This is a genomic window from Paraburkholderia sp. BR10923 (assembly GCF_040948765.1).
In the GTDB taxonomy this organism is placed as follows: Bacteria; Pseudomonadota; Gammaproteobacteria; order Burkholderiales; family Burkholderiaceae; genus Paraburkholderia; species Paraburkholderia youngii.
Window position 1 is genome coordinate 56,737 of record NZ_JBFPKO010000023.1, and the last position, 55,362, is coordinate 112,098.

General features: G+C 64.6%; 55 protein-coding genes (2 of these 55 cut by a window edge). 30 read left to right on the forward strand and 25 right to left on the reverse strand.

Annotated features, from left to right (window positions below; genetic code table 11):
- From AB3X94_RS31985 to AB3X94_RS32015, 7 genes are all read left to right on the forward strand, one after another.
- A protein-coding gene (locus AB3X94_RS31985; RefSeq protein WP_176111483.1) for a sugar ABC transporter substrate-binding protein crosses the window boundary here: on the forward strand, positions 1-742 show its 3' portion. Its footprint begins 470 nt before the window's first position; only the last 742 of its 1,212 coding nucleotides appear in the window; its start codon lies beyond the left edge, outside the window; it ends in the stop codon at positions 740-742.
- A 92-nt stretch (positions 743-834) separates the two neighbouring features.
- Entirely contained in the window at positions 835-1,773 is a 939-nt protein-coding gene (locus AB3X94_RS31990; RefSeq protein WP_368613625.1) for a carbohydrate ABC transporter permease, read from the forward strand.
- A 1-nt stretch (position 1,774) separates the two neighbouring features.
- Positions 1,775-2,587: a carbohydrate ABC transporter permease gene (locus tag AB3X94_RS31995; protein WP_368613626.1), complete on the forward strand. Its 813-nt coding sequence runs from the start codon at positions 1,775-1,777 to the stop codon at positions 2,585-2,587.
- Between the two features lie 44 nt (positions 2,588-2,631).
- A complete protein-coding gene (locus tag AB3X94_RS32000; protein WP_312883687.1) occupies positions 2,632-3,702 on the forward strand; it encodes a sn-glycerol-3-phosphate ABC transporter ATP-binding protein UgpC in 1,071 nt (356 codons plus the stop codon).
- 63 nt (positions 3,703-3,765) lie between these two features.
- Positions 3,766-6,090 (forward strand): alpha-xylosidase, encoded by a 2,325-nt coding sequence (gene yicI, locus AB3X94_RS32005; RefSeq protein WP_368613627.1) that lies wholly within the window; start codon positions 3,766-3,768, stop codon positions 6,088-6,090.
- 55 nt (positions 6,091-6,145) lie between these two features.
- Positions 6,146-6,379 carry a type II toxin-antitoxin system Phd/YefM family antitoxin gene (locus tag AB3X94_RS32010; RefSeq protein ID WP_217910250.1) on the forward strand — a complete coding sequence of 78 codons (234 nt, stop codon included), beginning with the start codon at positions 6,146-6,148 and terminating at the stop codon, positions 6,377-6,379.
- Positions 6,376-6,765 (forward strand): type II toxin-antitoxin system VapC family toxin, encoded by a 390-nt coding sequence (locus tag AB3X94_RS32015; RefSeq protein WP_176111479.1) that lies wholly within the window; start codon positions 6,376-6,378, stop codon positions 6,763-6,765. The genes AB3X94_RS32010 and AB3X94_RS32015 overlap by 4 nt, the downstream gene beginning before the upstream one ends.
- A 71-nt stretch (positions 6,766-6,836) precedes the next feature.
- Here AB3X94_RS32015 and AB3X94_RS32020 read toward each other — a convergent pair whose 3' ends face one another.
- From AB3X94_RS32020 to AB3X94_RS32040, 5 genes are all read right to left on the reverse strand, one after another.
- Positions 6,837-7,604 (reverse strand): ABC transporter ATP-binding protein, encoded by a 768-nt coding sequence (locus AB3X94_RS32020; RefSeq protein WP_176111478.1) that lies wholly within the window; start codon positions 7,602-7,604, stop codon positions 6,837-6,839.
- A gap of 32 nt (positions 7,605-7,636) precedes the next feature.
- Entirely contained in the window at positions 7,637-8,350 is a 714-nt protein-coding gene (locus AB3X94_RS32025) for an ABC transporter permease (RefSeq protein ID WP_176111477.1), read from the reverse strand.
- Positions 8,347-9,036, reverse strand: coding sequence for an ABC transporter permease (locus AB3X94_RS32030; RefSeq protein WP_176111476.1), 690 nt, complete (start codon positions 9,034-9,036; stop codon positions 8,347-8,349). The genes AB3X94_RS32025 and AB3X94_RS32030 overlap by 4 nt, the downstream gene beginning before the upstream one ends.
- 89 nt (positions 9,037-9,125) lie before the next feature.
- On the reverse strand, positions 9,126-9,899 hold the full coding sequence (locus AB3X94_RS32035; protein ID WP_176111475.1) for an ABC transporter substrate-binding protein: 774 nt from the start codon (positions 9,897-9,899) through the stop codon (positions 9,126-9,128).
- A gap of 287 nt (positions 9,900-10,186) precedes the next feature.
- The gene (locus AB3X94_RS32040) at positions 10,187-11,104 is read right to left on the reverse strand and encodes a LysR family transcriptional regulator (protein WP_176111474.1); all 918 of its coding nucleotides are present in this window, start codon (positions 11,102-11,104) and stop codon (positions 10,187-10,189) included.
- A gap of 447 nt (positions 11,105-11,551) precedes the next feature.
- On the opposite strand from AB3X94_RS32040, the gene benA reads away from it, so the two are divergent.
- The 5 genes from benA to AB3X94_RS32065 all read left to right on the forward strand — a co-directional run bounded on the left by benA (position 11,552) and on the right by AB3X94_RS32065 (position 16,633).
- Complete coding sequence (gene benA / locus AB3X94_RS32045) at positions 11,552-12,919, forward strand: benzoate 1,2-dioxygenase large subunit (RefSeq protein WP_176111473.1); 1,368 nt, start codon at positions 11,552-11,554, stop codon at positions 12,917-12,919.
- Entirely contained in the window at positions 12,916-13,407 is a 492-nt protein-coding gene (benB, locus tag AB3X94_RS32050; RefSeq protein WP_368613628.1) for a benzoate 1,2-dioxygenase small subunit, read from the forward strand. The genes benA and benB overlap by 4 nt, the downstream gene beginning before the upstream one ends.
- A 25-nt stretch (positions 13,408-13,432) precedes the next feature.
- On the forward strand, positions 13,433-14,455 hold the full coding sequence (gene benC / locus AB3X94_RS32055) for a benzoate 1,2-dioxygenase electron transfer component BenC (protein ID WP_368613629.1): 1,023 nt from the start codon (positions 13,433-13,435) through the stop codon (positions 14,453-14,455).
- The gene (locus AB3X94_RS32060) at positions 14,452-15,243 is read left to right on the forward strand and encodes a 1,6-dihydroxycyclohexa-2,4-diene-1-carboxylate dehydrogenase (protein WP_176111470.1); all 792 of its coding nucleotides are present in this window, start codon (positions 14,452-14,454) and stop codon (positions 15,241-15,243) included. Before benC ends, AB3X94_RS32060 begins: the two co-directional genes overlap by 4 nt.
- Positions 15,244-15,415: 172 nt before the next feature.
- On the forward strand, positions 15,416-16,633 hold the full coding sequence (locus AB3X94_RS32065) for a benzoate/H(+) symporter BenE family transporter (RefSeq protein WP_368613630.1): 1,218 nt from the start codon (positions 15,416-15,418) through the stop codon (positions 16,631-16,633).
- Between the two features lie 12 nt (positions 16,634-16,645).
- Here the strand turns inward: AB3X94_RS32065 and AB3X94_RS32070 are convergent, their stop codons facing one another.
- The 5 genes from AB3X94_RS32070 to AB3X94_RS32090 are packed head-to-tail and all read right to left on the reverse strand — an operon-like array spanning position 16,646 to position 21,964.
- The gene (locus AB3X94_RS32070) at positions 16,646-18,163 is read right to left on the reverse strand and encodes an efflux transporter outer membrane subunit (RefSeq protein ID WP_368613631.1); all 1,518 of its coding nucleotides are present in this window, start codon (positions 18,161-18,163) and stop codon (positions 16,646-16,648) included.
- A 12-nt stretch (positions 18,164-18,175) separates the two neighbouring features.
- Positions 18,176-19,291, reverse strand: coding sequence for an ABC transporter permease (locus tag AB3X94_RS32075; RefSeq protein WP_368613660.1), 1,116 nt, complete (start codon positions 19,289-19,291; stop codon positions 18,176-18,178).
- Between the two features lie 32 nt (positions 19,292-19,323).
- Positions 19,324-20,310: an ABC transporter ATP-binding protein gene (locus tag AB3X94_RS32080; RefSeq protein WP_368613632.1), complete on the reverse strand. Its 987-nt coding sequence runs from the start codon at positions 20,308-20,310 to the stop codon at positions 19,324-19,326.
- Positions 20,307-21,272: an HlyD family secretion protein gene (locus tag AB3X94_RS32085; protein ID WP_176111466.1), complete on the reverse strand. Its 966-nt coding sequence runs from the start codon at positions 21,270-21,272 to the stop codon at positions 20,307-20,309. Before AB3X94_RS32085 ends, AB3X94_RS32080 begins: the two co-directional genes overlap by 4 nt.
- On the reverse strand, positions 21,269-21,964 hold the full coding sequence (locus AB3X94_RS32090; protein WP_368613633.1) for a TetR/AcrR family transcriptional regulator: 696 nt from the start codon (positions 21,962-21,964) through the stop codon (positions 21,269-21,271). The genes AB3X94_RS32085 and AB3X94_RS32090 overlap by 4 nt, the downstream gene beginning before the upstream one ends.
- Positions 21,965-22,403: 439 nt before the next feature.
- On the opposite strand from AB3X94_RS32090, the gene AB3X94_RS32095 reads away from it, so the two are divergent.
- The 5 genes from AB3X94_RS32095 to AB3X94_RS32115 all read left to right on the forward strand — a co-directional run bounded on the left by AB3X94_RS32095 (position 22,404) and on the right by AB3X94_RS32115 (position 30,966).
- A complete protein-coding gene (locus AB3X94_RS32095; protein WP_368613634.1) occupies positions 22,404-23,582 on the forward strand; it encodes a glycosyltransferase in 1,179 nt (392 codons plus the stop codon).
- 236 nt (positions 23,583-23,818) lie between these two features.
- Positions 23,819-25,735 carry a potassium transporter Kup gene (locus tag AB3X94_RS32100; protein ID WP_176111463.1) on the forward strand — a complete coding sequence of 639 codons (1,917 nt, stop codon included), beginning with the start codon at positions 23,819-23,821 and terminating at the stop codon, positions 25,733-25,735.
- A 188-nt stretch (positions 25,736-25,923) separates the two neighbouring features.
- Positions 25,924-27,411, forward strand: a complete 1,488-nt coding sequence (locus AB3X94_RS32105) for an alkaline phosphatase family protein (RefSeq protein ID WP_368613635.1) — start codon at positions 25,924-25,926, stop codon at positions 27,409-27,411.
- A 334-nt stretch (positions 27,412-27,745) separates the two neighbouring features.
- Positions 27,746-29,554 (forward strand): alpha,alpha-trehalase TreA, encoded by a 1,809-nt coding sequence (treA, locus tag AB3X94_RS32110; RefSeq protein ID WP_176111461.1) that lies wholly within the window; start codon positions 27,746-27,748, stop codon positions 29,552-29,554.
- 116 nt (positions 29,555-29,670) lie between these two features.
- A complete protein-coding gene (locus AB3X94_RS32115; protein ID WP_368613636.1) occupies positions 29,671-30,966 on the forward strand; it encodes an MFS transporter in 1,296 nt (431 codons plus the stop codon).
- Between the two features lie 176 nt (positions 30,967-31,142).
- Here AB3X94_RS32115 and AB3X94_RS32120 read toward each other — a convergent pair whose 3' ends face one another.
- On the reverse strand, positions 31,143-31,853 hold the full coding sequence (locus tag AB3X94_RS32120; protein ID WP_176111459.1) for a FadR/GntR family transcriptional regulator: 711 nt from the start codon (positions 31,851-31,853) through the stop codon (positions 31,143-31,145).
- Positions 31,854-32,122: 269 nt separating this feature from the next.
- Here AB3X94_RS32120 and AB3X94_RS32125 point away from each other — a divergent pair, with 269 nt between their 5' ends.
- The 6 genes from AB3X94_RS32125 to AB3X94_RS32150 all read left to right on the forward strand — a co-directional run bounded on the left by AB3X94_RS32125 (position 32,123) and on the right by AB3X94_RS32150 (position 40,049).
- Positions 32,123-33,145, forward strand: coding sequence for a zinc-binding alcohol dehydrogenase family protein (locus AB3X94_RS32125; protein ID WP_176121645.1), 1,023 nt, complete (start codon positions 32,123-32,125; stop codon positions 33,143-33,145).
- A gap of 20 nt (positions 33,146-33,165) precedes the next feature.
- Positions 33,166-34,299, forward strand: a complete 1,134-nt coding sequence (locus AB3X94_RS32130; protein WP_368613637.1) for a mannitol dehydrogenase family protein — start codon at positions 33,166-33,168, stop codon at positions 34,297-34,299.
- Between the two features lie 119 nt (positions 34,300-34,418).
- Positions 34,419-35,699 carry an MFS transporter gene (locus tag AB3X94_RS32135; protein ID WP_368613638.1) on the forward strand — a complete coding sequence of 427 codons (1,281 nt, stop codon included), beginning with the start codon at positions 34,419-34,421 and terminating at the stop codon, positions 35,697-35,699.
- Between the two features lie 48 nt (positions 35,700-35,747).
- Complete coding sequence (locus AB3X94_RS32140) at positions 35,748-37,295, forward strand: UxaA family hydrolase (protein ID WP_176111456.1); 1,548 nt, start codon at positions 35,748-35,750, stop codon at positions 37,293-37,295.
- A 64-nt stretch (positions 37,296-37,359) separates the two neighbouring features.
- On the forward strand, positions 37,360-38,613 hold the full coding sequence (locus tag AB3X94_RS32145; protein WP_368613639.1) for an alpha-hydroxy acid oxidase: 1,254 nt from the start codon (positions 37,360-37,362) through the stop codon (positions 38,611-38,613).
- Between the two features lie 17 nt (positions 38,614-38,630).
- Complete coding sequence (locus AB3X94_RS32150; protein WP_176121432.1) at positions 38,631-40,049, forward strand: FAD-binding oxidoreductase; 1,419 nt, start codon at positions 38,631-38,633, stop codon at positions 40,047-40,049.
- 12 nt (positions 40,050-40,061) lie between these two features.
- Here AB3X94_RS32150 and AB3X94_RS32155 read toward each other — a convergent pair whose 3' ends face one another.
- Positions 40,062-40,436 carry a DUF3564 domain-containing protein gene (locus AB3X94_RS32155; RefSeq protein WP_368613640.1) on the reverse strand — a complete coding sequence of 125 codons (375 nt, stop codon included), beginning with the start codon at positions 40,434-40,436 and terminating at the stop codon, positions 40,062-40,064.
- A gap of 302 nt (positions 40,437-40,738) precedes the next feature.
- Between AB3X94_RS32155 and AB3X94_RS32160 the strand changes: the two genes are divergently transcribed.
- The gene (locus tag AB3X94_RS32160; RefSeq protein WP_368613641.1) at positions 40,739-41,728 is read left to right on the forward strand and encodes a zinc-dependent alcohol dehydrogenase family protein; all 990 of its coding nucleotides are present in this window, start codon (positions 40,739-40,741) and stop codon (positions 41,726-41,728) included.
- Here the strand turns inward: AB3X94_RS32160 and AB3X94_RS32165 are convergent.
- Positions 41,723-42,001, reverse strand: coding sequence for a hypothetical protein (locus tag AB3X94_RS32165; RefSeq protein WP_368613642.1), 279 nt, complete (start codon positions 41,999-42,001; stop codon positions 41,723-41,725). The genes AB3X94_RS32160 and AB3X94_RS32165 overlap by 6 nt on opposite strands.
- Before the next feature lie 121 nt (positions 42,002-42,122).
- Here AB3X94_RS32165 and AB3X94_RS32170 point away from each other — a divergent pair, with 121 nt between their 5' ends.
- A complete protein-coding gene (locus AB3X94_RS32170) occupies positions 42,123-42,593 on the forward strand; it encodes a universal stress protein (protein ID WP_368613643.1) in 471 nt (156 codons plus the stop codon).
- A gap of 33 nt (positions 42,594-42,626) precedes the next feature.
- Here the strand turns inward: AB3X94_RS32170 and AB3X94_RS32175 are convergent, their stop codons facing one another.
- The 3 genes from AB3X94_RS32175 to AB3X94_RS32185 form a co-directional block, all read right to left on the reverse strand.
- Complete coding sequence (locus AB3X94_RS32175; protein WP_368613644.1) at positions 42,627-43,727, reverse strand: PAS domain S-box protein; 1,101 nt, start codon at positions 43,725-43,727, stop codon at positions 42,627-42,629.
- Positions 43,728-43,849: 122 nt separating this feature from the next.
- The gene (gene fnr, locus AB3X94_RS32180; protein ID WP_246392305.1) at positions 43,850-44,632 is read right to left on the reverse strand and encodes a fumarate/nitrate reduction transcriptional regulator Fnr; all 783 of its coding nucleotides are present in this window, start codon (positions 44,630-44,632) and stop codon (positions 43,850-43,852) included.
- Positions 44,633-44,648: 16 nt separating this feature from the next.
- The gene (locus tag AB3X94_RS32185; protein WP_176111448.1) at positions 44,649-45,056 is read right to left on the reverse strand and encodes a response regulator; all 408 of its coding nucleotides are present in this window, start codon (positions 45,054-45,056) and stop codon (positions 44,649-44,651) included.
- Positions 45,057-45,304: 248 nt separating this feature from the next.
- On the opposite strand from AB3X94_RS32185, the gene AB3X94_RS32190 reads away from it, so the two are divergent.
- Positions 45,305-45,766 carry a universal stress protein gene (locus AB3X94_RS32190; RefSeq protein WP_176121419.1) on the forward strand — a complete coding sequence of 154 codons (462 nt, stop codon included), beginning with the start codon at positions 45,305-45,307 and terminating at the stop codon, positions 45,764-45,766.
- A 43-nt stretch (positions 45,767-45,809) separates the two neighbouring features.
- Here the strand turns inward: AB3X94_RS32190 and AB3X94_RS32195 are convergent, their stop codons facing one another.
- Entirely contained in the window at positions 45,810-46,313 is a 504-nt protein-coding gene (locus AB3X94_RS32195; protein ID WP_368613645.1) for a universal stress protein, read from the reverse strand.
- Between the two features lie 23 nt (positions 46,314-46,336).
- Positions 46,337-47,176, reverse strand: a complete 840-nt coding sequence (locus AB3X94_RS32200; RefSeq protein ID WP_176111445.1) for a universal stress protein — start codon at positions 47,174-47,176, stop codon at positions 46,337-46,339.
- Between the two features lie 199 nt (positions 47,177-47,375).
- On the opposite strand from AB3X94_RS32200, the gene AB3X94_RS32205 reads away from it, so the two are divergent.
- Positions 47,376-47,726, forward strand: a complete 351-nt coding sequence (locus tag AB3X94_RS32205) for a polyketide synthase (protein WP_176111444.1) — start codon at positions 47,376-47,378, stop codon at positions 47,724-47,726.
- Between the two features lie 64 nt (positions 47,727-47,790).
- Positions 47,791-48,537 carry an acetoacetyl-CoA reductase gene (gene phbB, locus AB3X94_RS32210; RefSeq protein ID WP_176111443.1) on the forward strand — a complete coding sequence of 249 codons (747 nt, stop codon included), beginning with the start codon at positions 47,791-47,793 and terminating at the stop codon, positions 48,535-48,537.
- Positions 48,538-48,542: 5 nt separating this feature from the next.
- Here phbB and AB3X94_RS32215 read toward each other — a convergent pair whose 3' ends face one another.
- Both AB3X94_RS32215 and AB3X94_RS32220 read right to left on the reverse strand, forming a co-directional pair.
- Positions 48,543-48,920: a type II toxin-antitoxin system VapC family toxin gene (locus AB3X94_RS32215; protein WP_176111442.1), complete on the reverse strand. Its 378-nt coding sequence runs from the start codon at positions 48,918-48,920 to the stop codon at positions 48,543-48,545.
- The gene (locus tag AB3X94_RS32220) at positions 48,920-49,156 is read right to left on the reverse strand and encodes a type II toxin-antitoxin system Phd/YefM family antitoxin (RefSeq protein ID WP_176111441.1); all 237 of its coding nucleotides are present in this window, start codon (positions 49,154-49,156) and stop codon (positions 48,920-48,922) included. Before AB3X94_RS32220 ends, AB3X94_RS32215 begins: the two co-directional genes overlap by 1 nt.
- Before the next feature lie 208 nt (positions 49,157-49,364).
- Here AB3X94_RS32220 and AB3X94_RS32225 point away from each other — a divergent pair, with 208 nt between their 5' ends.
- Complete coding sequence (locus tag AB3X94_RS32225) at positions 49,365-49,679, forward strand: hypothetical protein (RefSeq protein WP_176111440.1); 315 nt, start codon at positions 49,365-49,367, stop codon at positions 49,677-49,679.
- Between the two features lie 53 nt (positions 49,680-49,732).
- Here AB3X94_RS32225 and phaZ read toward each other — a convergent pair whose 3' ends face one another.
- Positions 49,733-51,031, reverse strand: coding sequence for a polyhydroxyalkanoate depolymerase (gene phaZ / locus AB3X94_RS32230; protein WP_368613646.1), 1,299 nt, complete (start codon positions 51,029-51,031; stop codon positions 49,733-49,735).
- Between the two features lie 354 nt (positions 51,032-51,385).
- Here phaZ and AB3X94_RS32235 point away from each other — a divergent pair, with 354 nt between their 5' ends.
- Positions 51,386-51,625, forward strand: coding sequence for a hypothetical protein (locus AB3X94_RS32235; protein ID WP_176111986.1), 240 nt, complete (start codon positions 51,386-51,388; stop codon positions 51,623-51,625).
- Positions 51,626-51,665: 40 nt separating this feature from the next.
- Here AB3X94_RS32235 and AB3X94_RS32240 read toward each other — a convergent pair whose 3' ends face one another.
- The 4 genes from AB3X94_RS32240 to AB3X94_RS32255 form a co-directional block, all read right to left on the reverse strand.
- Entirely contained in the window at positions 51,666-52,664 is a 999-nt protein-coding gene (locus AB3X94_RS32240) for a transketolase family protein (RefSeq protein WP_368613647.1), read from the reverse strand.
- The gene (locus AB3X94_RS32245) at positions 52,661-53,506 is read right to left on the reverse strand and encodes a transketolase (RefSeq protein WP_176111437.1); all 846 of its coding nucleotides are present in this window, start codon (positions 53,504-53,506) and stop codon (positions 52,661-52,663) included. Before AB3X94_RS32245 ends, AB3X94_RS32240 begins: the two co-directional genes overlap by 4 nt.
- A gap of 32 nt (positions 53,507-53,538) precedes the next feature.
- The gene (locus tag AB3X94_RS32250; RefSeq protein ID WP_368613648.1) at positions 53,539-54,864 is read right to left on the reverse strand and encodes an MFS transporter; all 1,326 of its coding nucleotides are present in this window, start codon (positions 54,862-54,864) and stop codon (positions 53,539-53,541) included.
- Positions 54,865-54,974: 110 nt separating this feature from the next.
- Positions 54,975-55,362 carry the 3' portion of an SDR family NAD(P)-dependent oxidoreductase gene (locus AB3X94_RS32255; protein ID WP_368613649.1) on the reverse strand. The gene runs 362 nt beyond the window's last position, so only the last 388 of its 750 coding nucleotides appear in the window; its start codon lies beyond the right edge, outside the window; the stop codon is at positions 54,975-54,977.

The window sequence follows — 55,362 nt, forward strand, 5'->3', positions numbered from 1 at the left end:
GCACCCGCCGCAGACGTGGGACGAGCTGTACACCGACGCGCAGAAGCTGACCGACGCGAAGAAGGGCGTGTACGGGCTGGCGTTTTCTGCGATCAACACCGAAGAGGGCGTGTTCCAGTTCCTGCCGTTCGTTCAGGCGGCGGGCGCCGACTGGAACCGTTTGAACGATCCGGGCGCGGCTCGGGCGGCGGCCTTCTGGCAAAAGCTGCTGGACAACAAGGTCGCGTCGCAGGACACGCTCACGCATAGCCAGTCGGAGGCGGCCGCCACGTTCATCAACGGCAATGCCGCGATCGACATCGACGGTCCGTGGGAGCTGAGCGCCGTCGACAAGGGCGCCAAGTTCAAGTGGGGCGTCGCGCTGCTGCCGGTCGAGAAGGCGGGCGGCCCACGCGCATCGGCGCTGGGCGAGCAGAATCACGCGATCCTGCGCGGTGCGAAGAACCCGGATACGGCCTTCCAGTTCCTCGAATACATGTACGCGCAGCGCGACCGGAACTGGAACGACTTCGGCATGCAGCCGCCGTCGAAAGACACCGATACGCAGAGCCCGAAATGGCCGCAGGCGTATCAGGTCTTCAACGAGCAGATGCAGTACGCCCGTCCGCGCGGACCGAACCCGCAGTGGCCGAAAATTTCGAAGGCGATCTCCGATGCGATCCAATCCGTGATCACGCATCAGGCCACGCCGCAACAGGCGATGGCGGCAGCGGCAAAGACCGTGCAGGAAGTCCAGAACTAGGCATTGCGAAGGACCCGATCGAGGTGGCCGTGCGCCGGGTGTCCGGCGCCGGCCGCCCTCGGACACTGTCCCGTCTTCGAGCGATGAACGCCATGAACACACTGTCACGCCGCGCCCCGTCCGGCCAGGCCCCCGGGGTCTTGAGCCGCATTCCGCGCGCTCACGCCTTCGAGATCTCGCTGGCGGTGTTCGCCCTGCTGTATCTGCTGGTCTTTGCCGGGCTGCCGCTCGTCTACAACATCGTGCTGTCGTTTCAGCAGGTCGATCTGATGGCGCCTGCCACGTTGCTGCGTCCGTTCGTCGGACTCGCGAATTACCGCGATGTGTTCAGCCGTCCGGAGATGCATCAGGTAGCCGTGAACACGGCGCTGTTCGTCGGACTGTCGCTGACCTTCCAGGTGTCGATCGGCTTCCTGCTGGCGCTGCTGTTTGCGCAGGACTTCCCGTTCGCGAGCCTGATGCGCGGCCTGTTTCTCGCCGGATGGATCATGCCGGGGCTGGTGGTCGGCGTGATCTGGAAGCTGATCTTCGCCGGCGACTACGGTGTGCTCAACCATGTGCTGATGCAAATGCACGTGCTCGACGAAAAGATCTTCTGGCTGTCCGATCCTCGCTGGTCACTGTATGCCGTGATCGCAGCCAACGTCTGGCTCGGCGTGCCGTTCAACATGCTGCTGCTGTCGGTCGGGCTCGCGGCGATTCCGGCGGACCTGTACGAAGCGGCCGAACTCGACGGCGCGAACGCGCTGCAACGTTTCACCGGCATCACGCTGCCGATGATGAAAGCGACGCTGGGCGCGGTGATCGCGCTAGGCGCAATCATGACGATGCAGCAGTTCGACCTGATCGCGGCGCTGACTCAGGGCGGTCCGGCCAACTCGTCGCAAGTCGCGCAGTTCTGGTCGTGGCAGTTGTCGCTGCAGACATTCGAGGTCTCGGCGGGCTCCGCGGTCGCCACGATGATGCTGGTGCTCGTGCTGATCGTCGCGGTGATCTACGTGCGCTCGACGCGCAACGAAAGGATGGTCTGACATGAAGCGCTACGTGCTGTTCGTCATCGCGCTGTGCGTGACCGCGGTCTATCTGTTCCCGCTGTACTGGATGTACATCACGGCATTCAAGAGCGCGGGCGAGATGTTCCATTTCCCGCCCACGTTCTGGCCGCAGCATCCGCAGTCGCATCTGTGGCGGGTGTTCAGCGACAGCGGCATGGGCAACTTCCTGTGGAACTCGTTCGTGACCGCGTGCGGCACCGTGGCGGTGACGGTGCTGCTCGGCACGGGCGCTGCCTATGCGTTGGCGTTCGTGCAGAACCGCTGGACCAGCCTCGCGATCTTCACGGTGCTGGTGTTGCAGGCACTGCCGTCGAGCCTGATGGTGACGCCGATCTTCACGGCCTTCAAAAGCCTCGGTCTGCTCGATACCCCTCGCTTCGCGGTCGTGCTCGCGCAGATCACGAAAACGCTGCCGTTTTATATCGTGCTGTGCCGCCCGAGCTTCGTGCAGGTTCCGCGTGAGATGCGCGATGCGGCGCTCGTCGATGGTGCGTCGCCGATGCGGGCATTTTTTAGCGTGATTTTGCCGCTTGCGGTCAACGGCATTCTGGTCTCGGCGATCCTCGTGTTTCTGCAATCGTTCGGCGAGTACGTCTACGCCCGTTCACTGATTCTCGATGACCGTTACCAAACCGCCACGGTGGGCCTGTCCGCCTTCGTCGGGGCAACCAGGGTCGACTGGATCGGCATCATGACGTACTCGGCGATCTTCGTTACGCCCATCCTCGTCGTCTTCATGCTGCTGCAACGCAGGATCGTTGCTGGCCTGACCGCCGGCGCGCTCAAGTAACGCATACCTCTTTTTTGCCGGCGCGAGCCGGTCGGAGAATCGCTGTGGATCGCATACAGATCGAGCGCCTGAGCAAGAGCTACGGATCCCTTCAGATTTTGAAGGACATCGATATCAGTGTGCCGCAAGGGTGCTTCGTCGCGCTGGTTGGGCCATCGGGTTGCGGCAAGTCCACCTTGTTGCGCACTATCGCCGGCCTTGAGCAGATCACGGGCGGCACGCTGCGCATCGACGGCCAGGTCGTCAACGACGTGCCGCCGCGCAAGCGCGATGTCGCGATGGTGTTTCAAAGCTATGCGCTCTACCCGCACATGAACATCGAAAAGAACATGTCCTACTCGATGCGACTGCGACGCGCGGCGCCACATGCGATCCGGGAAAGCATCGACAGCGTGTCCCGTACGCTGGGGCTGGACCATCTGCTCGCGCGCATGCCGCGCCAGCTGTCGGGCGGACAGCGCCAACGCGTCGCAATGGGCCGTGCCATCGTGCGCAATCCGAAGGTGTTTCTGTTCGACGAACCACTGTCGAATCTCGATGCGGCGCTGCGCGTGCACATGCGCACGGAGATCCGCAAGCTGCATCAACGTCTCGGTGCGACCTCGGTATACGTCACGCACGACCAGATCGAGGCGATGACGATGGCCGATCACGTCGTCGTGCTGCGCGCGGGACAAGTCGAGCAACAAGGCGCGCCGCTGGTGCTGTATCACCGGCCGGCCAACCGGTTTGTCGCGGGCTTCATCGGTTCCCCGGCTATGAATTTCATCGAGGCCGTAGTCGGTCCCGACGGACACAGCGCGCATTTCGGCGGCGCGAGCGGGCAGACGCTCGCGCTGGGCCGCTCTCTGCCGGCGGGCACCGAAGTATGGATCGGCCTGCGCCCCGAGCATCTGCGTCTGCAGCGCGGCGCTGGAGGCCTGCGTGGCGTAGTCGACGTGGTGGAGTCCACCGGTTCGATGAGCTTCGTCACGGTGAAGCTCGACGGCGTTGCGGCGCCCGTGCTGGTTGCGCAAGCCGGGGTATGCGCGATCGAAAGCGGCGAGGCTTTGGGTCTCGACATCGCGAGCGAGCATGTCCACGTTTTCGACCGCAAAAGCGAGCGCGCGCTGTAGGCGAGCAGCAAGCGTTCCGCGATCGAGCGGAACCGGCAATGAATACCTTTCGAGAACGTATAAATGAAAATCAGCGATGGCAACTGGTTGATCCGCGACGGCCTGAACGTGTCGTATTCGGCCGCACCGCACAGCGTGGAGATCGTCGGCGACGAACTGCACGTGCGCGTGGCGCCGCGCGATGTATCGAACCGCGAACGGCAGCTCGATACCGGGCTCTTTACATGGCGCTTCTTTGCGCCGCAAAGCGGCGTGATTGGTGTGCGCATCGAGCACTTTTCCGGCGCGCTCGACCGCGGCCCGCATTTCGCGCTCAACCGCGAGCCTGGGGCCGTCGTAACCCGCAACACCGAGACCGAGGCGAGCCTCACCAGCGGCTCGCTGACGGTGCGCGTCGTCAAGTCGGGCGACTGGTCGGTCGATTTCCTGCGTGACGGCGAGCGCATCACCGGCAGTGGCTTTCGCGCGAGCGGCCAGGTCCACGATGCAAACCAGCACGGCGCCGCGTTCATGTTCGACCGGCTCGATGTGGGCGTCGGCGAAAACGTCTATGGCCTCGGCGAACGCTTCACCGCATTCGTGAAGAACGGCCAGGTCGTGGAGAGCTGGAACCGCGACGGCGGCACCGGCACCGACCAGGCGTACAAGAACGTGCCGTTCTACCTGACCAATCGCGGCTACGGCGTGCTGGTGAATCACCCGGAGAACGTGTCGTTCGAAGTGGCGAGCGAGAAGGTCGCGAAGGTACAGTTCAGCGTCGCCGGAGAGCGGCTCGAATACTACGTGATCGACGGTCCCACGCCGAAAGCCGTGCTCGAGCGTTTCACGCAACTGACCGGGCGGCCGGTGCTGCCGCCCGCGTGGTCGTTCGGCCTGTGGCTCACCACGTCCTTCACGACGAATTACGACGAAGCCACGGTGAACCACTTCATCGACGGCATGGCCGAACGCGGCATTCCGCTGCACGTGTTTCACTTCGACTGCTTCTGGATGAAGGCCTTCCACTGGTGCGATTTCGAGTGGAACCGCGAGACCTTCCCGGACCCGCACGGCATGCTGGCGCGGCTGAAGGCGCGCGGACTGAAGATCTGCCTGTGGATCAATCCGTATATCGCGCAGCCGTCGCCGCTCTTTGCCGAGGGCGTCGCGAAGGGCTACCTGCTGCGCAAGCCGAACGGCGACGTCTGGCAGTGGAACCGCTGGCAGCCCGGCCAGGGCATCGTCGACTTCACGAACCCCGCCGCGGCGCAATGGTACGCGGGCCACTTGCGGCGACTGCTGGAGATGGGCGTCGACTGCTTCAAGACGGACTTCGGCGAGCGCATTCCGACCGACGTGGTCTATCACGACGGCTCCGACCCGCAGAAGATGCACAACTACTACAGCTACCTGTACAACAAGGTGGTGTTCGACGTGTTGCGCGAGGTGCGCGGCGACGGCGAGGCGGTGGTGTTCGCACGCTCGGGGACCGTGGGCAGCCAGCAGTTGCCCGTGCACTGGGGCGGCGACTGCAGCGCGACCTACGAGTCGATGGCCGAGACCCTGCGCGGCGGCCTGTCGCTGGGCCTGAGCGGCTTTGGCTTCTGGAGCCACGACATCGGCGGCTTCGAGCACACCGCGCCCGCCGACGTCTACAAGCGCTGGTGCGCATTCGGGCTGCTGTCGAGTCACAGCCGCCTGCACGGCAGCAAGTCGTACCGCGTCCCATGGCTGTTCGACGAAGAAGCGGTGGACGTGGTGCGCCATTTCACCGAATGGAAGTCGCGCCTGATGCCGTACCTGTTCGACGCCGCGCAACAGGCCGTCGATCACGGTACGCCGGTGTTGCGTGCGATGCTGCTGGAGTTTCCCGACGACCCGACCTGCGACCATCTGGACCGCCAGTATCTGCTCGGCGACGCGCTGCTGGTGGCGCCGGTATTCAATGCCACGGGCGACGTGGACTTCTGGCTGCCGGCGGGGCGCTGGACTCATCTGTTCACCGGCGCGCAGGTCGAGGGCGGCAGGTGGGTGCGCGAGCGGCACGGCTTTCTGAGCCTGCCATTGTACGTGCGGCCGAATACGCTGCTCGCGATCGGGACCGAGAACCAGCGGCCCGATTACGACTATGCGTTGCGCAGCGAACTGCACCTGTTCGAGCTGGATTCCGGCAAATCGGCGAGCGTGACGTTGCGCGGCCCGGACGGTGCGGCGGTGACGAGCGTGAGCGTGACGCGCGGCGACCATACCCTGCGGATTCGTAGTCATGGCGTCAAAGCGAGATTGCCGCTGCTCTTACGGCAGTGGCCGGCGTTGCGCGACGCCGGCGGCCTCGAGGTGCGGTCACACGAGTCAGGCGTGATCCTCGTCTTGCCGGAGGGAGACGGCGAACACACGGTGCACCTGTGAACGGAGCGGAGACCAGCTGCGGGCCTGACTGCCCGTATTGAAATGGGTAGAAAAAATGGAACGACAGATTTCAAAAGCGCTGTTCAAGGCAAAGGCTTGCGAACTGTTCCGGCAAGTGGAAACACTAGGGGGCAGTGTGGTTGTCACCGACCACGGCAAACCTACCATCGAGATTCGACGCTACACCGCTGGCCACACGAATCCGCTCGACGTGCTTCGGTCCGGCATCGCCTCGTTCGATCCCGAACCGGCACCTGATTGCACTGCGCGATCGGCGAGGGCTCGATGATTGTGCTCGATACCGCTGCGCTGATCATGTGGCTGAGCGCTCACGACAAGCTGAGCGTCACGGCTCGCAAGGCGATCGACCGCGAAATGAATGCGGGCGAAATCGCCATTTCGATGATTAGCGTCCTCGAGGTAGCGGAATACGTCGAGGATGGCCGGCTCAAACTGTGTGTCGATACACGGCGCTGGTTGTCGACCTTGGCGTCGGTCGAGGGCCTGCGCGTGGTGCCGGTCGATATGGCGATCGCCGTCCAGGCCGCGGCGCTGCCCACCACGCTCACGTCGCATCAGCGGCTGATCGCATCCACGGCGATGGCGCTTGGCGGCACGCTGATCACGCCCGACGCGCGATTGCGCGAGTTCTCCTACGCGGGGGCAATCTGGTGAGTGGCGCAGTCGTTCCGCGGATGATTCGGGCTAAGGCACGAGACTGAACCACGCGCCATACTCTGCCGCCGCTACTTCAACCGCCCCGCCAGAAACTGCTGCAATCGCTCGCTACGCGGATTCGTCAGCACCTGATGCGGATGCCCTTGCTCCTCGATCTTGCCCTTGTGCAGGAACACGACATGATTCGACACGTTGCGCGCAAAGCTCATTTCGTGCGTGACGACGATCATCGTGCGGCCTTCTTCGGCGAGCGCCTGCATCACCCGCAGCACTTCGCCGACGAGCTCGGGATCGAGCGCCGAAGTCGGTTCGTCGAACAGCATCACTTCCGGCTCCATCGCGAGCGCGCGGGCAATCGCGACGCGCTGCTGCTGACCGCCCGACAGATGCGACGGATATTTTTTCTCCGTGCTGGCCGGCAAACCGACCTTGGTCAGATACTTGCGAGCGCGTTCCTCGGCTTCGGCGCGGCTCAATCCCAGCACGCTGATCGGCGCCTCGATGATGTTCTCGAGCACCGTCATATGCGCCCACAAGTTGAAATGCTGGAACACCATCGACAAACGCGTGCGCATCGTTTGCAACTGCTTCGGATGGGTCACGCGTAGCGAGCCGTTGCGGTCCCTGCTCGTGTTGATCTCCTCGCCGTTCAGCGTGATGCGCCCGGAGCACGGCGATTCGAGAAAGTTGATGCACCGCAGGAAGGTGCTTTTCCCGGAGCCGCTCGACCCGATGAGGCTAATCACGTCGCCCGCCTTCGCCTTCAGCGAGACGCCCTTCAATACCTCGTTGTCGCCGAACTTCTTGTGCAGGTCGTCGACTGTCAGCTTGTACATGCTCGTATGCTCCATCATGGCGCGAATGCGCTTTAATGCCCTTGCGGTTTCAGATAAGCCAGTAAACGGATTTCCATCTTGCGGAAGCCCCAGATCAGCGCGAACACGATCGCCGCATACAGGATCGCCGCGATGCCGTACGCCTGGAACGTCGCGTAGGTCGCGGAGTTGACGTCGCGCGCTACTTTCAGAATGTCGGGGACGGTCGCTGTGAACGCGAGCGTGGTCGCGTGCAGCATCAGAATCACCTCGTTGCTGTACGAGGGGAGGGCCCGGCGCAGTGCCGACGGCAGGATGATGCGCGTATACAGCTTGAACTTCGACATGCCGTAAGCCTGGGCCGCCTCGATCTCACCGTGCGAGGTCTCGCGGATCGCGCCCGCGAAGATCTCGGTGGCGTACGCGCATTCGTTCAGCGCGAACGCGAGCAGCGTGCAGTTCATCGCATTGCGAAAGAAGCTGTCGAGCATCGCGTGCGAATGGACGAAATGCAGACTGTAGAGCCCCGTGTAGATCAGCAGCAGTTGAACGTACAACGGCGTGCCGCGAAACACGTAGGTGAAAAGCCAGACGGGCCCGCAGATGTAACGGTTGCGCGACGCGCGGGCGATCGCGAGCGGCACGGCCAGCACGAAACCCAGCACGATCGATGCAACCAGCAACCACAGCGTGATGACGAGGCCGGTGTAGTTGAAGCCATCCGTGAAAATGTAGTTCTGCCAGTATTGACGAATCAGTTCGATCACAGCGCGGCCCTCCGTACGCCGATCGAGTAGCGCTTCTCGAGGCGGATCAATATCAGATTCGAAATGGTGGTGATGGCGAGGTAGATGGCGCCGGTCGCCAGCGTGAAGAAGAAGAACGACTGGGTGCTCTTGCCGGCGTCCTGCGATGCCTTCACGACGTCCGCGAGACCGATGATCGATACGAGCGCGGTGGCCTTCACGAGCACCTGCCAGTTGTTGCCGATGCCGGGCAGCGCGAAGCGCATCATCTGCGGGAACAGAATGCGGGTGAACACTCGGCGCGCGCTCATGCCGTACGCGAAGCCCGCTTCGATCTGCCCACGCGGCACCGACAGAAACGCGCCGCGGAAGGTTTCGGTGAAGTACGCGCCGTAAATGAAGCCCAGCGTGATCACGCCGGCGAGAAACGGATCGATGTCGATCTGCTCCATGCTGAACATGTCGGTCAGCTCATTGAGCCAGATCTGGATGCTGTAGAACAGCAACAGCATCAGCACGAGGTCGGGCACGGCGCGGATCAGCGTCGTGTACATCGTGCCGATGCGCAAAAGCACGCGGTTGGTCGACAGCTTTGCGGCCGCGCCGAGAAGTCCCAGCGCGAACGACGCCGCGAGCGACAGCACCGCGAGCTTGATGGTTACCCACGTGCCCGCGAGGAGCAGCGGACCGAAGCCTTGAAACAGCATGGGAGTGTCCTTGTTGAAGGAGCGACCCGCGCGCATGCGCGCGGGGCCTGGCGATCGGGTGGAGCGGGCCCGTGATGTTGTGCGCGGGCTTAGCCGCCGTACACGTCGAAGTCGAAGTACTTCTGCTCGATCTTCTTGTACGTGCCGTCCTTGATCATGTCGGCGATCGCCTTGTCGACCTTGATCTTCAGATCTTCGTCTTCCTTGCGCATGCCGATGCCCGCGCCGTTGCCGAGGATCTTCGGATCGTCGATGTTCTGGCCGACGAAGGCGAAGCCTGCGCCGCGCGGCGTCTTCAGGAAGCCCTGGTCAGCCTGCACCGCGTCCTGCAACGCTGCGTCCAGACGGCCCGACTGCAGGTCGGTGTAGACCGCGTCCTGGTTCTGGTACGGCACGACCTTTACGCCCTTCGCCTCCCAATAGGTCTTCGCGTAGGTTTCCTGGATCGTGCCCTGTTCGACGCCCACCGTCTTGCCCTTCAGCGAGTCGGCGGTCGGCACGATACCCGAGCCCTTCTTCGCGACGAGTCGCGTCGGCGTGTTGAACAGCTTCGACGAGAAAGCGATCTGTTCAGCACGTTTCGGCGTCATCGACATCGACGACAGCACGCCGTCGAACTTCTTCGCCTTCAGTGCCGGAATCATGCTGTCGAAGTCCTGCTCGACCCACACGCACTTCGCATTCAGACGACGGCAGATTTCGGTGCCGAGATCGACGTCGAAGCCGACCAGCTTGCCATCGGTCGCTTTCGATTCGAACGGCGCATAGCTCGCATCCACGCCGAAGCGGACTGTGGACCAATCTTTGGCGAAAGCGCCGGTGGCAGCGAGCGCGAGGGCGAGGGACAAGGCAAGTTTCTTCATCAAAGTCTCCGGGAGGGATGCAACGAGTGCGATGTTGTATAGACAAATTATCCCGTACGGCCGATGAGCGGCAATCAGGGTTAGTGCTTACGCGCACCCAGGAGGGGAGACCGAAAATAGGAGCAAAGGCCTTTACAGACAAGCTTTTAAGGCTGATTGAAAGGCCGCGGGCTCAGCCGGAATTTTCGCGTATACCCGCGGTCTATACCGTGATGACGAGCTTGTCCATACAACTTGGTTACGGCGACGGCCGCATGGACGTCTAGCCGCGAACCGCGCGATCCGCGCTACTGATGCGAAGGCGGTAGATAGGTCATGTGCTGTTCGTTGTACAGCGCGTAGATCAGTTCCTGCATGCGCTGGATGTCGGCCGATTCGTCGAGCATGCGCATGCTCATGATGATCGGCGACACGAGGTTCTCATCGTCGAGATCCTTATAGGCGATGTCGCCGCGCTGCAAGCCGTAAACGCTCGCCGGCACGATCGAGATGCCTTCGCCCGCGGCGACGAGGCCGAGCGCGATCTGCAACTCGCGCGTCTCGTAGAGCCGCTGCGGCTTCAGCCCGCGATCGTGAAACGCGGCCAGCACCTGGTCCGCGTAACTGGGCCGAGGCGCCTTCGGAAAGATGATCAGCGTTTCGCTGGTCAGGTCGTGCATTGACAGCACCGGCTTCGCGTCGATCAGCGGATGGCCGAGCGGCAGCGCGACGATCATCCGTTCTTCGCGCAGCACGACGCGCCGGATGCTCGGGTCTTCGTGACGAATGCGGCCGAAGCCGACGTCGATGCGGCCTTCCTTGAGCGCCTTGATCTGATCCATCGTCGACATCTCGTGCAGGCTCAGCTCGACGGTGCTGTTCTCGGTACGAAAGCGCCGGATGATTTTCGGCAGCATGCCGTACAGCGTCGAGCCGACGAAGCCCACGGACAAACTCCGCTCGATCTTGCCGACGCGCCGCGTCATCGCCTCGATTTCCGTCGTTTGCGCGAGCAACTGCACCGCGTGCGAATAGAAAAAGCGGCCCGCCTCGGTCAGCTTCAGCGGCCGCGAGTTGCGCTCGAACAGCTGCACGCCGAGCGTGTCTTCGAGCTGCTGGATCTGCCGGCTCAGCGGCGGCTGCGCAATATGCAGACGTTTGGCGGCCTTGGTGAAGTTGCATTCCTCGGCAACGGCCACGAAGTAGCGCAGGTGGCGCAATTCCATAAAAATACCTTCTAAGTATCGCCGCGATACTAAATCAGTGTTGGACGATGCAAACGGCGTGCAACTATCCTTCAGTTACCGTAGACGCCCCGCAAAATTATACCTCCCGAGCATTGACAACTCGGCCCGGTCTGAAGCGTCGGTCGGCCCCACGGAGACGGCGCAGGCAAATCCTCGCGCATGGGATCCAAGACTTAGAAAGAGTTCAGGAGCAGCAATGAAACACGCTGAAATCGAAACCCTGCCGAAAGGGTCGTCCACCGATATCCCGCCTCTCGTGCCGAAGGTCGAGCCCTTGCGCGCCGCGACCTGACGCAGCCCCCGGAGGGGCACCGCCTCCACTTCCCGACGTGAAAGACCAACCGGCCAGCCGGCCTCCCGGCAGGCAGGCCGCTCCCTACACGCGTGCTTCGCACGCATACCGACAGTCCGCACCAGGAGACACGCATGATTCCGATCTACCCGGATCACACTCCACAATTGAAGAACATCGACGACTTTCTCGTCGAAGACCGCGAGCGCGGCGATTACCGCCTGCATCGCAGCGCGTTTACCGACGAGCGTCTGTTTGAACTCGAAATGCAGCACATTTTCGAGGGCAACTGGATTTATCTCGCGCACGAAAGCCAGATTCCGAACAACAACGACTATTTCACGACCTACATGGGCCGGCAGCCGGTCGTGATCGCGCGCAACCGTCAGGGCGAGCTGAACGCGTTCATCAATTCGTGCACGCACCGCGGCGCGATGCTGTGCCGTCACAAGCGCGGCAACAAGGCCACCTACACGTGCCCCTTCCACGGCTGGACTTTCAACAACAGCGGCAAGCTGCTGAAGGTCAAAGACCCGTCGGAAGCGGGCTATCCCGACTGCTTCAACAAGGAAGGCTCGCACGATCTGAAGAAGCTCGCGCGCTTCGGCAACTATCGCGGCTTCCTGTTCGGCAGCCTGAGCGATGACGTGCCGCCGCTGGAGACGTTCCTCGGCGAGGCGGCGCTCATCATCGACATGATCGTCGACCAGTCGGAAGACGGACTCGAAGTGCTGCGCGGCTCGTCGACCTACACGTATGAAGGCAACTGGAAGCTGACCGCGGAAAACGGCGCGGACGGTTATCACGTGTCGGCCGTGCACTGGAACTACGCGGCGACGACCAATCATCGCAAGGAAGAAAACGCGCGCGAAGACAAGATCCGCGCGATGGATGCGGGCAGCTGGGGCCGTCAGGGCGGTGGCTTCTACGCGTTCGAGCACGGCCACATGCTGCTGTGGACGCGCTGGGCGAATCCCGAAGACCGTCCGAACTTTAGCCGCCGCGAGGAATTCGCCGCGCGCTGCGGCGCCGAGCGCGCTGACTGGATGATCCAGAACTCGCGCAACCTGTGCCTGTACCCGAACGTGTATCTGATGGACCAGTTCGGCTCGCAGATTCGCGTGCTGCGGCCGCTGTCGGTCAACAAGACCGAGGTGACGATCTACTGCATCGCGCCGAAGGGCGAGTCCGACGAAGCGCGCTCGCGCCGCATCCGTCAATACGAGGACTTCTTCAACGTGAGCGGCATGGCCACGCCCGATGACCTCGAGGAATTCCGCGCCTGCCAGTTGGGCTATGCGGCCCGCGCGGTCGAATGGAACGACATGTGCCGCGGTTCGAAGCACTGGATCGACGGCGCCGACGAAGCCGCGCAAAAGATCGGCCTGAACCCCGTGATGAGCGGCGTGAAGACCGAAGACGAAGGCCTCTACACGGTGCAGCACCGCTACTGGATCGACACGATGAAAAAGGCGCTGAACGCGCCGGGGAGCCGCGCATGAGCAACATCGCCATCACCGATATTCAGGCTTTCCTGTTCCGCGAAAGCCGCCTGCTCGACGACGAGCAATGGGACGAATGGCTCGCCTGCTATCACCCGGACGCGTCGTTCTGGATGCCGTCGTGGGACGACGAGGACAAGCTCGTCACCGATCCGCAGCGCGAGATTTCGCTGATCTATTACCCGAACCGCCAGGGCCTCGAAGACCGCGTGTTTCGCATCAAGACCGAGCGTTCCAGCGCGACGATGCCCGATACGCGCACGAGCCACAACGTCGCGAACGTCGAAGTGGAGAGCGCGGAGAGCGGCGTGTACACGGTGCGCTTCAACTGGCACACGCTGAGCCATCGCTACAAGACCAACTACAGCTACTTCGGCATGTCGCGCTACGTGATCGACTTCACCGGCGCCGAGCCGCAAATCCTGAGCAAGTACGTCGTGCTGAAGAACGACTACATCAATCAGGTCATCGACATCTACCACATCTAGCCGGTGCGGTTGCAGGAGACAGGTCATGGAACACACTATTGCACTTCAGTTCGAAGACGGCGTCACGCGCTTCATCAACTGCCGTGAAAACGAAACGCTGTCGGATGCCGCGTACCGGCAGAAGATCAACATTCCGCTCGACTGTCGCGAAGGCGCGTGCGGCACCTGCCGCGGACTGTGCGAATCGGGCGCGTACGACATGCCCGAGGAGAGCTACGTCGAAGATGCGTTGACCGCCGAAGAAGCGGGCAAGGGCTATATCCTCGCGTGCCAGACGCGGCCGCGCTCGGATCTGGTGATTCGCGTGCAGGCGTCGTCGGCGGCGTGCAAGACCGGGGTGTCGCGTTTCGAAGGCACGCTCGCGGCGGTCGAACGGCTGTCGGATTCGACCATCCATTTCTCGATCGATATCGACGGCGCGAGCGCGCCGAGCTTTCTCGCGGGGCAATACGTGAACGTCGAGATTCCGGGCGCGAGCGGCGAGAGCCGGTCGTATTCGTTCAGCTCGGCGCCGGGCGCGACGCGGGCGGCGTTCGTCGTGCGCAACGTGCCGGACGGCAAGATGAGCGGCTTCTTGAGCCGCGATGCGCAGCCGGGTCAACGGATCGGCTTCACGGGTCCGTATGGCAGCTTCTATCTGCGCGATCCGCAGCGTCCGGTGCTGTTCCTCGCGGGCGGCACCGGCATCGCGCCGTTCCTGTCGATGCTCGACGTGCTGAAGGCGAGCGGCAACACGCAGCCGGTGCGCCTGGTGTACGGCGTGACTCACGACATCGATCTGGTCGCGCTCGAACAGCTCGAACAAGCGCAGCGCACGCTGCCGAATTTCAGCTATCGCACCTGTGTCGTCGATGCCGCGAGCAGTCACGAGCGCAAAGGCTATGTGACCGCGCACGTCGACAGCGAATGGCTCAATAGCGGCGACGTCGACGTCTACCTATGCGGCCCGGTCGCGATGGTCGAAGCGGTGCAGGGCTGGCTGCACGACAGCAGCGTCGAGCCCGCGAACTTCTACTACGAAAAATTCTCGGCGAGCAACGTAGCATGACTTCGACCTTTACCGATCGCTTCAAGGACAAGGTGCTCGTCGTGACCGGCGCGGGCCAGGGTATCGGCCGCGGCGTCGCGTTGCGCGCGGCGCGCGAGGGCGCGGCGGTGGTGCTGGTGGACCGTTCGCCGATCGTGCAAGAGGTGGCCGAAGAGATTGCGCGCGCCGGCGGCGACGCGCGCGCGTTCATCGCCGACCTCGAAACCTATGCGGGCGCGACTGCGATGACGGCCTTCGCGATCGATGCGTTCGGCCGCATCGACGCACTCGTCAACAATGTCGGCGGCACGATCTGGGCGAAGCCGTACGAGGAGTATGAAGCGGAGCAGATCGAGGCCGAGGTGCGGCGTTCGCTGTTCCCGACGCTGTGGTGCTGCCACGCGGTGTTGCCCGCGATGCTCGAGCGCGCGAGCGGGGCGATCGTCAATGTGTCGTCCATTGCGACGCGCAGTATTTATCGCGTGCCGTACGCGGCGTCGAAGGGCGGCGTCAATGCGCTGACCGCGAGCCTCGCGTTCGAGCATGCGGAGCACGGCATCCGCATCAACGCGGTCGCGACCGGCGGCACCGAAGCGCCGCCGCGCCGCGTGCCGCGCAATACCGCACCGCAAAGCGAGCAGGAAGCGACGTGGTATCAGGGCATCGTCGATCAGACGATCGCGTCGAGCCTGATGCATCGCTACGGCACGATCGACGAACAGGTCGGCGCGATCCTGTTCCTCGCTTCCGACGAAGCGTCGTATATCACCGGCACCGTGCTGCCGGTCGGCGGCGGCGATCAGGGCTAGCGAGCGTCGGGCCGAACGACGCCGATAGGCCGCGCGGCGATTGTCCTTCATACTATCGGCCCGGAATGACTCCGCTGCCGGATGGTGACATGCGGTGATTCGCGGTCACTCGCGGTGACATGCGCCGCCCGGCGCGTGTCACCAACAGCGGGCCGCCACACCCACATCGACGATGAATCCCACCCCTAGCCAGGCGCCGACCACGCGCGCCGTTGCGGCCGACTGGTCCGTGTCCGCCATCGTAGCCGGCTTTCTGGCCGTGCTGATCTCGTATGCGGGCCCGCTCGTGATCTTCTTCCAGGCCGCGCAAGCGGCCCACATGCCCAACGACGTGGTCGCGTCGTGGGTATGGGGCATCTCGATCGGCGCGGCCGTCTCCGGCATCTTCGCGAGCTGGAAGCTGAAGGTGCCGGTCGTGACCGCGTGGTCCGCGCCCGGTACCGCGCTGCTGGTCGGACTGTTCCCCGCGTTGACGCTGCATCAGGCGGTGGGCGCGTATCTGAGCGCGGCCGTGATCATTCTGCTGATCGGCATCTCGGGCTATTTCGATCGCATGGTGCGCCGCATTCCGAAGGGCATCGCCTGCGGGATGATGGCCGGCATTCTGTTGCAGTTCGGCACGCATGCGTTCAAGGCGGCGGCAGCGATGCCGGCGCTGGCGTTCGGCATGATCGGTGCGTACATCGTCTTCAGACGCGTGCTGCCGCGCTATTGCATCGTGCTGGTGTTGCTGACGGGCACGGTGCTCGCCATCGCGCTCGGCGCCGCGCACCTCGGCGCGCTGCCGCTGCAAGTCACCAGGCCGATCTTCATCCAACCCGAATGGACGCTGAGCTCGACGCTGAGTCTTGCGCTGCCGCTCGTCGTCGTCAGTCTGACCGGCCAGTTTCTGCCGGGCATGGCGATTCTGCGCGTGTCCGGCTATCACACGCCGGCCCGGCCGATCATCACAGCGACTAGCATCGCGTCGATCGGTGTGGCGTTTTTCGGCGGCATCACGATCGTGATCGCCGCGATCACGGCGGCGCTGTGCACCGGCAAGGACGCGCACGACGACCCGGACAAGCGCTATATCGCCGGCATTGCCAACGGCGTGTTCTATCTTATCGGCGGGACCTTCGCCGGTGCGATCGTCGCGCTGTTCACGATGCTGCCGAAGGAATTCGTCGCGATTCTGGCGGGCCTCGCGTTGATCGGTGCGATCACGTCGAACGTGATGGGCGCGATCCAGGACGAAGACCATCGCGAGGCCTCGGTCATCACGTTTCTCGCGACCGCATCCGGTATGACCTTCCTCGGGCTCGGCTCCGCGTTCTGGGGCATCGTGATCGGCTCGTTCGCGTACCTCGTGCTGAACAAGGTGCGGCGCGAGACCTCGGCAAACCAATGACGAAGCGGTAACTCAAGGCCGCGCCCCGAGCGCCTGAAACAGCGCGGCGGTATCGGCATAACGCTGCGCGGCGGCTTTGGTGCGATCGAGTCCGGTCTGCAATTGCTGGCGCTGCGTATCGAGCAGCGTCAATTGGCTGATGCCGCCCGCCGCATAACGCTGACTCGCAATACCGGCGCTGTGCTGGGCGCTGCGCTGCGCGGCATCGAGCGCCTGCAACGCAATCGCATCCTGATCGAGCGCGCGCAGCGCGTCGGCGACCTGTTGCAGTCCCTGCAGCACGGTTTGCTTGTACACGGCGAGCGCCGCCTGGTAGGCCGCCTCGGACGAATGCTTGCGCGCCAGCAGTTCACCGCCATGAAACAGCGGCTGCGTGAGACCGGCGCCAAAGTTCCACACGTTGAAGCCCGTCAGCAGATCGGACACGTTGACACGTTCGGTCGCCGCGCTGCCCGACAGCGTGATACGCGGATACAGGTTCGCGGTCGCGACGCCGAGGTTCGCGCTCGCCTGATGCAACAACGCCTCGGACGCGCGAATGTCGGGCCGCTGCTGCGCGAGCGTCGACGGCAAGGTCAGCGGCAGGTCGGCGGGCAGCACGAGCGTATCGAGGTCGAGCGCGGCAAGGTCGTGCGTGGTGGCCAATTCCGCTGGCGCGCGTCCCAGATAGATCGCGAGCTGATGATCGGTCTGTGCAAGCTGCGTGCGCAACGGCGGTAACGTCGCGCGGGTCTGCTGCACCAGCGTGCGCTGACTCAGCAGATCGACCTCGGAGATGCCGCCCGCGTGATAGCGGTGTTCGGCGATATCGAGTTGCTGCATCTGATTCGCGAGCAGCGCCTCTGTGAGTGCGATCTGCCGCGCGAGCGACGCGCGCCGGATCGCCGCCGTCACCACATTGCCCGCGACCGTCAAACGCGCGGCTTCGAGCTCGTATTGCTGATAGTCGACCTGCGCAGCCACCGCTTCGAGCGCGCGGCGATTCGCGCCGAACAGATCGAGCGTGTACGACACGGTGACTTGCGCGCTGTACAGCGTGAACGGCGCAAACGCGCGGCCTTGTGTCAGCTGGCCGAAGCCCAGCGCTTCGGGATCGATCCTCTCGCGCGTGGTCGACAGGTTCGCATCGACCTGCGGCCACAGCGTGCCGCCCGCCTGCGCGCGGTAGTCCTGCCGCGCTTCGTCGAGTTTCGCGCGGGCTTGCGCGAGGGTCAGGCTGTCGTCGAGCGCCTGCTGCACCAGCGCGTTCAGCGCCGGCGAGCCGAACGCGCGCCACCAGCCGTCGCCGGGCACCTCGGTCGGCACGAAGTGTTGCGCGGCGCCGCCGGGACCGTCGGCGGCGACCGTGCTTGCCGCAAGCGGCGCGGCGGTATAGCTCGACACGCTGGTCACGTCGGGCCGATGGAAATCGGGGCCGACGGTGCACGCGCACAAGGCCGCGCTTGCGCCGAAGGCGGCGAGCCGACGCGTGACGGATAAACAAGCCGCGCGACGAAAAACCACGTCAAGAAAGCGAGGGGCGGAACACATTGCAGGCCTTCCTCAATCGAGCGTGCGTCGATAGAACTTCACGGCGACGCCCATCACGACGAACAGAAAGATCAGCAGCGGCCACACATGCGGCCACATGTCGGCCCAACCGACGCCTTTTAGCAGAATGCCGCGCACGAGCCGGTTGAAGTAGGTGAGCGGCAACAGGTTGCCGATGTACTGCGCCCACTTCGGCATGCCCGCGAACGGGAACATGAATCCCGACAGCAGGATGTTGGGCAGAAAATAGAACATCGTCAGCTGCATAGCCTGCAACTGATTCTGCGCGAGCGACGACAACGTAATGCCGATCGTCAGATTGGCCGCGACGAACAATAGCGCGGACAGATACAGCGCGAGCAGACCTCCTTCGAACGGCACGTTGAACACGAAGCGAGCGGCCGCGAGAATGATGCTGACCTGCACCAGACCGATCGCCACATAAGGCACGATCTTGCCGGTCATCACTTCGAGCGGCAGCACCGGCGTAGCCAGCAGATTTTCCATCGTGCCGCGCTCGCGTTCGCGCGTGATCGCGAGGCCCGTCATCATCACCATCGTCATCGTCAGGATCACGCCCATCAGGCCCGGCACCACGTTGTACTGGGTGATGCTTTCGGGGTTGTAGAGCCGGTGCAATTGAACATCGAAAGCGGTGGGGCCGACCGCGAGCGGCGACAGCGGACCCGTGAGGTCCTTCTGCAGTACCGACTGCGTGATCGACGGCAATGCGCCGAGCGCGGTGCCCACCGCCATCGGGTCCGTCGCGTCGGCTTCGACGAGCAGCGAGGGCCGCGCGCCTTTGGCCAGCTCGCGGGTGAAACCGACCGGAATATTCAGCACGAACAGCACCTTGCCTTGCGCGAGCGCGCGGCGGCCGGACTCTTCATCGGGCAGCGTCGAGACGATGTCGAAGTAATCGGAGTTGCGCATCGCCATCAGGAAGCTGCGCGTGAACTCGCTGTGATCGGCGGCGATGACGGCGGTCGGCAGATGCTTCGGGTCGGTATTGATCGCGAAGCCGAACAGCGCAATCTGCATGATCGGCAGCACGATCATCATCGCAAACGTGATGCGGTCGCGCTTCAGCTGCAAAAACTCCTTGCGCACGATGCTCCACCAGCGCATCAGCGAAAAGCGCGGAAGTCGGCGCGCGGAATTCACGATGCTTTGCCCGCGGAAGGCGTTGCATAGTTGTCGGTCGAGCGGTTCATCATGAAGATGAACACGTCCTCGAGGCCGGTTTCCTGTCTTTCGATTCGTAGCGTGGGGTTCGAGCGTTCCAACTGGTCGATGCTCGCGTGGAGTTCGGGCGTGTCGGGCCCGCTCACGTGCAGCGACGAACCGAACGCGACCGTCTGCTCGACGCCGGGCGAGTTGCGCAGCCGGTCGCCGAGCTCGACGAGATTCTGGCCGTACACGGCCCACGTCACGAGCCCTTGCGAGTCGATCACCTGTTTCGACGTACCCTGCGCGAGCAGCCTGCCGTACGCGATATAGGCGAGCTTGTGGCAGCGTTCCGCTTCGTCCATATAGTGCGTGCTGACGAGTACCGAGATGCCGCGCGCCGCGAGGCGGTGCAGCTCTTCCCAGAAGTCGCGGCGCGCGCTCGGATCGACTCCGGCGGTCGGCTCGTCGAGCAGCAGCAGTTCCGGTTCATGCAGCATGCACGCGGCCAGCGCGAGACGCTGCTTCCATCCGCCCGACAGTGCGCCGGCCAACTGCTTCTCACGGCTTTGCAGGCCAAGCTGTTCGAGCGCGCGATCCACCGCCTCGCGGCGGTTCTTCATCTCGTAGATGCGCGCGACGAAGTCGAGGTTTTCGCGGATCGACAGATCTTCCCAATAGGAGAAGCGCTGCGTCATGTAGCCGGTGCGGCGTTTGATCTGCGCGCTGTCCCGCACGATGTCGTAGCCGAGACAGGTGCCGCTGCCGGAGTCCGGCGTCAGCAGTCCGCACATCATGCGGATGCAGGTAGTCTTGCCGCTGCCGTTCGGGCCGAGAAAACCGAAGATCTCCCCGCGCTGCACCTGCATCGTCACGTCGTTGACCACGTGCTTGGTGCCGAAATGCTTGTTCAGCCCGTGCACATCGATCGCGTACACGGGGTCGCTGGCGTTGGCGGGGGGCGGCGCGGGCGCACTCATTGCAGCGTGACCGTGACGGGCTGGCCGGGCCGCAGCTTCGGCGCATCGGCGGTTCGCGGTCTGGCTTCGACCATGAACACGAGCTTCGCGCGGCTTTCGTTGCTGAAAATCACTGGCGGCGTGTACTCCGCCTGGTCCGAGATGAAGCTGAGCACGGCCGGCACATCGGCGGCGCACCCGTCGCAATGAATCGATACGCGACGGCCCGGCGCGAGCGAACCGACCACTCCCTGCGGCACGAAGAAGCGCACCTTGACGTTTTCCGGCGGCAACATGCGCACGACGGGGCTGCCCGCCGGCACCCATTCGCCGCTGCGAAACATCGTGTCGAACACGAGGCCCGCGTGCGGCGCGTGCACGCTTTTCTGATCGAGCTTCCATTGGGCCTGGCCGAGTTGGGCCTGCGCGGCGTCGACTTGCGCCTGCTGTGCGCGGATCTGCTCGATCCGCCCCGGCAGACGCGCGACGGCGAGCTGACTTTGCAACTCGCGCACGTGCGCGGCGCTCGACAGCGCGCTCGCGCGCGAGTCGTCGAGCTGGCTTTGCGCGATGCCGCCGGCGTCGAATTGCTGTTGGTCGCGGCGGAACTGGGTCGCGGCGCGCGCCGCATCGGCTTCGGCCTGCACGAGTTGCGCGCGCGTCACGTTGACTTCCGGCGGACGCTTGCCGGTCCCGAGGTCGGCGAGCTGGGCGCGGGCCGAGCGCAGTTGCTCGTTCGCCTGCGCCACGGCGTCGGTTTCGTTCTGCGCTTCGAGCGCGAACAGCGGCGTGTTCTGCGCAACGGTCTGCCCGCGCGAGACCGCGAGCTCGGTCAACTGGCCCGCCTGCGAAGACGCGAGGTACAGGAACTCGCCTTCCACATAGCCTTGCCATGTGTTCGCCGGTTGTTGCGAACAGCTCGCGCACGCGATGCACAGCGCAAGCAACGCGACACGTGTGGATGAGCGGGCGGACGGAATCATGACGGCTTTCCTTTCGCGCGGCGTGCGGTGGACGTCGCCCGGCTCCTTGCCCTGGCGCTGGTCTTGACCGCCGTGGTTGCGCTCATGCCCTGCGTGAGCAGTGCGACGACGTGGCGTTCGAGCGTCGCGCGATCGAACGAACTGCGCGGATTCAGGCGTTGCCAGATCCTGGCGGTTGCCTGCGGCAGCATCACGAGCGCGAGCACCGAGTTGAACAGCAGCAACGGTTCGAGCTGCGCATTCAACTGACCCGACGCGCAACCGCGTGCGATGTTCTGACCGAACGCGGCGACCTTTTGCACGGGAATATGCGCAAACGCGCGCTCGCGCAGCAGGCCGCCTTCGTTGATGATTTCGCGCAGCCATAGCGAAGGCAGCCACGGCATGGCCTCGGTGACGTCGAACATGCGTTTGACGATGCCTTGCGTCAGCGCGAGCGGATCGTCGCGTTCGGCATCGACCGGGTCCCAGATGGCGCCGAACGCGGCGACCAGCTTTTCCTCGAACAACGCGTCGAGCAGCTTTTCGCGGGTCTGGAACCAGTAGTGCACCATCGCGGACGTCACGCCGCTCGCCGCCGCGATCTGCGCCACCGTCGTGTTGGCGATTCCGCGCTCGGCGAACAGCGTCACCGCGACATCGAGCAGATGTTCGCGTGCGTCGAAGTCCTGCGGATGAGGACGACGACCCATTCTGGAACGGGCGACTTGCGGCATGGACACCGGACTAACTGATGAGTTAGTTAGTTTTAACTGCTTGATAGTAGGACAAGTTTTGATGTGCTGAAGGAGGGGAAACCCTGGCTGAGGGTGGCCGCCGTTGTGTCGTCGATTCGTCCTGAGATGTTTTCTCTTCCCAAAAGCTCAACGATTACTGTCCATCTCCGGTCAATTTTTCATCCGCAGCTTTCGCGGCGTAATAGCACTTCTAAAATCACCCGGCCTGTAAGACGCAGTAACAGAACGGGTACTTGCTTGGTGCGCTCTCACACACAGTCGTCGAAAATGACTTCATAAAATTCCCGACGAATTAACCACCATCATGCATGTACTCGGTGTCGTGAGTTGTGCACCAACAGCGGGCCTAAACATGAAGCGCTGCAGGATATTGGTAATAAACGATTATGCGTCGATGGGCGGCGCGGAAGTTGTTTATCAGCAATCGGCAGATCTTCTGAGTCGATTGCCCGGGGTCGAAGTTGAACGCTTCGACGACACCCGCTTTCCGGTGGGAACCACCAAGTGGTCCAGGTCCTGGAATGTCGCGGCCGCGCGCGCACTCGAGAAGACTATTGTGGGTTTTCGTCCGCATCGGGTGATGGTGCACAACTACCATAACGCTCTATCGAATTCGATACTGAGCGTTATCGCGCGTCAAAAGCGAAAGCTCGGCTTTCGCGCATATCACACGAGCCACGACTACCATCTCGTCTATTACAACCCGGCACTGCAATACTTCGACAACCGGCGGCCGGTGATTGTGCCGCTCGAAGTGTTGGGCACGCGTGCGGCGTTGACCCGTCGGTCGACGACGAAAGGTCTTCTGCACGACCTGATGACGAAGTGTTACTGGCACGCAGTACGCGAGGCATTCCCTGCCAAGCGGATCTTCGAGACGATCGTATGTCCAAGCGCCTTCATGGAAGAAGCGCTGCATCGCAGTGGCATCACGAATACGAGAGTCGTTTTTAATCCCTCTTCAGTACCGGTCGCGTTTCAGCCTTCGCGTGTTGCTGGCAAGCAGAGATTCAGGCTTGCCTTTGTCGGCAGGATTTCACAGGAAAAGGGACTCGCGGAATTTATCGAACTCGCAGAGAGCGTGAACTTTCATCGTATTGACGTATTAGGAGTCTACGGGGACGGTCCGGATCGTCGTGCGATGGAGCAGCGCTTCGCGTCGCTGATCCAGCGCGGCAAACTGGTTTTTTTCGGCAGACTGCCGCAGGAGGAATTGTTTCCGCGGATGCGCCGATTTGCCGACGCGGTCGTCGTGCCATCGTTGGGAGCTGAGAATGCGCCGCTCGTCATTATCGAGGCCGCCATGCTCGGCTTGCCTGCCCTCGTCCACGACGGCGGCAGCATGGCGACGACCGCTGACGCGGTGGGCAACAAGATCAAATTTCGGTCGGAGCCTCAGAGCCTCGAACTGGCACTGGATCGACTCGCGATACATCTGGCGGACAAGGGCAGAAGCTATTCACTCGCGGAGTATTTGCCGGAGCACTACCAGCAGCGGCTCGTGGAAATCATGGAACTCGGAGAGCACGCCGGCACGGCACCTTCGAGGCGGACGGACGAGGCGGTCTGCTGACACTTGCGCCGTTCTACCTGACGTTGAGCTGACAGTGGACGGAGCGACGGCGTCGGCCAAATGCGTGACTGCTGCGCAAAGCGCATTTTCGCCGGAAATTTCTATACTTCTCTAGCGCACTGGCACGATCCAGCGCGCACGACCAAGACGAATTCACGTCAACGAAACGAAAGAATCGAAGCGAACCCGCGGCTCGGCCATCACGGCTCACGCGCGATTCGTAGGAGGAGGGAGACATGGCACATTCCGCAACCGCCGCGTCGGGGAAGGAAGGCCACGGCGACGCCTCACCGGCTCTTCCAGCGCTCGCGCTGGCCGCGCTCGGCGTGGTCTATGGCGACATCGGCACGAGCCCGCTCTATACGCTCGCCACCGTGTTCGATCCCGCCAACGGTCTCACGCTCAATGCTTTCAATATCGTCGGCATCGTTTCGCTGATTTTCTGGTCGCTGATGATCGTCGTTTCGCTGAAGTACGTCGTCCTGATCCTGCGGGCGAATAATCACGGCGAAGGCGGGATCATGGCGTTGCTCGCGCTCGCGGCGTCGTCGGTCGCGGCGCGGCCGCGCTTGCGTCGCGGGCTCCTCGTGGTGGGGGTGATGGGCGCGGCGCTGTTCTTCGGCGATAGCGTGATCACGCCGGCCATATCCGTGCTGAGCGCCGTGGAAGGGCTCGAAGTCGTCGAGCCCGGGCTCAAGACCTATGTGGTTCCGGTGACACTCGCCGCGCTGATCGTGCTGTTCGTCACGCAAAAGCACGGCACGGGCGGCATCGGCGCCGTGTTCGGGCCAGTGATGGTGCTCTGGTTCGTCGTGATCGGCGCGGCGGGCGTCGCGAACATCATAGCCACGCCGGTCGTGCTGTACGCGCTCAATCCGCTGGAAGGGCTCCGCCTGGTCATGCATCACCGCTGGCTGGCGTTCGTCGCGCTCGGCGCGGTGGTGCTGTCGCTGACGGGCGCCGAGGCGCTCTACGCCGACATGGGCCATTTCGGCAAGCGACCCATCCGTGTTACGTGGTTCGGCGTCGTTTTTCCCGCGCTCGCGCTGAACTATCTGGGCCAGGGGGCGCTGCTGCTGGCGAACCCGGGCGCCGTGCAAAACCCGTTCTACCGACTGTTCCCGCAGTGGGCCATCGTGCCGATGATCGTGCTGGCGACGATCGCCACCGTGATCGCGTCGCAAGCCGTTATTTCGGGTACCTATTCGATGACGATGCAGGCCATGCAGCTTTCTTTCCTGCCGCGCATGAACATCGTACATACGTCGGAGCGCGAGATCGGGCAAATCTACGTGCCCGGCATCAACTGGATTCTGCTGATCGCCGTGGTCGCGGCGGTGTTGGGCTTCCGCTCGTCCACGGCGCTCGGGGCCGCGTATGGCATCGCCGTGACCGGTACGATGCTGATCACCACATTCCTGACGTTCTTCGTCGTGCGTTACGCGTGGCGCTACAACTGGCTGCTGTGCGTGCTCTCCACCTCGTTCTTCTTCGTGATCGACGCGCTGTTCTTCTCGGCGAATCTGCTCAAGATCGTCGACGGCGGCTGGTTCCCGCTCGTGGTCGGCGCAATCATGTTCACGATCATGGCGACGTGGGGACGCGGCTGGGAGATGATGCTGGCCGAAGCGCGCGCGCGGGCGGGAAAGACGCCGCTCAAACAGTACCTCACCACGCTGCTCGAAAGTTCGCCGACGCGTGTGGGCGGCACGGCGATCTTCCTGACGCCGGACGCCGAAGCGGTGCCGCACGCGCTCGTCAACAACCTGCGGCACAACCGTGTGCTGCATGAGCGCACGGTTTTCCTGAGCGTAATCACGAAAAGCGTGCCGAAGGTGGCCGACAGCGAGCGCGTGCAGATCAGGCCGCTGTGCGCGGGCTGCTGGCACGCAACGGTGAATTACGGCTTCAAGGACGAAGTGGACTTGCCGCGCACGCTGGCCGCCTACAAGTCGCCGGAACTCACGTTCAACCTGGACGACACATCCTGGTTCCTGAGCCGCGCGGCTGTCGTGCCCAAGCGCGTCCACGGCATGGCGCTATGGCGCGAGCGGCTGTTCGCGGTGATGCTGCACAACGTGGGCAATATCGCGGCTTTCTTCAAACTGCCGGCCAATCGGGTGATCGAAGTCGGCGCGCGCGTGGAGATCTAGGCGGACAAGGCCTCATCTACCTTTGAAGTCATTCGTTGGACTTCGCCACTTCGCAACGGCCCGCCACTCCCTCGGGTTCGAAACTTGCTGCCAACGACCAACCGCCGCTCCAATCGGCGCGCGCGTGTTGCTTCGCGGCAGGCAGGCATGGACGAATGCCCGCGCCGCAGCCAATCAGGAGGCGTGTGATGGGCGACGAGACCCACAAGACTCATGCACACGACCGCCGCCGCTTTCTTGCCGGCGTAGCCGCGGTGGCCGGCAGCGTTGCGCTATCGGGTTGCGGTGGCGGATCGGGTGAAGACGACTTAACGGGCGGAGGAGGCGGCGACCCCGCGCCCTCGATTACCGACATTCCGGCGCCCAACGCCGCCGACCGCTATAGCCTGCCGCGCCCGGCGTTGCCCGCGCCGGCCAGCTCGGGCATCGACTTCATTGTGCTGGTCACGATGGAAAATCGTTCGTTCGACCATTTCCTCGGCTGGGTGCCGGGCGCCGAGGGCATGCCCGCGAACCAGAAGTTCAAGGACGCGTTCGGCGCGACGCAAACGCCGTTTTCGCTCGCGGCGAATGCCGCGTACGGCTATCAGGCGTGCGCGTTCCTGGACCCCAATCACAGCTTTTCGGGGGGGCGCACGCAACTGGCATCGGGTGCGATGAATGGCTGGCTGCTCACGCCGGGCACGAGCCTGAGCCGGGGCGACCTGCTGCCTATCGGCTTCTACACGCAGGCCGATCTGCAATTTTTCAACGCCGTGGCCAGCAGTTACACGATCGGCGACTTCTACTTCAGCGGCATCCTGACCAGCACGTTTCCCAATCGCCTCTATCTGCATAGCGGCGCGACGGACCGGCTCGACGACAGCGCCGACACGTCGTCGCTCGCGACGATCTGGGACAAGCTGAGCAACGCCGATGTCGACGCTCGCTACTACTACCACGACGTGCCGATCACGGCGCTTTATGGCACGCGGTATGTCGGCATTTCCCGCCCGTTTGCGGATTTCCTCGTGAATGCCGCGGCGGGGACGCTGCCGCCATTCTGCATGGTCGATCCGTCATTTACGGGCGAGCCGGAAGGCGTTTCCTCCGACGATCATCCACATGCCGACATCCGCGACGGCGAGGCGTTTCTCGCGCAGGTCTACGAGGCGCTGCGCACGAGCCCGACGTGGAGCCGCACGCTGATGATCGTCGTCTACGACGAATGGGGCGGGTTTCTCGAGCACGTGGTGCCGCCCACCAGGCCGATCAGCAACAGCGAGCTCACGCTCGGCAACGACGGCAAGCTCGGCTTTCGCGTGCCGCTCGCGCTGCTGGGCCCGCGCGTGCGCGCGGGTTCGATCACGCGCTATCCGTTCGACCCCAGCTCGATTCACGCGCTGCTGCAATGGCGCTTCGGCTTGCAGCCGCTCGGCGTGCGCGGCAGCGATCCTGCGACCTTCAATCTCGCCTACGCGCTCGATTTCAACGGCGCGCCGCGCACCGACGCTCCCCCGTTCACTGTCGCCCAGGGGCCGTTCGGCGGAGCCTGCCTGGGGGCGGTCGTGCCGTCGCCGTCGAGCTCGGTATCGGCGGTCGATCAGTCGCAAAAGCGGGCGATCAACCCGACGGCGGACCGCTTCGCGAATCTTCGCGCGAAGGCGGCGTCATTAGGATTCGCGACCGGAGGCTAACGGCGGTTTCCGCCTAGAATGAGCGGGCGGCAAGCCGGCGCCGGACCGCGCGGCCCGATGAAGGCTCATGCCTCGAGCGCAGTTCGGTAAGAACCTGGTTAGCACCCGGTAAAGAGCGCTTGCGCGCGACATCGTTTTGCGGAGCGGGCCCCGCATTTGCTAACTAGACCCTCTCGAAGCCCCGCGGTAGCGTGCAGCATAGGATCGGCACGCGCGGCGGGTCGCCTACGTCGACGTCACCGCGTCGTCCTCAACGGGTCCGCCGATGCCATTTCGTTCCGATCTTCCCGTTTGGTCTTCCCGCGAGCGGCCGTACCGCTGCGTTCTAGCCTCCGTGGCCACCGCGCTGGCGCTCGCCGCAAGCAGCAGCGTCACCGCGCAATCCGCGCCGACGGTCGCGCCGACCCAGCCGGCCGTGCCGGCCCTTACGCTGCCCGCATCGGCTGCCGCTGCGAATGCCGGGAGCAGCGCCGCGGCCGGGCGCGTTGGCAACACGGATCACGCGCAGCCGTCGCCGGACGTGCCGACGCCGCCATCCGAGCTGTATGGCGAGCTGTATCGCGACGTCGAACTCGCGCATCTGTACCCGGACAGCAAGACTTTCGCCGACATGTCGCCAAACGAGCCGCCGCCGCAAGTCATCGCCGACTACGACAGCCAGCGCGCTCAGCCGCGCTTCGACCTGAAGCAATTCGTCGAACAGCGCTTCACGCTGCCTGCTCGCGAGCCGAAGCGCTATGTGTCCGATCCGAACGAAAGCGTCACCGCGCACATCGATACGCTGTGGAGCGTGCTGCGCCGCGAACCGGATGCGAGCGCCAGCCCGTACGCTTCGCTGTTGCCGCTACCGTCGTCGTACATCGTGCCGGGCGACCGCTTCGACGAGATCTACTACTGGGACTCGTACTTCATTCTGCTGGGGCTCGACGCGAGCGGCCAGCGCGCGCTCGTCGACGACGAGCTGAACAACTTCTCGACGTTGATCGACCGCTATGGCCATATCCCCAACGGCAATCGCACGTATTACCTGAGCCGTTCGCAGCCGCCGTTCTTCGCGCAGATGGTGCAGCTCGTCGCGCGCAAAGAGGGCGATCAGGTCTACGCCCGCTATCTGCCCGAGCTGCGCCGTGAATACGCGTACTGGATGGCGGGCAGCGATCATCTGTCGCCCGGCAACGCGGCGCGCCATCTGGTGCGCCTCGCCGACGGCACGCTGCTCAATCGCTACTGGGACGAGCGCGCGGCGCCGCGCGACGAGTCGTACCGCGAGGATGTGATGACGGCGCAGCAGATACCGCAACGCGACGCGCAGGATTTGTGGCGCAACCTGCGCGCGGGCGGCGAAACCGGCTGGGATTTCAGTTCGCGCTGGTTCGCCGACGGCAGGACGCTCGCGACCATCGACGTGACCTCGCTCGTGCCAGTGGACCTGAACTGCCTGATGGTGGAGCTCGAACGCGCGCTCGCGAAAGCCTACCGGGTGACCGGCGACGCAGGCCACGCGGAGAATCTCGAACTACGCGCCCGCGTGCGCGCCGATGCAATCCGCCGGGTGCTGTGGGATCCGCAACTGCACGCTTTCGGCGACTACGACTTCGTGCACGGCACGCTTACGCACCGGCTCACTGCCGCGACCGTCTACCCGCTTTACACCGGCGTCGCGACACGCAACGACGCGCGCGAAGTGGCGCAGACGATCCGGCGGGATCTGCTGCGCCCGGGCGGTCTCGCGACGACGCGGACCGATACCGGTCAGCAGTGGGACGAACCGAATGGCTGGGCGCCGCTGCAGTACCTCGCGGTGATCGGGCTGCGCCGCTACAGCGAGCCGGAGCTCGCGCGTGATATCGCGACCCGCTGGATTCGCACCAACGTCGCGTACTACCAGCGCACCGGCAAGCTGGTCGAGAAGTACGACGTCGACGCGAGCGACAAGTCGGCGGGCGGCGGCGAGTATCCGCTGCAGGACGGCTTCGGCTGGACCAATGGTGTGCTGCGCGTGCTGATGCAGCTCTATCCGGATGCGGTGAGTTCGACGAAGCCGGCCGATCTGCCGGGCGGTGCGGTGGGGGTGTCGGATGCGGCGGCATCGGCGGCGGCCGCGCCGCAGACGTCGCACAGCGCGTCGCCCGCGGGCCACTAGTCGGAAGAGGTAGTAGCGATACCAGGATGATGGGTTGACTGCCTGACGGCGACGCAGCCCGTTAGCATGCTTCGGATAGCTCGAACGGCCCCCTAGTCACCTGGAAAGTCTCGAAGATGAATCGCAAGCTCGACGTACCAACGGCCGAACCGGTGCCGCCGCAGGCGCAGGCGACGGCGGCGGCCAAGGCCGCCCCGGTGGCCGACGATGAAGCCGCCGCGCATTGGCAGCGCAACCTGTGCGTGTGCGTGTTCGGCTCGTTCACGACCATCGTCGCGATGACGCTGCTGCTGCCGTTCCTGCCGCTTTACGTCGAGCAACTCGGCGTGCAGGATCATGCGGCGATCGTGCAGTGGTCCGGCGCCGCGTTCGGCGCGACGTTCTTCAGCGCCGCGCTCGTCGCGCCGCTGTGGGGCAAGCTCGCGGACCTCTACGGCCGCAAGCTGATGCTGATCCGCTCGAGCCTCGGCATGGCGATCGCGATGTCGCTGATCGGCATGGCGCACTCGGCCTGGCAACTGGTCGCGTTGCGGCTGCTCGCCGGGCTGCTCGGCGGCTATGCGTCGGGCTCGATGATCCTCGTCGCGACGCAGACGCCGAAGGCGCGTTCGGGCTGGGCGCTCGGGGTGCTGTCGTCGGGGATCATGGCGGGCAATCTGGTCGGCCCGCTGCTCGGCGGCTTTCTGCCGCCGCTGATCGGCATCCGCGCGACCTTCTGGGCCTCGGGCGCGGCGATCTTCGTCGCCTTTCTCGCGACCGCGTTTCTGATTCGCGAGCAGCCGGTCCGCAAGCGCGCGGACAGCGCGTCGAAGAAAGGCGCGTGGGCCTCGGTGGACGACAAGCGGCCGGCCATCGCGATGCTTGCCACCGGCTTGCTGCTGATGGTCGCGAACATGTCGATCGAACCGATCATCACCGTCTACGTCGCCCAGCTCACGAAGCCTCAAAGCGTGACGATGGTCGCGGGCTTCGTCATGTCGGGCGCGGCGCTCGGCAGCGTGATCTCGTCGTCGCGCCTCGGCAGGTTCGCGGATCGCGCCGGGCACTGGAACGTGATCGTCGGCTGCCTCGCGGTATCGGCGGTGCTGCTCGTGCCGCAGGCGTTCGTCACCGCGAGCTGGCAGCTGATCGTGCTGCGTTTCCTGATGGGCATCGCACTCGGCGGCCTGTTGCCGTGCATCGCGAGCGTGATCCGGCACAACGTGCCGGCGAGCGTGACCGGCGCGATTCTCGGCTACTCGGTGTCGTCGCAGTACGCGGGGCAAGTGGCCGGCCCGCTGCTGGGCGGTTTCGTCGGCGGCCACGTCGGCATGCGCGCGGTGTTTCTCGGCACCAGCGTGCTGATGGCGCTCGGCGCGCTCGCGAACTGGCGCGTGAAATCGCGCAGCGTACGGGCCGAGGCGGCGCGCTGATACGAGCCGCGTCGACGCTCGGCACGTTTGCGATTGCGGCGCAAACAAGCGGACTGAGGAGATGGGAAAACCAATCGTTGAAGACGAACCGTTCATGAGGCGTTTCTCAGACTCGGTTGTTCCTTGATCTGCTGGAACACGCTCAAGCGTGCCCAGAAGTCTTTATGAAACCGTTTCTAAGTCGTCCGCTGTCCCCCCGTGATCACCCGCTCCAGCGACAGCTTCAAGTGGCGCTGCATCGCCGCCTGCGCCTGCAGCGGATCGTGCGCTTCCAGCGCTTCCAGAATCACCAGATGTTCTTCGGGCACGGCGCCCCACGTCGTTTCGTTTTCGAAGTGGCCACGCAGCTTTTCCGACAGCGGACTATGTCGCGCATCGAATAGCGAGCTGACGGTGCGCACCAGCACTTCGTTGCCGGACATCTGCGCGATCGCCAGATGGAACGCGCGATCGGCGGCGACCGGAATTCTGCCCGCCTTCACTTCGCGCTCCATCTCGTTGTAGATCGCGCGCAGCATCTTCAGGTCTTTCGGTTTGCAGAACGGTGCGACGCTCGCGATGATCGAGCCTTCGATCAGGCAGCGCGCGCCGAGGATGTCGAGCAGGCTATCGCCGAGTTCGGCCTGCGACAGCGACGCATCACTTTGCGCGGACGGCGTCGCGCACAGATAGACGCCCGAGCCCATGCGAATCTCGACGAGGCCTTCCAGTTCCAGCGCGACCAGCGCCTCGCGCACCGACGGCCGCGATACGCCGAGCGTTTCCGCCAGCGCGCGCTCGGGCGGCAGGCGGCCGTTCGGCGCGAACTCCGGCTGAGCGATCAGATCGCGCAATTTTTCCGCGATCTGAAGATACAGGCGGCGAGTGTCGGCAGGTTTGGTGTTCACGAAACGTTTCCCGGCAATGGAGCTTGTGCAATCCCGATAAGGCGAGCGCCGATTGTAGATCGAAGCGCCCGGCGCGCAAATCGCGCGCGCTAGGCTACGCGCTGACAGCGTTCGGGGTTTCCCCCAACATCGTGCAAATTGGCTTGACCAGTATCGCATGTGCCGTTACTTTTGCAAATTGGTAAGGCCAGATCGACGCCAAGTAGACGCCAGGCGAGCAGCCCTGCGGGCCGCTCCGCTCCCGATACCCGATCAATTCCTCCATGACGATGAAGACAGTCATTTGCGAACAACCCGGCCAGCTCGCGCTCGCCGAACGCGCGATGCCGAACGCCGGCCCTGACGATGTGCTGATCCGCATCCGCCGGGTAGGCATCTGCGGCACCGACTTCCATATCTTCACCGGCAATCAGCCGTATCTGTCGTATCCGCGCGTGATGGGGCACGAGCTTGCCGGCATCGTCGAAGCGGCGCCGGCCGGCGCGCGCGTCGCGGCCGGCGACCAGGTGTACGTGATGCCGTATCTGTCGTGCGGGCGCTGCGTGGCCTGCCGCGCGGGCAAGGGCAACTGCTGCGTGAACATCCGGGTGCTCGGCGTCCATACCGACGGCGGCATGACCGAGTACCTCGCGGTGCCGCAGGCGTTCGTCTTCAAGGCCGACGGCGTGACGCTCGACCAAGCCGCGATGCTCGAGTTCCTGGCGATCGGCGCACACGCGGTCGCGCGCGCCGACGTGCAAGCCGGGCAGCGTGCGTTGGTAGTCGGGGCTGGGCCGATCGGCATGGCCGTGACGATCTTCGCGAAACTGCGCGGCGCCGAGGTCAGCGTGCTCGACGGCCGCGCGGACCGCCTGTCCGTGTGCGCCGGCGCGTTGCAGGCCGATCACACGGTGCTGCTCGACACCACCGACGCCGCGACCGATGCCGCCCAACTCGCCGCGCTGACCGATAACGAGTTCTTCGACGTGGTATTCGACGCGACCGGCAACGTGAAGGCGATGGAGCGCGGGCTGCAGTTCGTCGCGCACGGCGGCAAGTACGTGCTGGTGTCGATCGTCAGCGAGCGCATTTCGTTTGCCGATCCCGAGTTCCACAAGCGCGAGACGACCTTGCTCGCGAGCCGCAACGCGACCGTCGCCGACTTCGAAACGGTGCTCGAAGCGATGCGCGCCGGCAAGATTCCGACGGCCGCGCTCAATACCCACGTGGTCGAGCTCGCCAATCTGCCGGGCGAATTCCCCAAGCTGCTGAAACCGGATGCCGGCGTCATCAAGGCGCTGGTGGCCTGTTGAGCGAGCGGGGAAAACGGACGATGGGCAACCCGATTCTTCAATTCGGCACGAGTCGCTTTCTGCAGGCGCACGCGGATCTGTTCGTATCGGCGGCGCTCGACTCGGGCCGCGCGCTGGGGCACGTGAGCGTCGTGCAGACGACGGCCAACCCCGAGAGCCTCGCGCGCATCGACGCGCTGCGCGCGCACCGGCAGTACGAGGTGCGCATTCGCGGTCTGCGCCGCGAAGCGGTGATCGATACGACCACGCAATGTCATGCGATCAGCGAGGCATTGAACGCGAATACCGATTGGCCGACGGTGGTGGAGCGCTTTGCGCGCGACGCGCGCGTGGTGATCTCGAACACCGGCGACCGAGGCTACGAGTGTTTCGCCGACGACACCGCCGAGCTATTGCGCAACGACAAGAGCGTGCCGCGCGGATTCGCGGCGAAGCTCGTAGTGCTGCTGCACGCGCGCTTCAAAGCCGGCGCCGCGCCGCTGACGCTGCTGCCATGCGAACTCGTATCGGGCAACGGCGACACGCTGCGTGGCCTCGTCGCCGATATCGCGCGCGGGTGGGGCGGCGGGACCGAGTTCCTGCGCTACATCGAGCACACCTGCATCTGGGTCAATTCGCTGGTGGACCGCATCGTGTCCGAGCCGATCCGGCCGGTCGGCGCGGTTGCCGAACCCTACGCGTTGTGGGCGATCGAGCGGCGTGCCGGCATGGTGCTGCCGTGCGAGCACGAAGCGATGATCGTCACCGACGATCTGTTGCACTACGAACGCCTGAAGCTGCTGCTGCTGAATCTCGGGCATACGTGGCTCGCCGAGCGCTGGCAGGCCGACGCGCGCGATTCCGACGAGAACGTGCTGCACGCGATGCGCGATCCGCTGTTGCGCGCCGATCTCGAATCGCTATGGCGCGACGAGGTACTGCCGGTCTTCGATGCGCTCGGTCAGGGCAGCGACGCGCGCGCCTATCTCGACGACGTGCGCGAGCGATTCGAAAACCCCTTTCTCGATCATCGCCTCGCCGACATCGCGCGCAATCACGAGCAAAAGAAAGAGCGGCGCTTCAAGCCGGTGATCGAACTCGCCCGCGAGCTCGGCGTGCGTGTCGAGCAACCGCGTCTGAACGCGGCGCTTGCCGCGTGCGTGCAACGCGGCTAAAGGCGCGGGCCGCAAATCCGCAGTAAATCGGGTCGTCGACCCCGCAGTACACCAGCGGCTCACGAGGTCGCAAGGTTCATCTAAACATAGGCTTAGCCTGGCCAGGAGGAGACGGTTTCATGAAGAAGATGCGTTGGGTAGTGATTTTTCTGTGCTTTCTCGCGATCGCGGTGAACTACATCGATCGTGCGAATCTCGCGGTCGCCGCGCCGCAAATCGAAAAGGCGCTCGGCATCGGCCCCGCCGAGATGGGCTTCATCCTGAGCGGCTTCTTCTGGACCTACGCGTTCATGCAGATGCCGTTCGGCTGGTTCGTCGATCGCGTCGGCGCGCGCATCGCGCTGCCGCTCGCGGTCGGCTGGTGGTCGGTGTTTACCGCGGCCACCGCGGTCACGACCAGCGTCGCGGGCATGTTCGGCTGCCGCCTGTTGCTCGGCGTCGGCGAGGCGGGCGCTTACCCGTCCTGCACGAAGCTCGTGAGCCAATGGTTCCAGCCCAAGGAACGTGCGCTCGCGACGAGCATCTTCGATAGCGGCTCGCGGGTCGGCTCCGCGCTGTCGATTCCCGTGGTTGCGCTGATCATCAGCACGCTCGGCTGGAAGGCGGCTTTTGTTCTCACCGGCTTGCTCGGCGCGGTCTGGATCGTCGGCTGGTTCGTGATCTATCGCAATCCTGTGCAAGACGAGATGGCCATCGCACTCGAGGCTACTCCCGCGGCTCAGGTGAGCGCGGAGAAGGTGACATGGGCGTCGCTGTTTCGCCACCGCACGCTGTGGGGCATGATGCTCGGCTTCTTCTGCCTGAACTTCGTGATCTATTTCTTCATTACGTGGTTTCCGAGCTACCTCGTGGAGACCCGTGGCTTCTCGCTCAAATCGCTCGGCACGCTCGGCATGATTCCGGCGTTGATCGCGATTCCGGGCGGCTGGTTCGGCGGCTTCGTGTCCGACGCGCTGTTCCGGCGCGGTTGGAGCCTGACGGCCGCGCGCAAGACCTGCATGGTCGGCGGCATGCTGTTGTCGTCGGTGATCACGCTGTCGGCGTTCACGGAGAACACGTATCTGATGCTCGCGTTCTTCGGCATCGCCTATGGCAGCCTCGCGTTCGCCGCGGCGAGCATCTGGTCGCTGCCAGGCGACGTCGCGCCGACGCCGGGTCATGTCGCGTCGATCGGCGGCATCCAGAACTTCGCATCGAATCTGGCGGGGATCGTGATCACGACGTTCACCGGCGTGATGGTTGCGATGTCGAAGGGCTCGTTCACGATTCCGCTCGTCGTCGCGGGCGGCTTCTGCTTTCTTGGCGCGTTCAGCTATCTTTTCATCGTGGGACGCATCGAGCCGCTGTCGCTGGAATCGGACAGCCGCGATCTGCCCAAGGGCGTGGGCTCCACGATCTGACGTATTCTGTTTGAACGCTTACGGATAACCCTGTCTTCGAGGCTTTTCATGTCGACTCAAGCTAGCGGCGCGTGCCCGATCATTCGCCTGCATCCCGCCGACGACGTCATCATCGCGACCCGGCAGTTGTTGCCGGGCACGCGCATCGACGCGGAACAACTGGTCGTCGCCGGGCTGATTCCACCGGGACACAAGATCGCGACGCGCGACATCGCCAAGGGCGAACCGGTCAAGCGCTACAACCAGATCATCGGCGTAGCGCGTGAAGCGATCGCGCGCGGCCAGCATGTTCATACGCACAATCTCGGCATGTCCGAGTTCGCGCGCGAGCACGCGTTCGGCGCCGATGCGCAGCCGACCGTCTACGTCGATGAACCCGCGCATTTCATGGGGATTCGTCGCGACGACGGCCGCATCGCGACGCGCAATTACATCGGCATTCTGACCAGTGTGAACTGCTCGGCGACGGTTGCGCGCGCGATTGCCGATCATTTCCGGCGCGACGTGCGTCCCGACGCGCTCGCCGACTATCCGAACGTCGACGGTGTAATCGCCTTGACGCACGGGCTCGGCTGCGGCATCGACATGCAAGGCGAGGGCATTGCGATCCTGCGTCGTACGCTCGCCGGTTATGCGGTGCATCCGAACTTCGCGTCGGTGCTGTTCGTCGGGCTGGGCTGCGAGACGAATCAGATCGACGGTGTGCTCGCGGCGGGCGGCCTCGACGCCAGCTCGACGAAGCTGCGCAGCTTCACGATCCAGGACAGCGGCGGCACGCGCAAGACGATCGAACGCGGTATCGCGATGGTGCGCGAGATGCTCGCCGACGCGAACCGCGTGCAGCGCGTGCCGGTACCGGCTGCGCATCTATGCGTCGGTCTGCAATGCGGCGGCTCGGACGGCTACTCGGGCATCTCCGCGAATCCGGCGCTCGGCGCCGCGGTCGATCGGCTCGTGCGGCACGGCGGCACCGCGATTCTGTCGGAAACGCCGGAAATCTACGGCGCCGAGCATCTGCTGACGCGCCGCGCGGTGAGCGCCGCGGTCGGCGACAAACTGCTCGCGCGCATCGCATGGTGGCAGGACTATTGCGCGCGCAATGGCGGCGCGATGGACAACAATCCATCGGCGGGCAACAAGGTGGGCGGTCTGACGACGATCCTCGAAAAATCGCTCGGCGCGGTCGCGAAGGGCGGCACGACGAATCTGGTCGACGTCTACGAATACGCGCAGCCGATCGCCGCGAAGGGCTTCGTGTTCATGGATTCGCCCGGCTACGACCCGGTGTCCGCGACGGGACAGGTCGCCTCGGGCGCGAACCTGATCTGCTTCACGACCGGGCGCGGCTCCGCTTACGGCTGTGCGCCGTCGCCGTCGTTGAAGCTGGCGACCAACACCGCGTTGTGGGAGCGCCAGCAGGACGACATCGATATCAATTGCGGCGGCGTGATCGACGGCAGCGCGAGCATCGACGAACTCGGCGAAGCGATCTTCCGCATGATGCTCGACTGCGCTTCCGGTACGCGCACCAAGAGCGAGCTGCACGGCTATGGGCAGAGCGAGTTCGTGCCGTGGCAGGTCGGCGTGGTGACCTGAACGGCCGCGCAGCGACACAACCAACAATCAAATAGACGAGTCAATCACGCACTGGAGGATGCAATTGGAACGCCGCCTTTATTCAGGCCGCGACGTGAAGCGCGCGCACAGCATCGATGATCTGCGCGCGATGGCCCGCAAGCGTCTGCCGAATTTCTGTTTCGAGTATGTGGAGGGCGGCGCTGAAGACGAAGCGACACTGCGGCGCAACCGCGACGTGTTCCGCGAAATCGCTTTTCTGCCGCGCACGCTGGTGAACGTCGAAAAGCGCAATCAGAGCGTGACGCTGTTCGGCGAGCGCAGCGCGTCGCCGTTCATGATCGGCCCGACCGGCTATAGCGGCCTGATGTTTCGCGAAGGCGACGTCAAGCTGGCCAGCGCGGCGGCAGCGGCCGGCATTCCGTTCGTGCTGAGCAACGTGTCGACGGTCTCGCTGGAGGACGTCGTGCGGCGCGCGGGCGGTCGCGTGTGGATGCAGGTCTATATGTACCGCACGCGCGAATCTCTCGCGAAACTGGCGCAGCGCGCGAAGGCCGCGGGCATCGAGGCGCTGGTCGTCACGACCGACAGCGCGGTGTTCGGCAAACGCGAATGGGACCTGCGCAACTACATCGAGCCGCTGAAACTCGACTGGCGCAACAAGTTCGACGTGCTGCGCCATCCGGGCTGGATGGCCAACGTGCTGTGGCCGAACGGCATGCCGCGCTTCGCCAATCTCGGCGACCTGCTGCCGCCGGGGCAGGACAGCGTGAAGGGCGCGACGATCACACTGGGCCGGGAACTCGACCCGTCGTTGTCGTGGGACGATATCCGCTGGCTGCGCGATCTGTGGCCGCGTCGGCTGATCGTCAAAGGCGTGCTGGGTGCGCCGGATGCGCTGAAGGCGCTGGAGGCCGGCGTCGACGGCATCGTGCTGTCGAACCACGGTGGGCGGCAGCTCGACAGCGCGGTATCGGCGATGGACGTGCTGCCCGAAGTCGTCGAGCAGGTTGGGGGTAAGCTGTGCGTGATGCTCGACGGCGGATTTCGCCGCGGCTCCGAGATCCTGAAGGCGGTCGCGCTGGGCGCCGATGCGGTATTGCTCGGACGCGCGACCACCTATGGTCTGAGCGCGGGCGGTCAGCCGGGCGCCGAGCGGGCTATCGAGATTCTGCAGACCGAGATCGACCGGGCGCTCGGCTTGCTCGGTTGCTGCGATATCGCCGGGCTCGACCGTAGTTATCTGCGTTGGCCAGGGCAGCAGGCGCCGCTGTCGCGCGTGCAATCGCAAACGCAGACCCAAACGGTGCAGGCGCGCGCAGCGGCTCTGTCCGCCTGACGAACTGGAGATATCTGATGCAGCAAGAACCGAACGCCGCGACCCGCGGTAACGAAGCCGTCGCCGCGCTGCGCGAAACGCTCGGCGCGGACATCGTGAGTCTGCCGGCCGAATTTGGCGGGCGGCAGTTCGCCGACTGGAGCGGCACGCCATCGACCGATCCGATCGCGCTGATCCGCCCGCGCACGACCGAAGAGGTCGCCACCGCGCTCAGGATCTGTCATCAATTCCGCCAGCCGGTCGTCACGCAAGGCGGTATGACCGGGCATGCGGGCGGCGCCTGCGTGCTCGGCGGCGAGGTTGCGCTGAGCGTCGAGCGGATGAACGGCGTCATCGACATCGATCCGGTCAGCGCGACCATCACCGTGTTCGCGGGCACGCCGCTGCAGGCGGTGCAGGAAGCGGCCGATCACGCCGGCTTCATGTTCGCGCTCGACCTTGGCGCGCGCGGCAGTTGCACGATTGGCGGCAACATCGCAACCAATGCGGGCGGCAACCGCGTGATCCGCTACGGGATGATGCGCGACCAGGTGCTCGACGTCGAAGCGGTGCTCGCCGACGGCAGCGTGATCGGCGGCGAGCGCAAGATGATCAAGAACAATACCGGCTACGACCTGCGCAACCTGTTGACCGGCAGCGAAGGCACGCTCGGGGTCATCACGCGCGCGGTGCTGCGGCTGCGCGCCAAACCGCGCGCAATCTCGACCGCATGGTGCGGCATGCCGGATTACGAGGCGGTGACCACGCTGCTCGGCCGCGCGCAGGAGCGGCTGCCGGCCGGCGTGTCCGCGTTCGAGGTCATGTGGCCCAGCTATTGCGACTTCGTGCGGGAACGCCTGCCCGAACTGCGCGTGCCGCTCGGCAGCGATCACGCTTACTACGTATTGCTCGAGACTTGCGGCGCGGACCCGGAGCGGCAGGCGGCGGCGTTCGAGGACTTTCTCGCCGACATGCTCGACGCCGGCGTGATCTCCGACGCCGCGATCGCGCAATCGGACGCCGACGCCGCGGCGTTCTGGGCGATTCGCGACGCGCCGGCCGAATATCCGCGCCTGATCCCCGGACGCATCTCGTTCGACATCAGCTTCGCGGTCGCGCAGGCGGGCGATGCGGCGCAGCGTTGCGACGAGCGGCTGCGCGCGCGCTGGCCGCAAGCGACGATCCTCGTCTACGGGCACCTCGGCGACGGCAATCTGCACGTGGTGGCGCAGGAACCGGGCTGGACCGACGAGGACATCGACGAGGTCAAGCGCGTCGTCTATGAACTCACGGGGGAAATGGGCGGCTCGGTATCGGCCGAGCATGGGATCGGCGAGGAAAAGCTGAGCGTGCTCGGCATGTCGCGCTCGCCGGCCGAACTCGCCGCGATGAAGGCGATCAAGCTTGCGCTCGATCCGCACAATATCCTGAACCCCGGCAAGGTGATCGCGATGTAGTGTGGCTCCGAGTCACGCGTTTTCATCGCTTGCGAATACGCTGTTTTCCGGTTCCGTCCGTTCCACGTCGATGCATTGCACGCGCCAGTGGCCGCACATCAGGCTGCGGCCGCGTTCCGCGCACCACTGCACGCGGCCGACCTCGCCTTCGAACGGCCCGTCGAGCTGATTCAGATCGAGCCCCTCGAGCACGCAGACCGGCACCGTGCTATGCGGCCCGCACACGAGCGTATCGCCGCAATCCACATGCAAAGCGCCCCATTCGGGCAACTCGAGCCCGAAATGACCTTCGCGCGACCATTGCCGGGTGTCCTTGTCGAGCCAGAGAATGGCGAAGGCCATCGGGTTGACACGATCGAACGTGTCGAGATGAACGGTCAAGCGCATGACAAGTCTCCGCAATATAAATGGCTGGTTCGTATTGGCTAAGTACCTATCGCACGAGCGTGTGCGCGCCCACGAGCAGATAAGCTCGGATTCCCGCAATCACGGCACGGGCCCCCTATCAGGAATAAGATCAGTGTACGGGCGGCGAAACGGCCCTTATTGACCTCGATCAAACGGTTTAGGGCGGCGACCGATCGCGCGACACAATGGCACGCCTATGCTGATCTGATGAGAGCGGCGCGCAGCTCACGATCTGCATGACGTCAGCGTGCCGCCACCGAAGCGTCTGAAGGAGAAACCCGATGCGAGCGATGGTGTTCGACGGCAGCTCGGCGACGCTGACCGAGCGGGAAGTGCCGGACCCGCGGCCCGGCGCCGGCGAGATTCTGATCGACGTTCATGCCTGCGGCGTATGCCGCACGGACCTGCATCTGGTCGATCGCGACCTCGAGCATCCAAAGCGGCCGGTGATTCCAGGCCACGAAATCGTCGGCGTGGTGGCCGAGTTGGGCGCGGGCGTCAGCGGTTTCAACGTGGGCGAACGGGTCGGCGTGCCGTGGGTCGGGCGCACCTGCGGTCACTGCCGCTACTGTCTGTCCGCCCGCGAAAATCTCTGTGAAGACGCCGGCTTCACCGGCTACACGATCGACGGCGGCTATGCCGAGCGCACGGTCGCCGATAACCGCTACTGCTTCCATCTGCCGCCGCACTACAGCGATATCGAGGCCGCGCCGCTGCTGTGCGCGGGTCTGATCGGCTATCGCACGTTGAGCATGGCGGGCGACGCCGAACGGATCGGCATCTACGGTTTCGGCGCGGCCGCGCATCTCGTCGCGCAGGTCGCGCGTCACCGGCAGCGCACCGTCTATGCGTTCACGCGTCCCGGCGATCACGCGGCCCAGCAACTCGCGCTGCGCCTCGGCGCGACATGGGCGGGCGGCAGCGACGAGGCGCCGCCCAGCGAACTCGACGCCGCACTGCTGTTCGCGCCGGTCGGCGCACTGGTGCCGCTGGCGCTGCAGGCGGTCGCGAAGGGCGGCGTGGTGGTGTGCGGCGGGATTCATATGAGCGACATTCCGTCGTTCCCGTACGCGTTTCTGTGGGGCGAGCGGCGCGTCGTATCGGTCGCCAATCTGACCCGCGACGATGGGCTTGCGTTCATGCGCAGCGCCGCGGAGACCCGGCTCGCGATCGAGACGACCACCTACCCGTTGCGCGACGCGAACCGCGCGCTCGACGATCTGCGCCACGGCAAGCTGACCGGCGCGGCCGTGCTCGCGGTCCGCTCATGATTTGTTCGCGAGCCATGGTCGCTTGATGCAGATCAAGCCGCCCGCTGCGCCGGCGTTCATTATGTAAGCGCGCACCGTTGGGCGCCCCGTCTCGGTCCGAGGCGCGACGCGACGATCCGAGGAAAGCCGATGAACACTGCTGCCGAGCGCAACACCTTCCACCGCGTGATGATCGCGTCCGCGGGCGGCACCGGACTCGCGCTCGCCACGCATGTCGCCCGGCAGTTCGTCGCCGCGGATGCGCGCTTTCGTCTCGTCGACCGCGACCAGCACGCGGCTCACCGCCGCGGCATACGCGCGGCACGCCGCATCCGGGCAGTGCGGGCGGGCCCTTTTATCTGTAGCAGGGGCGCGCCACGCACGTTGACAAATCCAACCTCAGTGGAGAATCGGCATGTACCAACATATCCTCGTCGCGCTGGACGGCAGTAGCTTCTCGAAACGCGCGCTGAAAGAAGCGGTGACTCTCGCCGCGTTGACGAAGGCCGTCGTGCATCCGGTTTATGTAGTCGACAAGACGCCGATCTTTTCCTATGCCGGCTATTACGACCCGCTCGCGCTAGTCGAAGCATTGCGCCAGGACGGCCACTCGGTGCTCGAGGAGGCCGAGCAGGCCTGCGCCGCCGCCGATGTGCGCTGCCGGCCCGCGATGGTCGAGTCGGAGAGCCTGTCCGACGATGTCGCCACGATCGTGCTGCGCCACGGCGAGCAGGTCCACGCCGATCTGCTCGTGCTGGGCACGCATGGGCGACGCGGCTTGCGGCGCCTCGTGATCGGCAGCGTGGCGGAGCGGGTGCTGCGTTTCTCGACCTGTCCGGTGTTGCTGATGCGCGAGCAGATGAGCGAGGAAGCGCCCGAGGAGTAATCCGCGGTAGCGGGGCGCGGCGGCGTGGGAGCACTACACGAGCGCGTCGGCTGGTATCTGGATCGAGATCCTGAAACCATGGCCCGGCGAGCTGATGAACGACACGTTGCCGCGCAACTGCCGCACTCGTTCGCGAATGCCAAGCAGCCCGAATGAAGTTGTTCCCTGCGCATGATCCAGCCCGACACCAACGCCGTCATCGTCGATATCGAGCGATACGATCGGGCCCGCGCAGGTCATGTCGATGCGTACGCGCCTCGCCTTGGCGTGCCGCGCGACGTTCGTCAACGCCTCCTGAACGATGCGAAACAGCGCCGTCGCCGCGAATTCGCCGCATACCGGCTCGGCGGGTTCGAGATGCACGCTGGAGCGCACGTTGTAGCGTTTCGTGAAGTCTTCGGCCAGCCAGTCGAGCGCGGCGGCCAGTCCGAGGTCGTCGAGCAGCGGGGGGCGCAGATCGGCGGCGATGCGCCGCAGCGAAGCGGCCATCCAGTCGATCTGCTGTTGCAGCTCACGCGTTTGCGCCGCAAGCGGCTCAGTGTCGGCTTGCTTGTTCAGCTTCGCTTCGAGCAGCGCGACGCTCATTTTTAGCGCCGTCAGCCGTTGGCCGAGATCGTCGTGCAGTTCGCGCGCAATCCGTTTCTGCTCGTTTTCACGGGCGATGTGCGCGTGCGTGGATACCTGGCTCGCGCGTTCGAGTTCCGCGAGACGCATGCGCTCGGTCAGATCGCGCGTGACCTTGGCGAAGCCGAGCAGCGCGCCCGACGCATCGTGCACGGCGGAAACGACCGCATTAGCCCAGAAACGCGAGCCGTCGCGACGCACACGCCATCCTTCGTCCTCGGCGCGGCCTACGGCTGCGGCGGTTTCCAGTTCGCGCGCGGGCTTGCCGGCCGCGATGTCTTCCGGGGTATAGAACTTCGAGAAATGCTGGCCGATGATTTCTTCGGGCGTGTAGCCCTTGATGCGCTGTGCGCCGGGATTCCAGCTGGTGACGCGGCCGGCGGGGTCCAGCATGAAGATAGCGTAGTCCTGCACCGCCTCGACCAACATGAAATAGCGATCCTCGACGGACACGTCCGACCCGGACGCAGCACTGGTGAAGCAGGAAGACTCGCCGCTCGATAGACCCATCGCTCCTCCAGGCGGCCACGCAAGGTCGCGTACCGCAACGCACTGAGTTATATCAGTTCAGGAGCGCCTGTTCCACCCAGCATGTCCCGCGAACGAACGTGGGGCGAGCGTCGCGCCGGTGCTCAAACCCGAGCCAGTCGTTCCGGATCTTCGATGCGGATCGTTTTGCCGTTCGCCTTGACGAGGTGCTCGCGCTGGAACTTCGAGAACATCCGGCTCACCGTTTCGAGCTTCATGCCCAGAAAGCAGCCGATTTCCTCGCGCGTCATGCGCAGATGAAACTCCGCCGCGGAAAAGCCGCGCGCCTTGAAGCGCTTCGACAGATTCAGCAAAAACGTCGCGACGCGCTGCTCGGCGGTCATCGTGCCGAGCAGCATCATCTGGCTCGATTCGCGCACGATCTCGCCGCTCATCATCTGATAGATGTGATGCTGCATCGGTTTGATCTCGCGACAGATCGCCTCGAGCTGCGCGAACGGAATGATGCACACGACGCTATCTTCGAGCGCAATCGCATCGCAATTCTGCTTGCCCTCGCCGATGCCGTCGAGGCCAAGCGAGTCGCCGGCAATCTGGAAGCCAGTCACGTGCTCGCGACCGTCGCGATGCATGACCACGGTTTTGAATGAGCCGGCGCGTATCGCGTAGATGCTTTGAAACTCGTCGCCCGCGCGATACAGCGCGTCGCCGCGTTTGATCGAGCGCGTCGCGCAGATCAACGCATCGAGCCGGCTCAGTTCGTCCGGTGTCAGCTCGGGCGGCATGCAGATCGCGCGCATCGCGCAGGTGGAGCAGCCCGTGACGGCATGGCGTGCCGCCGCGGTGCTGGGCGCGACGTGGATCGGTACGACGTGCGAGGTGCGAGGCGCGTCGTGGCGGGGTTCACGGACTGCGGCAACTTGCATGATCGGCTCCTCGCGGTCAGACCCGGTGCGCACGACGCGCATAGGCAATCGCTTCGATGGCGCGGCAGGCGAGCTCGAACTCCGAGGTCTTGTCGAAGAAGAAGTCGGCGCCCGCCGCTTCGCACGCGCGGCGAAACGCCGTCGCGTCATGATTGGTCAGCACGATGCTGACGATGGACGGCCGCACCCGCGCTAGCGCAGCGAGCAGCAGGAGGTCGGTCTTGCCCGAGAAGCACGGGTCCAGCACCGCGACATCGGCGCGACTCGCGACGATGTCGTCGAACGCGTGCTCGACGCCCGCCGACTCGCCGGCGATTTCGATGCCGGGAATCAGCGCGATCAGGCAAGCAAGCCGGCGCCGGACCTCGACCGCATCGTCGACGAGGAAGACTCTCGATAAGGTGGCTGATGGGGCGGTGTCCATACCAACCAGTATTGGCGACCTAATCTTGGAAACATATCGGCAGCGCTTTAAGCGGTGCTAGGAGTTCAGGTAGTGGTTGTAGGATTATTCCTAGTGGGTTGCTGGCGATGTCGTCCAGCAGCGGCGGCGCCGAGCGGCGGCCCGTTGACCTGCGTCAAGCCGCGTGGCGGGGCGCGCTTCACACTGTCGGTGCAAACGCGCGAGGGCACCACTTCGGGTCATGCCAGCGCTTTCAGAGGGAGTCCGACATGTATGCACGAATTCTGGTTGCACTCGACGACAGTCCCAGCGCGCAGCGCGCCTTCGCCGAGGCGCTGAAGCTCGCGAAGCTGACGGGCGCCACGCTCGAAGCCTGCTGCGTGGTGGGGCACGGCAAGTGGTCGGACAATGCCGACGTGGCTTTCGAGCCGGAACCGGCGGGCGCGGCGCAAGATTTCGCCAGCCGCGCGCTCGATGGCCCGCGCGAGCTGTTGCGCGAGGCGCAGGTGCCGGGCGGCGTGCGGGTGATCGACGCTTACGCCGAAAACGTGTCGGCGGTGCTCGCGCGCGTCGCCGACGAAATCCAGGCCGATCTGATCGTGATGGGCACGCATGGCCGCCGTGGCGTGCAGCGCTTTCTGCTCGGCAGCGTCGCGGAGTCGCTGGTGCGGTCGACCGACATACCGGTGCTGATCGTGCGGCATGACGAACAAGCCCACCCTCGGCCCTGAAGCGCCGCCCAGAGCCAGTTTCTAGCGGCTCAGGCGAGTTCGCTCAGGCGGGTCCGCTGTCGGCGCTGTCCGGGGCTGGCTGGACGCGCGTCGCGCCGCTCGCCTGCGCGGGAATCATCAGCACCGGGCAACAGGCGCGGCGCAGCACGCGCTCGGCGACGCTGCCGAGCATCAGCCGTTGAAACCCGCGGCGGCCGTGCGTGCCCATCACGATGGCATCGGCGTGCCATTCGCGCGCCGTCTCGACGATGCGATGCGCGACGTCTTCGCCGGTGGTCGCGGCTTCGACGGTGCGGGCCGTGCCCTTGACCCCGCGTGCGCTCATCCGGCTCTGCGCGTCGGCCGCGATCCGCTTGCCTTCCTCGATGAACGCGTCCTCGATCGTGGAAGGGTCGAAGCCGGGCGCGTCGTAAGCGATGATGGGTACGTCGATCACGTACAGCGGCATCAGCTCGGCGCCAGATTCGGCGGCGAGGGTCAGCGCGGCGTCGAACGCGCGCGAGGCCGTGGCGCTGCCGTCGAGCGCGACGAGTAGGCGGTGAAACATGGCGGGCTCCTTAAGCGCGCACTTCAGTGCGACAACAGCACCGGCACGCTCATCGATTCGAGCATCGTGCGCGTCGCGCCGCCCAGCACGACTTCGTGCAGACGCGAATGCGCGTAGGCGCCCATCACGATCAGGTCGCAGCCGAGGTCGGCCGCCTGCGACAGCAGCGCGTCGCCGACCGGCGCGCGGTCCGCGACGCTCAGCTCGCGCACGTCGATCCTCACGCCGTGACGCGCGACGGTGAGTGCGATGTCGTCGCCGGCAGCCGTGCCCTGCGGCGGACGATCGGCCGACGAATGAACCGTCAGCAGCGTCACTTTGGCCGCGTGCGCGAGGAACGGCAGCGCGTCGTGGATCGCGCGGGTCGCTTCGCGGCTGCCGTCCCACGCGATCAGCGCGTGGCGGCCGGGCGCCGCGAAGGTGCCGCTCGACGGCACCAGCAACACCGGCCGCCCGGCCGACAGCACGATGTGCTCGACGAACTGTTCGGCGACGAACGCGTCCGGGTCGGTCGGGTCGGGCTGGCCGAGCACGATCAGATCGGCGACCCGCGCATAGGGCGGCACGACGTCGTTCGCATAGCCGTTCGCGGCGATCCACTGGCCGTCGACGTTCGCGCGCGCGAGTTCCGCGCGAAACAGCCGCTCCAGCGCGCTGGCACGCTCGTGGCGCAGGCGCTCGTGCTCCGCATAGTAGTCGGCGGTGCCGGCCATCACGAAGAACGCGTGCCGCGGCGGCACGTACGTCGAAAACAGGCCGGTCAGCGTCGCATGAAAGCGGTGTGCGAGCTGCAATGCGATCTCGAGACGCGGATGTGCACGAACGCTCGTATCGAGGTGAACGAGAATGCTTTTGTAGCTCATCGCCAAAGCTCCGTGACAGAACGTGGGAAACGGGCGCAAGCGGGCTCGCGCCCGTCGTCAAATGGAGTCTATGGGCCCGGCGGGCGAGGCTGTTGATGCAGATCAAGCGCGGGCCGTCGCGAGCTCGATACGGTGGCAGACGCGCTCGACGGTTTGCAACCGCGCCTGGCAATCCTATGCTGTCCTCTGGAGGGCAGCGATGATGGCATCCGAATCCGACGCGCCGCTCGGACGCTTCGCTTCACCATGGACCTCGACGGCATCCGGACAGCCCGAAGGCTGGTTCGATTACGCGTCGGCGTATCAGACCGCGCAGGGCGCGGCGCGCGAGTACGCGGCGCGGAGTTTCGCCGACTGGAGCAAATCGATCGCCTTCGCCGTACAGCGCGAGGCGGAGTGGTTCGACGCGGCGAACCGCGCTTGCGCTGCGTGGTCTGCGTGGTGGCAGGCGGCGTACGGCATCGCGCCGGGCGTCGCGCCGCTCGCGGGCGGCTTGAGCGCGTGGTGGTGGAGCTCGCAGAACGCGCTGCCGTTCGCGGGCGTCGTTTAGCCGCGCGGGCCGGCAAAGCCGGCGTGCGCACCGTCAATGGCAGACACGGCAAGGAGGAGTTCAGATGGGAACGGATCGCGTGGCATTGGTCACAGGCGGGATGGGCGGTTTGGGCGCGGCGGTCAGCCGGGCGCTTCATGACGCGGGTATGACGGTCGCGGTGACGCACTCGACGCACAACGATCACGTGCCGACCTGGCTGCAGCACGAGCGCGACACGGGGCGCGACTTTCACGCATATGAAGCCGACATCGCCGACTTCGATTCCTGCGCGCGCTGCGCGCAACGCGTGCTGACAGAACTAGGCGCGGTCGACGTGCTGATCAACAACGCCGGCATCACGCAAGACACGAGTTTCGCGAAAATGAGCAAGGAGCACTGGGACGCCGTGCTGCGCACCGATCTCGATGGCCTGTTCAACATGACCAAGCCGCTGTTGCCCGGCATGCTCGAGCGGCGCCACGGCCGTATCGTCAACGTGGGGTCGGTCAACGGCTCGCGCGGCGCCTACGGGCAAACCAACTATTCATCGGCCAAAGCGGGCGTGCACGGCTTTACCAAGGCGCTTGCGCTCGAAACCGCGAAGCACGGCGTTACGGTGAACACCGTGTCGCCCGGTTACCTCGCGACCGCGATGGTCGAAGCGGTGCCGCGCGAGATTCTCGACACGAAGATCCTGCCGCAGATCCCGGTCGGCCGGCTCGGACGTCCGGACGAGGTGGCGGCGTTGATCGCGTTTCTATGCTCCGACGAAGCGGCTTTTATCACCGGTGCCGATATTGCGATCAATGGGGGGATGCATATGCATTGAGTGTCCTAGACGGCGATAACCAGGTCTGTGTATTTCGACAGGTGGCCGTCTGAACTCAGCAAGCGCAACGGCTCCGAAAGAGCTTGTGCGACCAGAAGCCGATCAAATGGATCCTTGTAAATATCGGGCAAATCTCGAACCAGAGCGGCATGCACTGCCCGCACGGGCAATTCCAGAAAGCCGCTCGCTTCGATCTCAGAAACGAGGAGATTGACGTCCACCTCGAGCTTTCCAAGACCGGCTTTGATCGAGGCCTCCCAGATACTCGCGCTGCTGACGAAGACCTCGCTTGCATCGAGTATCAGCTTACGGGCAGCTTTGGTCAGCTTGCGATCGTCCGTGACTGCCCAGAGGAAAACGTGCGTATCGAGAAGGAGTCGCATCAACGGCCTTCGAATGCCGCGATAACGTCATCGGGCAAGGGTGCGTCAAAGTCGTCCGCAATGCGAACCTTCCCCTTCAGTCCACCAAACCGCCGAACGGGCTTGGCATATTCCATCGGTACGAGCCGCGCTGCCGGCTTGCCGGCCTTTGCGATCACGATCTCCTCACCGCTGGCCGCGGCATCGACGAGGCGCGAAAACTGGCTCTTTGCTTCGTGGATATTGACTGTCTGCATAACTGCTCCTAGTGGGCTAAGTCCATGTTAGTCCGGTCCGGTATGGCAGTCACGTGACTATCACTAGCTGATTGCCACACTGCCTTCACCGCGCTTGACCCACGTCAATGACCGCCACTCCGACAGGAACAAGATAAGCCCATAGCGAGCGCCTGGACTTGCATTTGCGTGGAACAGGTCCGTTCGACACTTGCGACGGGAGGCGAAGATGGGCATTGATATGCAGATCGTCTACCTTGGTTTCGCGGGTGCCGCACCGCTCGAAGCGGAAGCAGGTGCGCAACTGGTGCGTCTCGCGCGGTTTGGCGCGCTCGTGTCGCACTGCCATCTCGCCATCGAGGCATTGCGCCCGGGATCGGCGCGTCCGCTGTATGACGTGCGGCTCGATCTCGTCACGCCCGCGCGCGAACTCAAGCCCATCGCGCACTGCGCTGACGACGACGCCAAAGCGGCGATCCGCCGCGCGTTCGATGTGGCGGAACTGGCCCTGGAAGCCGCGATCGGCATGGAGCGCGGGAACTGAGCAAACTGGCGTCGTGACGTGACGCGCGGACTGCCGGCGTTGTCGCGGCCACCTCACGCCGGTCTGCGGTCCGCCGAACCCCTGGCCTCGCGGCGCGGCTGGCAAACCTCCGACGCGGCGTGTTCGACATCGCGCCAGAATTCGCAGAGGCCCGGATAAACCGCATCGCGCCAACGCGGACCGATGAACAGGTCATAGTGATTGCACTGCTCGATGGTGATTTGCCGCGCCGTCCGCATCGGCGATGTATCGCACAGCGCATGCGCGCAATGTGTTTGCCCCGCGCCGGTGATCTCGTCGCTGTCGCCCTCGATCGTGCACAGCGGAGTATCGCGCAGCGCGGCGATCCGCACCCGGCGCCCGGCGACCGACCATAAATCACGCGGCAACAGATGTTCGTGAAACACCACGCGAAGCATGTCGAGGAAGTAGCACTCCGTCATATCGAGGACCGCCGCATATTCGTTGGCCGAGCGCAGCGCCCGCTGCGCACCGGGGATGTCGCCGGCGAGCCAGCGGGACCAGTAGTCCGCTTCCAGCCGCAACTGCCGCTCCGGATGCGCGGCAAAAATCGCGGCCTGCTGGATGAATCCCGGATACACGAGACGTCCCGCGCCGCGATAGGGCGGTGGAACGATATCGATCGCATGATCGTGGAACCACTCGAGCGTATGCGAACTCGCGAAGCGGTCCGTGACGGTTGGGTTCAAACGGGTATCGATCGGGCCGCCCAGCAGCGAGATGCTCGCAAGCGGGGCGGCCGCGTCCACTGCGAGCAGCGCCGCGGCGCCGAGCGCGGGCACGCTCGCCTGACAGATTGCGACCACATGAACCGGCGACCCGAACGCGCGGGCGGTGCCGATGAAGCTATCGAGCGCCTGCACGTAGTCGTCGAGCGATAGCGGGCCCGCTTCGAGCGGAACGTCGCGCGCATCGGTCCAATCGGTCACGAATACGTCACGTTCTTCGAGCAGCGTCTCGACGGTCTCGCGCAGCATCACCGAGTGATGTCCGGCGAGTGGCGCGCACAATAGCACTGGCGGTTTGGTGTCAGTAGGTGGTGTAGGCAGGTTGCGCTTGAATCTGAGCAGCGCGCCGAGTGGCAACGAGGCGACGACGTTTTCGTCGACGCTCACGCGGCGACCGTCGACGGCAACCGAGTGGATCGCGAATGGCGGCGTTCGCTCGAAAGCGCAGGTCGATCTCAGCAGCCAGTGGCTGAACGCGTCGGCCGCATGATTCGGGCTGGGCCAGCCCGTTTGCGCGCTCGGCATCGACCCCGAATCGGTTAGAACTCTCCTGACCATCGCGCGAGCGAGGCGTTGTTGTGCGTCGATAAAGGCGTACCACATGATGAACCCCGGCGTTCGTCGATCATGAGGGCAGCGTTGCCGCACCGGCACGAACTCGTGACGCGGGTACGTCGCAAAAGCTTACCGCGAAACTTCGGCGCGAGGGCCTGAAATCGATGCGAGCGCGGTGCATGGCGCCTTAGCATCTGACATGCACGGGTCGTTGCGCGTTTTCCCGGCAGGGTTTTCACGCGCTAGCGTGAATCTGAAGCGAAGCTGAAGGCATCGGGCGATCGATCGGCGTCGAGCGTGACTCACGGTTCGCGTTGACACTTGACCTGGATCAACGAGACAGGCGTTGCACGGACCTACGCTGACGGTGGCAGCCGCTCGCAACAACCCGAGGAGCATCCAATGGCCATATCAGCAAACGCGCAGCAAGGGACCTGGTCCGTCAGTGTCCACACGGAGGAGGCGCAACAAGGCGGGTTTCAGGCGACGATCCATGTCAAACATGTGTCGCCCGAAGGTGACTTCGAACGCACCTTTCAGCAATCGCAGGTGTTCGCCGTGGAAAGAGAAGCGGTACTCGAAGGGCTGCGCGAAGGCATGACATGGATCGCGCTGAAGACGACGCGGACCATCGGGGTGTAAAGCCGATGAGGCCCGCGCGGTGTCATGACAACGTGCGACGTCAATCGAGCCACGTTTTGATCGTCGCAGTCATCGCGGTAGTGGAGATGCCATACAGATCGTGCAGCGTCGGCAGCGCACCAGCGGCGAGGAACGCGTCGGGCAGCGCGATTTGCCGGAACGGCGGCGCAACTCCAGCGCTGAGCAGCGTGCGCGCCACGGCTTCGCCGAGTCCGCCGATCACCGTATGGTTCTCCGCGACGATCACCATGCGGCCCGTGCGCTTCGCTTCGCGCAGGATCGTCACGGTGTCGAGCGGCTTGATGGTCGGCACGTGCAGCACCGCCACACCGACGTTATCTGCCTCGAGTGCCTTCGCGACTTCGAGCGAGCGCATCGTCATGATCCCCGACGAGATCAGCAGCACGTCGTTGCCGTCGCGCAGCAGCTTCGCCTTGCCCAATTCGAAGCGATAGTCGTATTCGTCGAGCACGGCGGGCACGTTGCCGCGCAACAGGCGTGCATAGACCGGCCCTTCGTGTGCGGCAATGGCCGGCACCATCTGCTCGATATCGAGCGCGTCGCACGGATCGATCACCGTCATGTTCGGCATCGCGCGCATCAGCGCGAGATCTTCGGCCGCCTGGTGACTCGGGCCGTAGCCGGTCGTCAGGCCCGGCAACGCGCAGACCATCTTCACGTCGAGATTGTCTTCGGCGATCGTTTGATGAATGAAGTCGTACGCGCGGCGCGTTCCGAACACCGCGTAGGTCGTGACGAACGGCTGCGCGCCTTCGTGCGCGAAGCCGGCGGCCGCGCCCATCAGCAGTTGCTCGGCCATGCCCATCTGGTAGTAGCGGTCCGGAAATTCCTTCGCGAAGATATGCAGGTCGGTGTACTTGCCGAGATCGGCCGTCATGCCGATCACACTCGCCTTGGTGCGCGCCAGTTCGACCAGCGCGTGACCGAACGGCGCCGAACGCGTGACCTGTCCTTCGGCGGCAATCGACGCGATCATCGCCGAGGTTTTAAGGCGCGGCTTATTTGCAACGGTACTCATGCTTGTCTCCCGGCTTCGAGCGCTTCGAGCGCGAGTTGCCATTCGTGTGCATCGACGCGGATGAAGTGATTCTTTTCGCGCGCTTCGAGGAACGGCACGCCACAGCCCATCTTCGTATCGCAGACGATGATGCGCGGTTGCGGCTTGTCGTGATGACGCGCGTTGTCGAAGGCGCGCTTCACCGCGTCGATGTCGTTGCCGTCCAGGCGCTGCGTGTACCAGCCGAATGCTTCGAGCTTGTCGACGAGTGGCTCGAACGCCATGATCTGCGTTGATGGACCATCGGCCTGCTGGTTGTTTACGTCGACGATCGCGATCAGGTTGTCGAGCTTCCAGTGCGCGGCCGACATCAGGCCTTCCCAGACCGCGCCTTCGTCGAGTTCGCCGTCGGAGAACAGCGTGTAGACGAAGGAGTCCGACGCTTTGCGCTTCAATCCGAGGCAGCGGCCGACGGCGATCGTCAGCCCCTGGCCGAGCGAGCCGCCCGACATCTCCATGCCGGGCGTGTAGCTCGCCATGCCGGACATCGGCAGACGGCTGTCGTCGCTGCCGTAGGTTTCGAGTTCATCGGCGGGCAGGATGCCGGCTTCGAACAGCGCCGCGTATAAAGCAATCGCGTAGTGGCCATTCGACAGCAGGAAGCGGTCGCGGCCTTCCCATTCGGGGTCTTCGGCGCGGTAACGCATCGCGCCGAAGTAGGCGACGGCCAGCACGTCGGCGATGTCGAGCGCCTGGCCGATATAGCCCTGGCCCTGTACTTCGCCCATCAGCAACGCGTTGCGGCGGATGCGGTACGCACGCTCGGCGAGCGTGACCGACTCGGTGATGGTCTCAGTGTCCATCGGTAACTCCTGTAGCAGGTCGAGAAAGGGGTTCATCGGTTCACGGATCGCGCGGGCACCAGAAAGACCAGCAAGGCGCCCAGCGTTACCGCGGCGGAAATGAAGATCAGCCCGGCGGTGGACTTGCCGGTCAGATCGTTGAGCCAGCCGACGATCGCCGGAGAGAAGAAGCCCGCCAGATTCGCGAAGCAGTTCACCGCGGCGATACCGGCCGCCGCGGACATGCCGCCGAGCAGCGCGGTCGGCAGCGACCAGAACTGCGACGACGAAGCGAGAATGCCTGCCGACGCAACGCTCAGACACACGATCGACGCACCCACGCTGCCAAGCAGCGGCAACGTCGCGAAGCCGGCGGCGGCGACCAGCATCGGAATCGCCAGGTGAAAGCGGCGCTCGCGGCGACGATCCGCGCTCATGCCGATCAGCGGCAACGCGACGATCGCGCACAGATACGGAATCGCGGTGAACAGGCCGACCAGCAACGGATCGGCGACGCCGGCCTTGCGGATGATCGTGGGCAGCCAGAACGTCAGGCCATACTGGCCCAGCACCACGCAGAAGTAGATCGCGGCCATCAGCCACAAGCGCCGGTCGCCGATGAAGTCGCGAATCGACACGTGCGTGACCGTCTGTTGCGCATCGTTCGCGACGTTGCGTGCGAGCAGCGTTTTCTCCGCATCGTTCAACCACTTCGCTTTGGCGATGCCGTCGTCGAGATACAGCAGAATCGCGATGCCGAGCACGAGCGACGGCAGCGCTTCGAGCAGGAACAGCCATTTCCAGCCCGACATCGACAGCGCGCCGTGCAGCGAATGCATGATCGCGCCGGACAGCGGTCCGCCGATGATGCCCGCGAGCGGAATCGCCATGAAGAACAGCGACAACGCCTTGGCGCGACGCTGCGCCGGGAACCAGTAGGTCAGGTAAAGGATCACGCCGGGCGCAAAGCCGGCCTCGGCTACGCCGAGCAGAAACCGCAGCACATAGAACGCGGTAGGTGTTCTGACGAACACGAAGCTCGCGGAGATGACGGCCCACGTCAGCATGATTCGCGCAAGCCAGCGACGCGCGCCGACGCGATGAAGAATGACGTTGCTCGGCACCTCGAACAGGAAGTAGCCGAGAAAGAAGATGCCGGCGCCCATCCCGTACACCGTTTCGCTGAATTGCAGATCGTTGAGCATCTGCAGCTTCGCGAAGCCGACGTTCACGCGGTCCAGATACGCGCCGAGGTAGCACAGCATCAGGAATGGAATCAGCCGCCGGGCGACTTTCGCATAGGTCCGCGCTTCGAACGTGAGTTCGTCGTTTCGCGGCATCACGTCGCCGGCAACGGTCGCGGTGTATTTCGCTTTCATCGATGTCTCCTGTGTGCGCCACGGCAGGCGCTGCTGCGCGTGCCCGCGGCCACGTGCCCCGGATAGTGTCCCGGGTGCGTTGCTTGCACCGTCTGGCGGCGCGCAGTGTTTCAGTGAATCAGCATGCCGCCGTTGACGTCGAGCGTGATCCCCGTCAGGTAGCTCGACAGGTCGCTCAGCAGAAACAGGCACGCGTTCGCGACGTCCGCGGCGTCACCGAGCCGGCCGAGCGGAATGCCTTTGATGATGTCCTCGCGCATCGCGGGCGTCAGTTTGTCGCCCGTGATCTCCGTATGGATGAGGCCCGGCGTGATCGAGTTCACGCGGATATGGTTCGCGCCGAATTCACGCGCCATCGCCTTGGCGAGGCCGAGCACGCCCGCTTTCGCGGCGCTGTAGTGCGGGCCGCCGAAGATGCCGCCGCCGCGCTGCGCCGAGACCGAGGACATGCAGACGATGCTGCCGCCGTTCTGCTCCTTCATCGCCGGGAGCACCGCT

Bases quoted from the DNA above. Each gene is read 5' to 3' on its own strand.
- AB3X94_RS31990 (WP_368613625.1), top strand. From the start codon at position 835: ATGAACACACTGTCACGCCGCGCCCCGTCCGGCCAGGCCCCCGGGGTC.
- AB3X94_RS31995 (WP_368613626.1), top strand. From the start codon at position 1,775: ATGAAGCGCTACGTGCTGTTCGTCATCGCGCTGTGCGTGACCGCGGTC.
- yicI (WP_368613627.1), top strand. From the start codon at position 3,766: ATGAAAATCAGCGATGGCAACTGGTTGATCCGCGACGGCCTGAACGTG.
- AB3X94_RS32010 (WP_217910250.1), top strand. From the start codon at position 6,146: ATGGAACGACAGATTTCAAAAGCGCTGTTCAAGGCAAAGGCTTGCGAA.
- AB3X94_RS32015 (WP_176111479.1), top strand. From the start codon at position 6,376: ATGATTGTGCTCGATACCGCTGCGCTGATCATGTGGCTGAGCGCTCAC.
- AB3X94_RS32020 (WP_176111478.1), bottom strand. From the start codon at position 7,604: ATGTACAAGCTGACAGTCGACGACCTGCACAAGAAGTTCGGCGACAAC.
- AB3X94_RS32030 (WP_176111476.1), bottom strand. From the start codon at position 9,036: ATGCTGTTTCAAGGCTTCGGTCCGCTGCTCCTCGCGGGCACGTGGGTA.
- AB3X94_RS32035 (WP_176111475.1), bottom strand. From the start codon at position 9,899: ATGAAGAAACTTGCCTTGTCCCTCGCCCTCGCGCTCGCTGCCACCGGC.
- AB3X94_RS32040 (WP_176111474.1), bottom strand. From the start codon at position 11,104: ATGGAATTGCGCCACCTGCGCTACTTCGTGGCCGTTGCCGAGGAATGC.
- benA (WP_176111473.1), top strand. From the start codon at position 11,552: ATGATTCCGATCTACCCGGATCACACTCCACAATTGAAGAACATCGAC.
- benB (WP_368613628.1), top strand. From the start codon at position 12,916: ATGAGCAACATCGCCATCACCGATATTCAGGCTTTCCTGTTCCGCGAA.
- benC (WP_368613629.1), top strand. From the start codon at position 13,433: ATGGAACACACTATTGCACTTCAGTTCGAAGACGGCGTCACGCGCTTC.
- AB3X94_RS32060 (WP_176111470.1), top strand. From the start codon at position 14,452: ATGACTTCGACCTTTACCGATCGCTTCAAGGACAAGGTGCTCGTCGTG.
- AB3X94_RS32065 (WP_368613630.1), top strand. From the start codon at position 15,416: ATGAATCCCACCCCTAGCCAGGCGCCGACCACGCGCGCCGTTGCGGCC.
- AB3X94_RS32070 (WP_368613631.1), bottom strand. From the start codon at position 18,163: ATGTGTTCCGCCCCTCGCTTTCTTGACGTGGTTTTTCGTCGCGCGGCT.
- AB3X94_RS32075 (WP_368613660.1), bottom strand. From the start codon at position 19,291: ATGCGCTGGTGGAGCATCGTGCGCAAGGAGTTTTTGCAGCTGAAGCGC.
- AB3X94_RS32080 (WP_368613632.1), bottom strand. From the start codon at position 20,310: ATGAGTGCGCCCGCGCCGCCCCCCGCCAACGCCAGCGACCCCGTGTAC.
- AB3X94_RS32085 (WP_176111466.1), bottom strand. From the start codon at position 21,272: ATGATTCCGTCCGCCCGCTCATCCACACGTGTCGCGTTGCTTGCGCTG.
- AB3X94_RS32090 (WP_368613633.1), bottom strand. From the start codon at position 21,964: ATGGGTCGTCGTCCTCATCCGCAGGACTTCGACGCACGCGAACATCTG.
- AB3X94_RS32095 (WP_368613634.1), top strand. From the start codon at position 22,404: ATGGGCGGCGCGGAAGTTGTTTATCAGCAATCGGCAGATCTTCTGAGT.
- AB3X94_RS32100 (WP_176111463.1), top strand. From the start codon at position 23,819: ATGGCACATTCCGCAACCGCCGCGTCGGGGAAGGAAGGCCACGGCGAC.
- AB3X94_RS32105 (WP_368613635.1), top strand. From the start codon at position 25,924: ATGGGCGACGAGACCCACAAGACTCATGCACACGACCGCCGCCGCTTT.
- AB3X94_RS32115 (WP_368613636.1), top strand. From the start codon at position 29,671: ATGAATCGCAAGCTCGACGTACCAACGGCCGAACCGGTGCCGCCGCAG.
- AB3X94_RS32125 (WP_176121645.1), top strand. From the start codon at position 32,123: ATGAAGACAGTCATTTGCGAACAACCCGGCCAGCTCGCGCTCGCCGAA.
- AB3X94_RS32130 (WP_368613637.1), top strand. From the start codon at position 33,166: ATGGGCAACCCGATTCTTCAATTCGGCACGAGTCGCTTTCTGCAGGCG.
- AB3X94_RS32135 (WP_368613638.1), top strand. From the start codon at position 34,419: ATGAAGAAGATGCGTTGGGTAGTGATTTTTCTGTGCTTTCTCGCGATC.
- AB3X94_RS32140 (WP_176111456.1), top strand. From the start codon at position 35,748: ATGTCGACTCAAGCTAGCGGCGCGTGCCCGATCATTCGCCTGCATCCC.
- AB3X94_RS32150 (WP_176121432.1), top strand. From the start codon at position 38,631: ATGCAGCAAGAACCGAACGCCGCGACCCGCGGTAACGAAGCCGTCGCC.
- AB3X94_RS32155 (WP_368613640.1), bottom strand. From the start codon at position 40,436: ATGCGCTTGACCGTTCATCTCGACACGTTCGATCGTGTCAACCCGATG.
- AB3X94_RS32160 (WP_368613641.1), top strand. From the start codon at position 40,739: ATGCGAGCGATGGTGTTCGACGGCAGCTCGGCGACGCTGACCGAGCGG.
- AB3X94_RS32170 (WP_368613643.1), top strand. From the start codon at position 42,123: ATGTACCAACATATCCTCGTCGCGCTGGACGGCAGTAGCTTCTCGAAA.
- AB3X94_RS32175 (WP_368613644.1), bottom strand. From the start codon at position 43,727: ATGGGTCTATCGAGCGGCGAGTCTTCCTGCTTCACCAGTGCTGCGTCC.
- fnr (WP_246392305.1), bottom strand. From the start codon at position 44,632: ATGCAAGTTGCCGCAGTCCGTGAACCCCGCCACGACGCGCCTCGCACC.
- AB3X94_RS32185 (WP_176111448.1), bottom strand. From the start codon at position 45,056: ATGGACACCGCCCCATCAGCCACCTTATCGAGAGTCTTCCTCGTCGAC.
- AB3X94_RS32190 (WP_176121419.1), top strand. From the start codon at position 45,305: ATGTATGCACGAATTCTGGTTGCACTCGACGACAGTCCCAGCGCGCAG.
- AB3X94_RS32195 (WP_368613645.1), bottom strand. From the start codon at position 46,313: ATGTTTCACCGCCTACTCGTCGCGCTCGACGGCAGCGCCACGGCCTCG.
- AB3X94_RS32200 (WP_176111445.1), bottom strand. From the start codon at position 47,176: ATGAGCTACAAAAGCATTCTCGTTCACCTCGATACGAGCGTTCGTGCA.
- AB3X94_RS32205 (WP_176111444.1), top strand. From the start codon at position 47,376: ATGATGGCATCCGAATCCGACGCGCCGCTCGGACGCTTCGCTTCACCA.
- phbB (WP_176111443.1), top strand. From the start codon at position 47,791: ATGGGAACGGATCGCGTGGCATTGGTCACAGGCGGGATGGGCGGTTTG.
- AB3X94_RS32215 (WP_176111442.1), bottom strand. From the start codon at position 48,920: ATGCGACTCCTTCTCGATACGCACGTTTTCCTCTGGGCAGTCACGGAC.
- AB3X94_RS32220 (WP_176111441.1), bottom strand. From the start codon at position 49,156: ATGCAGACAGTCAATATCCACGAAGCAAAGAGCCAGTTTTCGCGCCTC.
- AB3X94_RS32225 (WP_176111440.1), top strand. From the start codon at position 49,365: ATGGGCATTGATATGCAGATCGTCTACCTTGGTTTCGCGGGTGCCGCA.
- phaZ (WP_368613646.1), bottom strand. From the start codon at position 51,031: ATGTGGTACGCCTTTATCGACGCACAACAACGCCTCGCTCGCGCGATG.
- AB3X94_RS32235 (WP_176111986.1), top strand. From the start codon at position 51,386: ATGGCCATATCAGCAAACGCGCAGCAAGGGACCTGGTCCGTCAGTGTC.
- AB3X94_RS32240 (WP_368613647.1), bottom strand. From the start codon at position 52,664: ATGAGTACCGTTGCAAATAAGCCGCGCCTTAAAACCTCGGCGATGATC.
- AB3X94_RS32245 (WP_176111437.1), bottom strand. From the start codon at position 53,506: ATGGACACTGAGACCATCACCGAGTCGGTCACGCTCGCCGAGCGTGCG.
- AB3X94_RS32250 (WP_368613648.1), bottom strand. From the start codon at position 54,864: ATGAAAGCGAAATACACCGCGACCGTTGCCGGCGACGTGATGCCGCGA.